The organism is Arthrobacter sp. AZCC_0090 (genome assembly GCF_014207375.1).
Taxonomy (GTDB): domain Bacteria; phylum Actinomycetota; class Actinomycetes; order Actinomycetales; family Micrococcaceae; genus Arthrobacter.
In genome coordinates, this window is record NZ_JACHEE010000015.1 from 57,672 (window position 1) to 114,687 (window position 57,016).

At 64.1% G+C, this 57,016-nt stretch carries 52 protein-coding genes and 1 pseudogene (2 of these 53 only partly in view); 23 read left to right on the forward strand and 30 right to left on the reverse strand.

Going from position 1 to position 57,016, the window contains the following annotated elements:
- From HNP00_RS20080 to HNP00_RS20090, 3 genes are all read right to left on the reverse strand, one after another.
- Nucleotides 1-840 carry the 5' end (the start) of a hypothetical protein gene (locus HNP00_RS20080; protein ID WP_184741481.1) on the reverse strand. The gene continues 1,131 nt to the left of window position 1, outside the view, so only the first 840 of its 1,971 coding nucleotides appear in the window; the start codon lies at nt 838-840; the stop codon falls past the left edge of the window.
- Nucleotides 841-1,283: 443 nt separating this feature from the next.
- A complete protein-coding gene (locus HNP00_RS20085) occupies nt 1,284-2,843 on the reverse strand; it encodes a right-handed parallel beta-helix repeat-containing protein (RefSeq protein ID WP_184741482.1) in 1,560 nt (519 codons plus the stop codon).
- A 299-nt stretch (nt 2,844-3,142) separates the two neighbouring features.
- Entirely contained in the window at nt 3,143-5,533 is a 2,391-nt protein-coding gene (locus tag HNP00_RS20090; RefSeq protein ID WP_184741483.1) for a polysaccharide lyase 8 family protein, read from the reverse strand.
- Nucleotides 5,534-5,835: 302 nt separating this feature from the next.
- Here HNP00_RS20090 and HNP00_RS20095 point away from each other — a divergent pair, with 302 nt between their 5' ends.
- The gene (locus HNP00_RS20095; RefSeq protein ID WP_184741484.1) at nt 5,836-5,988 is read left to right on the forward strand and encodes a hypothetical protein; all 153 of its coding nucleotides are present in this window, start codon (nt 5,836-5,838) and stop codon (nt 5,986-5,988) included.
- Entirely contained in the window at nt 5,988-6,779 is a 792-nt protein-coding gene (locus HNP00_RS20100) for a sugar phosphate isomerase/epimerase (protein WP_184741485.1), read from the forward strand. Before HNP00_RS20095 ends, HNP00_RS20100 begins: the two co-directional genes overlap by 1 nt.
- Before the next feature lie 6 nt (nt 6,780-6,785).
- On the opposite strand, the gene HNP00_RS20105 is transcribed toward HNP00_RS20100, so the two are convergent.
- Nucleotides 6,786-7,763: a Gfo/Idh/MocA family protein gene (locus HNP00_RS20105; RefSeq protein WP_184741486.1), complete on the reverse strand. Its 978-nt coding sequence runs from the start codon at nt 7,761-7,763 to the stop codon at nt 6,786-6,788.
- Nucleotides 7,764-7,794: 31 nt separating this feature from the next.
- Entirely contained in the window at nt 7,795-8,931 is a 1,137-nt protein-coding gene (locus HNP00_RS20110) for a substrate-binding domain-containing protein (protein ID WP_311770629.1), read from the reverse strand.
- A gap of 246 nt (nt 8,932-9,177) precedes the next feature.
- Between HNP00_RS20110 and HNP00_RS20115 the strand changes: the two genes are divergently transcribed.
- The 5 genes from HNP00_RS20115 (at nt 9,178) to HNP00_RS20135 (ending at nt 16,306) form a co-directional block, all read left to right on the forward strand.
- Nucleotides 9,178-10,485 carry an ABC transporter substrate-binding protein gene (locus HNP00_RS20115; protein ID WP_184741487.1) on the forward strand — a complete coding sequence of 436 codons (1,308 nt, stop codon included), beginning with the start codon at nt 9,178-9,180 and terminating at the stop codon, nt 10,483-10,485.
- On the forward strand, nt 10,485-11,462 hold the full coding sequence (locus HNP00_RS20120; protein ID WP_184741488.1) for a carbohydrate ABC transporter permease: 978 nt from the start codon (nt 10,485-10,487) through the stop codon (nt 11,460-11,462). Before HNP00_RS20115 ends, HNP00_RS20120 begins: the two co-directional genes overlap by 1 nt.
- 10 nt (nt 11,463-11,472) lie before the next feature.
- Nucleotides 11,473-12,357: a carbohydrate ABC transporter permease gene (locus tag HNP00_RS20125; RefSeq protein ID WP_184741489.1), complete on the forward strand. Its 885-nt coding sequence runs from the start codon at nt 11,473-11,475 to the stop codon at nt 12,355-12,357.
- A 292-nt stretch (nt 12,358-12,649) separates the two neighbouring features.
- Nucleotides 12,650-15,286: a right-handed parallel beta-helix repeat-containing protein gene (locus HNP00_RS20130; protein WP_184741490.1), complete on the forward strand. Its 2,637-nt coding sequence runs from the start codon at nt 12,650-12,652 to the stop codon at nt 15,284-15,286.
- 723 nt (nt 15,287-16,009) lie between these two features.
- Entirely contained in the window at nt 16,010-16,306 is a 297-nt protein-coding gene (locus HNP00_RS20135; RefSeq protein ID WP_184741491.1) for a hypothetical protein, read from the forward strand.
- Nucleotides 16,307-16,643: 337 nt separating this feature from the next.
- On the opposite strand, the gene HNP00_RS20140 is transcribed toward HNP00_RS20135, so the two are convergent.
- The gene (locus HNP00_RS20140) at nt 16,644-17,303 is read right to left on the reverse strand and encodes a hypothetical protein (RefSeq protein ID WP_184741492.1); all 660 of its coding nucleotides are present in this window, start codon (nt 17,301-17,303) and stop codon (nt 16,644-16,646) included.
- A gap of 114 nt (nt 17,304-17,417) precedes the next feature.
- On the opposite strand from HNP00_RS20140, the pseudogene HNP00_RS23525 reads away from it, so the two are divergent.
- Nucleotides 17,418-17,635: pseudogene (locus HNP00_RS23525) on the forward strand (IS110 family transposase); the annotation flags it as partial.
- A gap of 4 nt (nt 17,636-17,639) precedes the next feature.
- Here the strand turns inward: HNP00_RS23525 and HNP00_RS20145 are convergent.
- Both HNP00_RS20145 and HNP00_RS20150 read right to left on the reverse strand, forming a co-directional pair.
- Entirely contained in the window at nt 17,640-20,549 is a 2,910-nt protein-coding gene (locus tag HNP00_RS20145) for a glycosyl hydrolase family 95 catalytic domain-containing protein (protein ID WP_184741493.1), read from the reverse strand.
- A gap of 330 nt (nt 20,550-20,879) precedes the next feature.
- Nucleotides 20,880-21,056 carry a hypothetical protein gene (locus HNP00_RS20150; RefSeq protein ID WP_184741494.1) on the reverse strand — a complete coding sequence of 59 codons (177 nt, stop codon included), beginning with the start codon at nt 21,054-21,056 and terminating at the stop codon, nt 20,880-20,882.
- A 144-nt stretch (nt 21,057-21,200) separates the two neighbouring features.
- Between HNP00_RS20150 and HNP00_RS20155 the strand changes: the two genes are divergently transcribed.
- Nucleotides 21,201-22,112, forward strand: coding sequence for a fumarylacetoacetate hydrolase family protein (locus HNP00_RS20155; RefSeq protein ID WP_184741495.1), 912 nt, complete (start codon nt 21,201-21,203; stop codon nt 22,110-22,112).
- Complete coding sequence (locus tag HNP00_RS20160) at nt 22,109-22,873, forward strand: SDR family oxidoreductase (protein ID WP_311770630.1); 765 nt, start codon at nt 22,109-22,111, stop codon at nt 22,871-22,873. The genes HNP00_RS20155 and HNP00_RS20160 overlap by 4 nt, the downstream gene beginning before the upstream one ends.
- Nucleotides 22,874-22,891: 18 nt before the next feature.
- On the opposite strand, the gene HNP00_RS20165 is transcribed toward HNP00_RS20160, so the two are convergent.
- A complete protein-coding gene (locus HNP00_RS20165; RefSeq protein WP_184741496.1) occupies nt 22,892-23,512 on the reverse strand; it encodes a TetR/AcrR family transcriptional regulator in 621 nt (206 codons plus the stop codon).
- 75 nt (nt 23,513-23,587) lie between these two features.
- Between HNP00_RS20165 and HNP00_RS20170 the strand changes: the two genes are divergently transcribed.
- The 6 genes from HNP00_RS20170 to HNP00_RS20195 all read left to right on the forward strand — a co-directional run bounded on the left by HNP00_RS20170 (nt 23,588) and on the right by HNP00_RS20195 (nt 29,727).
- Complete coding sequence (locus HNP00_RS20170; protein ID WP_221451679.1) at nt 23,588-24,664, forward strand: NAD(P)/FAD-dependent oxidoreductase; 1,077 nt, start codon at nt 23,588-23,590, stop codon at nt 24,662-24,664.
- Between the two features lie 85 nt (nt 24,665-24,749).
- Nucleotides 24,750-26,069 (forward strand): ATP-binding protein, encoded by a 1,320-nt coding sequence (locus HNP00_RS20175; RefSeq protein WP_184741497.1) that lies wholly within the window; start codon nt 24,750-24,752, stop codon nt 26,067-26,069.
- Between the two features lie 123 nt (nt 26,070-26,192).
- Complete coding sequence (locus HNP00_RS20180) at nt 26,193-26,852, forward strand: hypothetical protein (RefSeq protein ID WP_184741498.1); 660 nt, start codon at nt 26,193-26,195, stop codon at nt 26,850-26,852.
- A gap of 3 nt (nt 26,853-26,855) precedes the next feature.
- Nucleotides 26,856-28,103: a low temperature requirement protein A gene (locus HNP00_RS20185; RefSeq protein ID WP_184741499.1), complete on the forward strand. Its 1,248-nt coding sequence runs from the start codon at nt 26,856-26,858 to the stop codon at nt 28,101-28,103.
- Nucleotides 28,104-28,294: 191 nt separating this feature from the next.
- Nucleotides 28,295-28,534, forward strand: a complete 240-nt coding sequence (locus HNP00_RS20190; RefSeq protein WP_184741500.1) for a helix-turn-helix transcriptional regulator — start codon at nt 28,295-28,297, stop codon at nt 28,532-28,534.
- Complete coding sequence (locus tag HNP00_RS20195) at nt 28,531-29,727, forward strand: type II toxin-antitoxin system HipA family toxin (protein ID WP_184741501.1); 1,197 nt, start codon at nt 28,531-28,533, stop codon at nt 29,725-29,727. The genes HNP00_RS20190 and HNP00_RS20195 overlap by 4 nt, the downstream gene beginning before the upstream one ends.
- A gap of 99 nt (nt 29,728-29,826) precedes the next feature.
- Here the strand turns inward: HNP00_RS20195 and HNP00_RS20200 are convergent, their stop codons facing one another.
- The 13 genes from HNP00_RS20200 to HNP00_RS20260 all read right to left on the reverse strand — a co-directional run bounded on the left by HNP00_RS20200 (nt 29,827) and on the right by HNP00_RS20260 (nt 42,160).
- A complete protein-coding gene (locus tag HNP00_RS20200; protein WP_184741502.1) occupies nt 29,827-30,219 on the reverse strand; it encodes a hypothetical protein in 393 nt (130 codons plus the stop codon).
- Between the two features lie 52 nt (nt 30,220-30,271).
- Nucleotides 30,272-30,805, reverse strand: coding sequence for a phosphohydrolase (locus HNP00_RS20205; protein WP_184741503.1), 534 nt, complete (start codon nt 30,803-30,805; stop codon nt 30,272-30,274).
- A gap of 8 nt (nt 30,806-30,813) precedes the next feature.
- The gene (locus HNP00_RS20210) at nt 30,814-31,941 is read right to left on the reverse strand and encodes a serine hydrolase domain-containing protein (protein WP_184741504.1); all 1,128 of its coding nucleotides are present in this window, start codon (nt 31,939-31,941) and stop codon (nt 30,814-30,816) included.
- A 63-nt stretch (nt 31,942-32,004) separates the two neighbouring features.
- Complete coding sequence (locus tag HNP00_RS20215) at nt 32,005-33,021, reverse strand: NADP-dependent oxidoreductase (RefSeq protein ID WP_184741505.1); 1,017 nt, start codon at nt 33,019-33,021, stop codon at nt 32,005-32,007.
- Nucleotides 33,022-33,930, reverse strand: coding sequence for a tRNA glutamyl-Q(34) synthetase GluQRS (gluQRS, locus tag HNP00_RS20220; RefSeq protein ID WP_184741506.1), 909 nt, complete (start codon nt 33,928-33,930; stop codon nt 33,022-33,024).
- A 609-nt stretch (nt 33,931-34,539) separates the two neighbouring features.
- Nucleotides 34,540-35,130, reverse strand: coding sequence for a TetR/AcrR family transcriptional regulator (locus tag HNP00_RS20225; protein ID WP_184741507.1), 591 nt, complete (start codon nt 35,128-35,130; stop codon nt 34,540-34,542).
- Between the two features lie 71 nt (nt 35,131-35,201).
- A complete protein-coding gene (locus HNP00_RS20230; RefSeq protein WP_260405082.1) occupies nt 35,202-36,371 on the reverse strand; it encodes a pyridoxal phosphate-dependent aminotransferase in 1,170 nt (389 codons plus the stop codon).
- An 83-nt stretch (nt 36,372-36,454) separates the two neighbouring features.
- The gene (locus HNP00_RS20235) at nt 36,455-37,249 is read right to left on the reverse strand and encodes an SDR family oxidoreductase (protein ID WP_184741509.1); all 795 of its coding nucleotides are present in this window, start codon (nt 37,247-37,249) and stop codon (nt 36,455-36,457) included.
- Nucleotides 37,250-37,357: 108 nt separating this feature from the next.
- The gene (locus HNP00_RS20240) at nt 37,358-38,392 is read right to left on the reverse strand and encodes a biotin-dependent carboxyltransferase family protein (RefSeq protein ID WP_184741510.1); all 1,035 of its coding nucleotides are present in this window, start codon (nt 38,390-38,392) and stop codon (nt 37,358-37,360) included.
- On the reverse strand, nt 38,379-39,161 hold the full coding sequence (locus HNP00_RS20245) for a carboxyltransferase domain-containing protein (protein ID WP_184741511.1): 783 nt from the start codon (nt 39,159-39,161) through the stop codon (nt 38,379-38,381). Before HNP00_RS20245 ends, HNP00_RS20240 begins: the two co-directional genes overlap by 14 nt.
- 62 nt (nt 39,162-39,223) lie before the next feature.
- Entirely contained in the window at nt 39,224-40,027 is an 804-nt protein-coding gene (locus HNP00_RS20250) for a LamB/YcsF family protein (RefSeq protein ID WP_184741512.1), read from the reverse strand.
- 102 nt (nt 40,028-40,129) lie between these two features.
- Complete coding sequence (locus HNP00_RS20255) at nt 40,130-41,479, reverse strand: MFS transporter (protein WP_184741513.1); 1,350 nt, start codon at nt 41,477-41,479, stop codon at nt 40,130-40,132.
- A gap of 48 nt (nt 41,480-41,527) precedes the next feature.
- A complete protein-coding gene (locus HNP00_RS20260) occupies nt 41,528-42,160 on the reverse strand; it encodes an RraA family protein (RefSeq protein WP_184741514.1) in 633 nt (210 codons plus the stop codon).
- A gap of 266 nt (nt 42,161-42,426) precedes the next feature.
- Here HNP00_RS20260 and HNP00_RS20265 point away from each other — a divergent pair, with 266 nt between their 5' ends.
- From HNP00_RS20265 to HNP00_RS20275, 3 genes are all read left to right on the forward strand, one after another.
- Complete coding sequence (locus tag HNP00_RS20265; protein ID WP_184741515.1) at nt 42,427-42,885, forward strand: Lrp/AsnC family transcriptional regulator; 459 nt, start codon at nt 42,427-42,429, stop codon at nt 42,883-42,885.
- Nucleotides 42,886-43,150: 265 nt separating this feature from the next.
- The gene (locus tag HNP00_RS20270; protein WP_260405083.1) at nt 43,151-43,615 is read left to right on the forward strand and encodes a hypothetical protein; all 465 of its coding nucleotides are present in this window, start codon (nt 43,151-43,153) and stop codon (nt 43,613-43,615) included.
- 134 nt (nt 43,616-43,749) lie between these two features.
- The gene (locus tag HNP00_RS20275) at nt 43,750-44,262 is read left to right on the forward strand and encodes a hypothetical protein (RefSeq protein ID WP_311770631.1); all 513 of its coding nucleotides are present in this window, start codon (nt 43,750-43,752) and stop codon (nt 44,260-44,262) included.
- A 47-nt stretch (nt 44,263-44,309) separates the two neighbouring features.
- On the opposite strand, the gene HNP00_RS20280 is transcribed toward HNP00_RS20275, so the two are convergent.
- Entirely contained in the window at nt 44,310-44,765 is a 456-nt protein-coding gene (locus HNP00_RS20280) for an Lrp/AsnC family transcriptional regulator (protein ID WP_184741517.1), read from the reverse strand.
- 102 nt (nt 44,766-44,867) lie between these two features.
- Between HNP00_RS20280 and HNP00_RS20285 the strand changes: the two genes are divergently transcribed.
- Nucleotides 44,868-45,503 carry a LysE family translocator gene (locus HNP00_RS20285; protein WP_184741518.1) on the forward strand — a complete coding sequence of 212 codons (636 nt, stop codon included), beginning with the start codon at nt 44,868-44,870 and terminating at the stop codon, nt 45,501-45,503.
- Between the two features lie 13 nt (nt 45,504-45,516).
- On the opposite strand, the gene HNP00_RS20290 is transcribed toward HNP00_RS20285, so the two are convergent.
- The gene (locus tag HNP00_RS20290) at nt 45,517-46,518 is read right to left on the reverse strand and encodes a hypothetical protein (RefSeq protein WP_311770632.1); all 1,002 of its coding nucleotides are present in this window, start codon (nt 46,516-46,518) and stop codon (nt 45,517-45,519) included.
- Nucleotides 46,519-46,716: 198 nt separating this feature from the next.
- Between HNP00_RS20290 and HNP00_RS20295 the strand changes: the two genes are divergently transcribed.
- Nucleotides 46,717-47,190 carry a DUF4383 domain-containing protein gene (locus HNP00_RS20295; RefSeq protein ID WP_184741519.1) on the forward strand — a complete coding sequence of 158 codons (474 nt, stop codon included), beginning with the start codon at nt 46,717-46,719 and terminating at the stop codon, nt 47,188-47,190.
- 119 nt (nt 47,191-47,309) lie between these two features.
- Here the strand turns inward: HNP00_RS20295 and HNP00_RS20300 are convergent, their stop codons facing one another.
- The 5 genes from HNP00_RS20300 to HNP00_RS20320 all read right to left on the reverse strand — a co-directional run bounded on the left by HNP00_RS20300 (nt 47,310) and on the right by HNP00_RS20320 (nt 53,242).
- The gene (locus HNP00_RS20300) at nt 47,310-47,984 is read right to left on the reverse strand and encodes a response regulator transcription factor (RefSeq protein ID WP_184741520.1); all 675 of its coding nucleotides are present in this window, start codon (nt 47,982-47,984) and stop codon (nt 47,310-47,312) included.
- A complete protein-coding gene (locus HNP00_RS20305) occupies nt 47,977-49,380 on the reverse strand; it encodes a histidine kinase (RefSeq protein ID WP_184741521.1) in 1,404 nt (467 codons plus the stop codon). Before HNP00_RS20305 ends, HNP00_RS20300 begins: the two co-directional genes overlap by 8 nt.
- Before the next feature lie 353 nt (nt 49,381-49,733).
- On the reverse strand, nt 49,734-50,927 hold the full coding sequence (locus HNP00_RS20310) for an NADP-dependent malic enzyme (RefSeq protein WP_184741522.1): 1,194 nt from the start codon (nt 50,925-50,927) through the stop codon (nt 49,734-49,736).
- Nucleotides 50,928-51,166: 239 nt separating this feature from the next.
- Nucleotides 51,167-51,769: a TetR/AcrR family transcriptional regulator gene (locus HNP00_RS20315; protein WP_184741523.1), complete on the reverse strand. Its 603-nt coding sequence runs from the start codon at nt 51,767-51,769 to the stop codon at nt 51,167-51,169.
- A gap of 117 nt (nt 51,770-51,886) precedes the next feature.
- Entirely contained in the window at nt 51,887-53,242 is a 1,356-nt protein-coding gene (locus HNP00_RS20320) for an MFS transporter (protein ID WP_184741524.1), read from the reverse strand.
- A 159-nt stretch (nt 53,243-53,401) separates the two neighbouring features.
- Here HNP00_RS20320 and rraA point away from each other — a divergent pair, with 159 nt between their 5' ends.
- Both rraA and HNP00_RS20330 read left to right on the forward strand, forming a co-directional pair.
- Nucleotides 53,402-53,887 carry a ribonuclease E activity regulator RraA gene (gene rraA, locus HNP00_RS20325; protein WP_184741525.1) on the forward strand — a complete coding sequence of 162 codons (486 nt, stop codon included), beginning with the start codon at nt 53,402-53,404 and terminating at the stop codon, nt 53,885-53,887.
- Between the two features lie 107 nt (nt 53,888-53,994).
- Nucleotides 53,995-55,647: an MDR family MFS transporter gene (locus HNP00_RS20330; RefSeq protein ID WP_184741526.1), complete on the forward strand. Its 1,653-nt coding sequence runs from the start codon at nt 53,995-53,997 to the stop codon at nt 55,645-55,647.
- A gap of 145 nt (nt 55,648-55,792) precedes the next feature.
- Here the strand turns inward: HNP00_RS20330 and HNP00_RS20335 are convergent, their stop codons facing one another.
- Nucleotides 55,793-57,016, reverse strand: partial view of an MFS transporter gene (locus tag HNP00_RS20335; RefSeq protein ID WP_184741527.1) — the 3' portion only. 3 nt of this gene lie beyond the right edge of the window; the window shows 1,224 of its 1,227 coding nt (coding positions 4-1,227); its start codon lies off the right edge, out of view; the stop codon is at nt 55,793-55,795.

Sequence of the window (57,016 nt, forward strand, 5' to 3'; positions counted from 1 at the left end):
GTACCTCAGCTGGGACGATCCTTTGAAGGCCTTGGTGTCGACGCGCTTGCCGGCGGCGTCGCTGAGTTCGACCTGCACCTGGTAGTCGGTGGCACGGATGCCGGACGGCGGGAATACCCCTATCCGAAGGTCGATTTCCTGTCGTTCGCCGGGAATGAGCAGACCACGATAGGCCGGGGCCGCGAGGGTCGCTCGCAGGAGGCGCGGCGTGTATTTGGTGATGGTGAGATCGTCATACCATGCCGTCCCCGTGGCGCCGCGGCTGAGGAAGAAGATGGCCTTCATGTACGCGGCTCCGGCCGGGGCCGCGTGTGGCGGCACGGACAGCTGGACCCACTCGGTGGATTGGGTTGTGCCGGTGTAGCCGCCGGTGAGGAAGGTGCCGTCTTCGGCGTACCATTCCACGCAGACTGACGCCCCGCCGTTTTGCATGTTGGCGGTCTTCACCCAGACGGAGACCGAGACTGGAACGTACGCGTCGGTGGTCCCTTGGATCTTTTTGCCGGCGAAAACATAGGTGGTGCTGTCTGCCCGGGTGTAGCGCAACGAGGCAGCACCGGTGCGGTGCTGCGTCGAGTCGTAGGCGGTGTAGTCCGATACCCATTCAACGTCTGAGAAGTCCTCGAATGAGGTCTGGTAGACGACCTCGGGCGTCGTGTCCGGCAGGTTCGCCCTGGGCATCGAGGCGGTCTCCTGGCTTGCTTGAGCGGAGCCGGGAAACAAAGCCGGACTGATGATCCCGAGCGCGGCGGCGCCGAACATCAGCGTCCGTCGGGAAACTCCGGATTCCAAGCCTTCGTCGTCCGGCGTCGAGACGTGTGGGTGACTTGAGTCCTTCACGATCATTTTCTCCTTTGCGGTCGATATGGTGCGTTCTGTATGGGACGAATCGGGCCTGGGTGGGCGGCCAGGGGATGCGATCCCGTCGCCTCCCGACGCTCGGGGCGGGGTTGATGGTCAGAGGATGGTTCTTGGGTTTGAGGGCGATCAGGGATTTCATGATGCGTCTCATTCCGTGGCGGCCGGCGGCTGCGTTTGGGGTGCTCGTGGGGGTCAGAGAGCGGGCTTAGTTGTCCAGAGCGATGGGCAGGAAGGTGGGCTCGACTAATCGCGGTCCCGGAATTTTGCAAGCCGACGGCCGAATATAAGGGCAAGACCGATCAGTGCGAGCCATATGATTGCGATGATTGCGATTGTTAACACTTTTCCGGCGTCCTTCCTTGGACGGCAACCAAGCAGAGCGGTCCCTGCCGTCTGACGGGGACCGCCCGTTGCCGGCCCGGCTAGTCCAGCTTGGCGCCCGGTGCCCTCGTGTCGGCGCCGAGGCTCGGCGATGCGGGGATCGCCTTGCCGAAGTAGTCAGTGGTCACATCATTGGGGATGGGCGTTCCGGCGCCGGCCGCAGGGGAATCGAGCCGGAGCCGGACGTCCTTGGGCGTTTTCGGATCGGCGTCGATGAACCTGGGGTCGCCGGTGACCGCGTTGGTGCTGTGCGCGGGCAGGTTGGTGAGCCCATGGAAGAGGTTGTGGTCGTAGGTGTTGCTGGAATCGTAGAACGGCAGGCCGCCTGCGACCGTGGAGGTGAAGATGTTGTTCCGGAAGGTTACCCCTCCCCTGTTGTGGTAGTCGCTGACCATTGCGGTGCCGGCTTGATTGGTCACGATGGTGTTGCCGTAGACCTGGGTGCTTGTGGTCGGTGCCCCGCATCCGACGGTGATGACCCCGGAGGGCGGGCTCCAGGTGTTCCGGTCGTTGATGCTGACGTTGTACCTGGCGATGTTGTCGGACGTCTTGGCTCCGGGCGCGTTGCAGATGAGGAGGAATCCGCCCTCGTTGTCGTGGCTGTAGTTGTACTGGTAGATGTTGCCGTTGTTCGCGCCGTCGATGTCGTAGGCCATCGAGTCGAGAACTCCGTGTCCGTGGCTGACGTCGTTGTACTCGTAGGTCACGTGGTCGGCGTTCCAGGACCACATGCCGGCGTTGTAGGCGGCTGAGCGTTCGTTGAATCCGTCGACGGTGTTGTGTGCCACGAGGGCGCCTGTCGAAACGCGCAGGACGATACCGTCGCCGCCGACGTCCTTCACGTGGTTGCCGACGACCCGGACGCCGGTGTTGGGGAACCATGTCGTGGTCTGGTCACCCTGTTCCGGTCGCTTATTCCAGGCGCTGGCGAAACTGATGCCGGTCCGGTCGACGTGCTGGACGCTGTTGTCTAGGACCTGCACATCCTCGAACCGGGTCGGGGTCGTGGTGCCCAACGATGAGAACATGATGCCCGCCGAGCCTTGGACGCTCTTGTCGTCGAGCCCGTTGACATCATGGACGTCGACGTCCTTGATGACGTAGTGGCGTCCGACGCCGAAGTCCGTCAGGCGGACCCATACGCCGCGCCGCTGGGCCGTGGAGGCGCCGGTGTTGCTCACATCGAGGTCATGCAGCTCGACGTCCTCGGCGTTGGAGATCAGGACGGCGTCGCTGGCTCCCGCTCCGTCGATCCGTGGCTTGGCCCCGCCGCCGTAGCTGCCTACGGTGACGTGGGAGCTGTCGATATTCAGAGTGCCGACGCAGGTGCTGCCCCGGAGCAGGCGGATCGAGGTCCCGGGGGTGAAGTCCTGCGCGCTCACCCTTGCCAGGCTGCGCCAGGGATGCCCGGGATCTGTGCCCGAAGCGGCATCGTCCCCTCGAGAGCAGTCCACGTAGTATGCGGTGCTTCCTTGTGCTTGAGGGGCTGGCGCGGCCGGCGCGGCCGACGCGGCGGTGGCGGAAAGGGTGGCGGCCAACGAGGCAGCCAGAATAGTCGGAAGGGTCCGGTGGAGCCGGAACTTCCTGGTACTTGTCTTCATTGAGCTTTCCTTGGTTTGGGTGTTGGGATGAGTGGCGGCCGTGTCGGTCCGGCAGGCACCCGGGTCTTCTTCGGGTTCTTCTGCCAGGATCGTTCTCGCGTGGCCGCCGGCGCCGGTATGAACAGCAGTTCTACCTATTGGAGGGAAGAGGATTCAATGTGTATCTCGTCACCCCGTCCCAGTCGTGCAGAGATTGGGGGTCTTTCCTGTATTGGTCGTGCAATTTACTTGGAGCCGTTACCTCCCGTTCTTCGTCAGTCCGGCTCTCCATACGGACGACATGGCACGGGTTCACGTCCTTAGGGGAGGAGGTCCACGGCCAAGGTGGTGCCCGCAAGCCCGGCCGTGGATACCCGCAGTTCCACGCCGTCCGGGATGGCACTCAATTTCACCTCGCCCGCCGAGCGCGCCCTCGTTGCCTTGGTACCTGAAATCTGGAGGACCAGTTCGCTGGCGGTTTGGGTGGGTTCGGACACGGCCAGCTTGACGATTCCCTCGCTCTGCCAGGCCAGGACGAGTGCTGGTCCGGAGGCCGCGATCGAGCCGACGGTGGCCGCCTGCCAGAATGCGGCGGCGGTGAGCTTGCCGGTTCGCAGGCCCTGGGCGGCGGCATCGTTGCGGAGCACTTCGGTGCGCACGCTGTTGAGGGACGCTTCCTCTGTCTCCGCTGGCGTAGCGCCGGGGAGCAGGGCGTAGAAGTAGGTTCCCGGGGTTCCGGCGGCCGGGCGGAGGCCGTGGTCGATGGCCATCGTGGCGTATTCGCGGCTGTAGCTCGTTGTGGGGCCTCCGGTGTTGATGGCGCGCCACGTCCCTGAGCGGCGTTGGCGGGAGACGCGCACGGGTTCCTGGCCGAGGAAGAGGTATCCGCCAACGCCCTCGACGTGGGCCCAGTGCATGCCCCGGGCACTCGCGCCGTCGGAGGTGCTCAAGGGTGCCCCGTCGACTGTGATGGCACGCCCCCCGGACTGGCCCAGGTTCCGGTGTTCGATCGTCGTCTTGACGCTGGCTCCGGATGCGGTGGTGATGTCTGCGCCGAGGGCGAGGATGAACTCCTGGGTGAAGAACCATGCCTTGCGGGCCTTCAGGCCTGTTCCGCCGGGTCCGATGAGGTGCTGGGCCACGAGCCCGTAGGAGTCCAAGGTGGTTCCGCCGGTGTATTCGTTTTTTGGTGTTGAAGAGCCCCACTCGCCGCCGGCCTTCGGCGGAAGGGGGGTCGTGTCGACGGTTGTGCCGGGCAGCGCCGTGAGGTCGGCTGTCGGCCAGTAGTGGTCGTCCCAGTGGGGGGCGTCTGCGGCGTAGAGGTAGGTCAGCCCCGAGCCGGTGTTGTAGCCGGTTTCGTTCTCGCCGTTTCCGCATTCGTACCAGGCGATCCGCCGGCTGCAGAGCCCGAGGGCGACGGCCCAGCCCGGTCCCCGGTAGGCTGAGCGGTCCATCGTGGGGAAGTACCGGTGTCCCAAGGGTTCGGGTGCGGTGGTGGAGGTGCTGGCCTCGAGCTCGACGAGCAGAGCGAGCCGGGGGATCGAGGACGTGGCGTAGATGTCGGTGACGGTGTTGCGTTTGATCCAGCCAAGGCACATGGAGCGCCAGGCTGCTGCAGTGGCCTGGTCGACGCCGCGGGCGAGCCAGAGGATGGCTTCGATGGCGCTCGCGCCGTCGCTGAAGCTGGGTTCGGAGCTGCGGGAGATGGCACGCCCGCGGACTGCGTCCATCATGAGCCCGTCGTGGATGAACGGCGCGAAGGAGCGGTCGACGCTGTCGAAGAGCTGGGTGTGGCTGGGATCCGAGACCGCCGATGTGCTGGCTGCGAGCAGCGAGAAGAGCTTGGCCAGGCCCCACAGGAGGCCGAGTCCGTAGGTTCCGGTGTAGGGAACGGTGTTGTGCTGGATGAAGGAGGCGTCGGCATGGAATCCGTCTCCGCTTGCGACGTACTGCCAGGTGGGGCTGAGTGCGGAGATCGCGGCCTGGAGCCGGGGCACGTCGCCCCCGACGATCGATCGGATCATGATCCCCTGGCAGATGTCGACCCGGTTCGCACCTGTGGAGAGAACCTTGCCCCTTGAGTCGGGGTACTGGAGCGTCGGGTCGGGGATGAAGTGGTCGATGGCCCGGCAGCAGGCGTCCAGGAGGGCCGGATCGAGATGGTCCTTGACGATGGCCAGCGTGTCGCCGAGGGCCTTCGGGGTTCCGATCTCCCATGACCACCAGTTGCCGAACTCCGGCTGGGCGGCGTTGTAGACGAGCCGGTTACCGTCGGCGAGCCCGTCGAGGATCTCCTGCAGGACCGCGGGGTCGGCCTGCACGGCGGTTCCGGGTGTTGCCCAGGCGATGGCGAGTGTCTCGATACGGGAGTATGTGGTCACGATCTGGGCGTCCTGGGTCAGGTCTGCGTCGCTGAAAATGCGGGTCCGTGTCCCCGGGCCGGGGACCAGCAGACGGCGGATGCTGGCTACGGCTGAGTCCATACGGGTGATGACGGCGGTGAACCGGGGGTCTCCCGCGGCGATGGCGGTCCGGCCGGTGAGCTGGTCCACCCACCGCTGGCGCAGGGGCTCCAGATCCGAGGCGGACACTGCGGTCGCGGTCGAGGCGAAGGCGGTGCCCAGAGCCGCTGCCACGGCAACGGCTCCCGTTCCGCGCAGCAGGCTTCGTCGGGTGAAGGGGGTGGCGGCTAGGGTTGGGGGGTTCTTCATAGTCGTTTTCCTTGGATCTTCCGGTGTCAAGGTTAGTGGAGGTGTTCACAGAAGTGGACCTCTCCGGGACCAGAGGAATAAAGACTCATTCCCTCCTGAATGAACAGACTTGACCGCCGGGAATGCCTGAGCCTTTCCCCCCCCCCGTGCAGCAATGTCTTGTCTTCCCGGCCGACATCCGGGGCGGGAAATGGGCCGGTGGCCGACCCGCCCATGCGCGCCGGGATCATCATTGATTCCTCTCCATCTCCTCCTTGAGGCTGTAGTCGGCTATTGCAGATCACCACGTGAAGGACTGGTACATGGGCAGGAAACTCAGCCCCGAAGGACTCGGACGGCACGGTCGTCAGGACTACGCCTCATTCCGCGGTGCACGGAAGTATCCCGCCGCCGGTCGAACAGCCCTGGTTCCCGAAGCCGCATGCCCCGTGTTCCTCATCGGCGGGTCGTGCTGATGCCCGGCCAGCGGACCGCGTTGCTTACTGCCGGCATCTGTTCCGTCACGCTGCGACAGTTGCCCATTGCGTCTGTTGTCGCCTCGGCCCGCCGAGCCGGTCTGGATGGCATCGAATGGGGGACGGATACCCATCTCAAGCGTGATGCCGATGCCAGGGCGGCTTCATTGCTTTGCCGCAGCCGCGGTCTTCGAGTCCTGTCACTGGGCTCCTACTACAGGCTTGGCGACGTCACTGGCTTCGACGCGGTCCTTTCGCGCGCACGGGCTGCTGGTGCTCCTCGAATCCGGGTCTGGGCTGGTGGAAAGGGTTCCTCGGAAGCTTCACGTGACGACTGGTCCGCCGTTGTCCGCGATGCACAGCGGATCTCAGACCTCGCAGAGGTGGCCGGGATCCAGATCGCCCTCGAGTACCATGGCCGGACCTTGACCGACAGCACCATATCCACACTCCGGCTACTCGATCGCATCGGCCGGCAGAACGTGCGCACGTATTGGCAGCCGCCTGTAGGCATGGACGATCGGAGCGCCCTGGCCTCGTTCCTGGCGCTGGGACCTTTCGTTGCCGGCGTGCATTGCTTCAGCTGGCGTCCGGCCACCGAGCGCCGGCCCCTGGCTGACCGTCTTGGCCTGTGGCAGTCGGTCGCCTCCGCCGCCTCGGAACTTGGCAGGCAGCTGGATTTCATGCTGGAGTTCGTCGCCGACGACAGTCACCGGAATGTGCTCTCCGACGCGGCAACCCTGAACAGGATCCTGTCTGCAGCGTCCTCGGCTGCTCAATGCGGCCAGTAGGATCTACTACGCCGGTTGCAGCGTGAGGGTCTGTCCGGTTGCCGCAGATTGGTAGGCAAGCAGGACCACCTCGACGATGTGCCTTGCGTGTTCGTTCGACACGAGGGAGGGCACCCCTGCGACCGCCGCGCAGAAGTCGGCCATCTGGGAGGTGAAGGCATTTTGGATGTCGTGGTCCGTGAATTCGTGGAGCACTCTCGTGTGTCCGTTCTTCCGGAGAAAAGCGCCGCGCCGCGCGTCGGACAGGAGGGTTCCTCCCTCGCACACCAGGAGCAGCCTGTCCACGGGCTCCGGGCAGTCCGAGACGACCCCGATGCCCACATCGACGCCATTTGCCAGGGTCAGCGAAATCCGCCCGTCTGTCTCGACCCCTGCGGCGAAGCGGTCAAGGACCTTGGCGCGGATGCTCTCGGCCCGCGCGCCCCCGAGCCAGAGACCCCGGTCCAGGCAATGCGCACCGATGTTCATTAAGGCCCCTCCGCCGGACACTGCCGGGTCGAAGAACCACGCCGGCCGGGCGCTCGGGCGGTAGTCCGTGCTCCTCGAGTCCTGGACTGCCAGCACCTGGCCGAGCTCGCCGTCGTTGACGACCTTCTCCAAGACCACTTTCTCCGGGAGGAAATGCTGGATCATCCCCACCACGAGAGCCACCCCGGCTCGGCGGCATGCTGCCTCCATCATCAGGCAGTCCTCCACGGTGGTCGCCATGGGCTTCTCCACGAGCACGTGGCGTCCGGCTGCTGCGGCGTCGAGGACCATCTGACGGTGCAGTGCATGCGGCGTGTTCACGATGACGGCGTCGACGTCAGGGTCATCGAGGAGGCGCCGATAGTCGGTCGTTGTCCGTGCCCCCCAGTCAGCGGCCACAGAGCGTGCAGCTTCTTCCCTGAGATCGCAGACGGCCGTCAGCCGTAGGCCGAGCCGCTCCGCGGCCACAGCGTGCAGCCGTGCCACTGCCCCCGCTCCGATGATGCCTATCTGCACAGTCCTCTTTTCCTTTCCTCGCGAAACGCGTTCAGCTTTGGATGATCGTCCCGGCCAGGTCCCGGGCTCCGCACGAGTCCCGTACGACGATCCGGGGCCGCAGCCGCACTTGGTGAAGCGGGCACTCGTCTCCTTCCTTCAGACGGCGCAGCATCACCTCTGCAGCGATCCGTCCAAGCCTGTGCTTGGGGGGCGCAACCGCCGTCAAGGGCACCTCCGCCAGATCGGCGAGCTCGTCGTCATAGGAGACGAGGGCAAGGTCCTCGGGTACACGCAGGCCTGCCCGGCGGGCCGCGGCCTGGATCTGGGTCGCTTCCCGGTCTCCGAACACGAGAGCTGCCGTCGCGGCATGGAACCGCAGGAACTCTAGCATTTCCTCGGCAGCGCCCGCTTCCCATTCGGTTTTCGGGACCCGCTCGAGGTGGGGGGTGAAGCCGAAGTCTTCCGCAGCCCGGAGGTATCCGGCCACGATCGCCGGCTCCGTCGCGGTCCGGCCGCGGGTCAGCAGAGACACCGAAGAGTGTCCGAGACCACGGAGGTGGGCGACGGCGTCGTAGGCTCCTCCGACGTGATCCGAGCACACATGCTCCGTGCGGTCGGCGGGGCCGAGGTCCGTGAGGCTCCGCTCCAGCAGCACTACGGGAACGCCCTTCCGCATGAGATCCTGGGCGCGCGCATGAGGGTCAGAGATGCCGGTCAGCGTAGGAACGAGGATGAGGCCATCCACTCCTGACTCCAGCATCCGCTGGATACCTGCGTCTTCCAGCCCCGGGTCATAGTTGTAGGCCGAGAGCTGCAAGCTCACACCGTTTGCCCTCAGCGTCTCCTCGATACCCTGGAGGACCCGGGGGTAGTAGAGCTGGGTGTCCGGCAGAAGGACGCCCACGGCATAGCGCGAACGGCGCAGAACAGGACGGGGCTCGGCGACGAAGCTCCCGGCACCCTGTCGCCGGATGACAAGTTCTGCCTCCACCAGTTCATCGAAGGCGCGCCGCACGGTCGTAAGCGACAGGCCAGTCTGCGTCGCAAGCTCCGCCTCCGTTGGCAGTTTCGCGCCCACGGGCCACGCACCAGCGAGGATCCCCCTGCGGAGTTCCTCGGCCAGGAGCTTGAACTTGAGTTCGCGCGAGACCATGTCCCGGGCATGCCCGCTCGGCGTCAACGACACTGTTCCCTCCTCCACATCGCGGCTTCTTCGAGTCTCACCAACGGGAAAAGGAGGAATAAAGGAGTATTTCCTTCCTAATCCATTCCGAAAACCCGGCGCCTCCGAACTACGTCGCCCGGGGGCCGTCAAGACAACTCAACCCACGGTGACCTTTCATACATTCCTGCTTGATTCCTATTATTTCCCGCTGGTTATGTCTAGGCCCAAGCCGCAATCGCGGCACCCTAGTGACAAGAGGAGGACGACATGGGCATTGTTTCCCGTCTCATCCGGCCGTTGGCCCTCGCCACCGTGTCGGCACTCGCCCTGGCCGGCTGCGGTGCCGGCGGCAGCGGAACATCCGTTGGGGACTCCACCGGACCCATCACGTACTGGTCGATGTGGAAGGAGGGAGAACCCCAGCAGAAAGTCATCGCAGGGGCCATCAGTGACTTCGAGGCCGAGTCAGGCATCCAGGTCAAGGTCCAGTGGCAGGGCCGGTCGAACACGGACAAGCTCGTCCCCGCCCTGAACACGAACAATGTCCCGGACATTGTCGACCAGACGTTCGCCAAGCTCGCTACTGTCCTCGGCGATCCCGGCCAGGCGAAATCGCTTGGCGACGCCTATGGTGCGGACGTCGAAGGCTCGAAGGTTTCGGCGCTTGTTCCTGCTAAGTACTCGTCGCTGGTGAACATCCAGAACAAGGACGGACAGCCCTGGCTGATCCCCTACAGCCTCATCACAGACGGGATCTGGTTCAACGCTGCCAAGCACCCGGATCTCGTGTCCGCACCGCCGAAGGACTGGGCAGGCTTCCTGGCCCTCCTGGACAAGATCAAGGCCTCCGGCGTCGCGCCGATCGCCGCCGACGGGGACATCGCCGGGTACAACTCGATGTGGTTCACGACCCTCATGAACCGGACCGGCGGAGCCGGCTCATTCCGCAAGCTGGTCTCCGACCGCACCGGTGCCAGCTGGGACGACGCCGCGGTCTTGCGGGTCGCCCAGGACGTCGAGCAGCTCGTCCGCGGCGGCTACCTCATCAAGGGATATGACGCGAGCAAGTTCCCCGCCCAGCAGCAAGCCTGGGGATCGGGCAAAGCTGATCTGATCATCAACGGATCCTGGATCCCCGCGGAGACCAAGAGCTACGCGGCCGAAGGCTTCCAGTACTCCTCGTTCCCCCTGCCCGGCGAAAGCGCGAAAGCCCCCTTGGCGCGGACCGACTTCACCGGATTCGCCGTCCCCGCCAAGGCCAAGAACGCGCAAGCCGCGGAGAAGCTGGCGACATTCCTCCTGCGAAAGAAGTACCAAGACGCCTTCGGGACGCAGGCGACCGTGCTCCCGGTGCGGTCCGACGCGGCAGTTCCCGACGCGCTCAAGAAAGCCAAGGAGTCCCTCGACAGCGCCCCCAGCGTGTACCTGCAGAACGACGGTGTTACCTACCCCGGTTACATCGAGAAGGTCTTCGGCCCGCTCGACGACCAGCTGTTCCTGGGCAAGATCTCATCGCAGGAGTTCGTCTCACAGATGAAAACGGCCCAGATCCAGTACTGGAAGGACAAGGGCTAATGACAGACATTCTCCCCCGCCCAGAAGCACCGGCGGAGGCTCGTCCCGCAAGCCCTGGACAGCGGCCCCGCGCCGCTGCCCAGGGCAGCACCATCGAACGCCAGCGGCGTAGACTGCTCGTTCCGTTCGTGGGGCCGGCGTTCCTCTTCTACACGGTGCTGTTCGTCGTTCCCGCCGTCGCAGCCGTCTGGATCAGCTTGAATGCCTGGACCGGTTCAGGGCCAATGACCTTCGTCGGCCTCCAGAACTACACAGCAGTTTTCCAGGACCCTCTGTACCTCAAGTCGTTCGGCAACACACTGCTGATCCTCTTCGTCGTCGGCATCGTCATCTTCGTCCTCGCCTTCGCCATGACGCTTCTGCTGCGCGACATGGCCGGCCGGAAAATCATCCGTTCGGTGATCTTCTTCCCCCACCTGGTCAACGCGCTGGTCTTCGGCATCCTCGCGGGTTTCGTCTTCAACCCCGGGGGGCTTGTGAACACTCTTCTCCGTCCATTGGGTGTGACTTCCCCGCCGGCCTGGCTCGCACAGGACAACCTTTTCCCACTGATCATGGCGACCCTGGTGGCCACAAGCACCGGCTACTTCACCACCATCCTCATGGCAGCCGTCGACAGGATACCGCCCTACCTCTTCGAGGACTGCGCGTTGGCAGGCGCCACCGCCTTCCAACGACTACGCCACGTCATCCTGCCCCTGACCTGGGACGTGTTCGGTACATGCGCGGTCCTGTGGACAATCTCATCGATCAAGATCTTCGAGATCATCTGGGTCTTCGGTGGCAGCTCGGGTTCGGGGATCCCGCCAACACAGAGCTGGACCACAGCCGTCTACACCTACGTCACCGCCTTCTCCGGAATGTCGACACCGGCCTATGGGGCGGCGACCGCGTCCGCCATCATCTCGCTTGCCCTCGTGTCGGTACTCGTCATTCTGCTGCGGCGGCTCATGCACCGCGAAGCCATCGAGTTCTAGGAGCACCACAATGACAGCACCAGCGAAGCCGCGATTCGCTCCCGGCCGTGCCAGCCAGACCCTCGTTGAGAGATCGCCGCTGCGCACCGTCGGGGTCGCCGCCCTGTGGGGCATCGTGGCATTAAGCATTGCCACACTCCTCTGGATGGTGCTCCAGGCCTTCCGCGACACCCGCTCGATCCTCGGGGATCCATGGGGGCTGCCGACTTCCGCGGACCCGACGAATTTCATCCACGCCTGGACTTCCAGTTCATTCGGCCTGGCGACCCTCAACAGCGTCCTGGCCACCCTCGTTGCCTCCGCAGTGACCGTCGGCCTCGCAGCCCCTGCAGCTTACTACCTCGGCCGCATCGAAAACCGCCTCACAGGCTTCCTCAGCCTCTACTTCATCCTCGGCCTCGGCATCCCCGTCCAGGTCATCCTCATTCCTCTGTTCGTCATGCTCGATCGTGCGCAACTGACGGACAGCCTGCTCGGACTCAATCTCGCTTACATCGGCCTTGCCATGCCGTTCAACGTCTTCCTGCTCGCTGCCTTCTTCAGAAGCCTGCCCCTCGAGCTGGAGGAAGCAGCCGCCCTGGACGGAGCGAACGCGTTCTCCACGTTCGTCAGGATCACCCTCCCCCTCGCCAGAGGCGGTCTGGTCACGGCATTCATCTTGCAGGTCATCGGAAACTGGAACGAGACACTGCTAGCCCTGACCTTGCTCCAGAGCACCGAGAAGTACACGCTCCCCGTAGCGCTGATCTCCTTCCTCCAGCAGCAAACCTACTCCGGCGCCGACTGGGGCGGCCTCTTCGCCGGCCTGTGCCTAGTGGTATTCCCGATGCTTGTCGTCTACCTCTGGCTCGGACGACGACTCACCGAAGGACTGACAATGGGGATGAGCAAGTAGCAACCGCTTCCTCTCGGGCACTGGTATTCGCAGCCCTGTCCAAGCGCATACTCCTCGGCAGTGGCACAGCCGGCGACACCGAGTCTGGGGCGAGCTTCGACGACCTTTCATCAGATGATTAGAGGGTTAATCGGCCAAACTCTTGCGCCCTGGCACCGCTATCGCATATAAACTCACTTGTAACATCCGATGTATTTGGTTTACGGCACCAGCCGACACAGCATCCAGTGGCCAAGTGACATACGCCGCCAGCGACCACACCGACGATTCACCCTCGATAGGAGTCAGAATCATGCGAACCCGTCCCGTCATCCGGTCCGGACTGATCGCCGGATCCTTGCTGCTCAGTTTCGCAGTGAACATCGGGACCGCTCAGGCGGCCAAACCGAACACCCTTTACGTATCACCGACCGGCTCAGGGAGCACGTGCGCGATCACCGCACCCTGCAGCTTGACCGAAGCCCAGCAAGTCGTACGCCAGTTGACGCCCTCGATGACGGACGACCTCACCGTCCTGCTACGGGGCGGCACCTACCGGGTGTCCGAACCGATCTCGTTCGGCCCACAGGATTCCGGCACCGGTGGCCACAAGGTCGTGTGGGCCGCGTTCCCGGGACAGAAGCCAGTGATCAGCGGCGCGGAGAAGGTCGCCGGATTCAGCTTGTATGACAGTGCCAAGCACATCTACCGGGCAAGCGTGCCCGCTGGAACGGTCAGCCGTCAGCTGTTCGTCAACGGGGTCCGTGCGGATCGCGCTCGCAGCGCGCTCAACCCGCCCGGGTTCACCCTGGCCGGATCCTCGTTCACGACGGCCGACCCGTCCTTCGCCTCGTTCACCAACCAGAACCAGATCGAGGTGGCCTTCAACTCGGCGTGGAAGCACATGCGCTGCCCGCTGGCGAGCATCACAGCGAGCGGCAGCGGTTCTAGCCTCAACGTCAGCCCAGCGTGTTTCAACAACAACAACACCAACGTGCCCCACCCGGGTTTCCCGTTCAACGGCTCCGGTCTGCCCAGGCTGACCGGGATCACCTGGCTCGAGAACGCCTACGAGTTGTTGAACCAGCAGGGTCAGTTCTACCTCGACAGCACGAAGGGCGAGCTGTATTACATCCCGCGTGCGGGCGAGGACCTCTCCACCGCGGACGTCGAACTGCCGGTCGCTCAGACCTTGCTCGACGTCGCCGGCACGCCGGGTCACCTCGCCCCGGTGAACGACAACGACAGCCATGCCACCTACACGGGTGCCTGGAGCGTCTCGGCCGGGCGCGGGACCAATGACTTCAACTCCGACGTTCATTACACCACCACGAATGGTGACTCAGTCAGCTACAGCTTCACCGGCGCGGGCCTGCAGGTGCTGAGTGAGGTCAACTCGGACGAGGGCAATATCGATGTCTACGTCGATGGCACGAAGACCCAGTCGGTCTCGGCCAGCGCCCCCTCCCGGCGGGGGCAGCAGCCGATCGTCACCATCACCGGCCTGCCCCGGGGCCAGCACACAGTCAAGCTCGTGAAGACATCCGGCCAGTTCATGCTCGTCGATGCCTTCACCGTGATTCCCGATGCCGTGACCCCGGTGCACGACATCACCTTCCGCGGCATCGGCTTCACTTACGCCACCTGGAACCAGCCCACCACCGATGGTTACATCGACAACCAGGCCGGAGTGCTGTGGGATCCCGTCACGCACGCACCGATCCGGATCCCGGCAGCGGTGCAGGTTCATCGCGGTGACGGGATCACCTTCGAGCGCAACACGTTCGGCCACCTCGGCGGCACCGGGCTCGATCTCGCGGACGGTACCCAGAACTCCGTCGTCAATGGCAACATCATCACCGACACCTCCGGTGGCGGCATCTCGCTGGGTGAGGCCGACGACTACTACCAAAACCAGACCGCTCTGATGACCAGCGGCAACACGGTGTCCAACAACACCATCACGTACGTCGGTCAGGACTACAAGGACGCCGTCGGCATCTGGGTCGGCTACACGCGCAACGTCGCCGTGTCACACAACGACATCGGCTTCACCCCCTACTCCGGGATCTCCTTGGGTTGGGGTTGGGGCTACGCGTCCAGCTACGGAACCACGTATGCGGGAGCCAACCAGATCGTCGGCAACTCCGTGCACAACGTCATGCGGGTACTGCACGACGGCGGTCCGATCTACACCCTCGGTGGCCAAGGCGGCGGCGACGGCAGCATGACCTCCTTGCTCGCTGGCAACGTGGTCGCCGAAGGCAACAACACCAACAACATGCTCTACCAGGACGAGGGCAGCTCGTACTGGAACACGCACGACAACCTGGTGCGGTTCGGCGGGGCGAACTGGATCGGCATGTGGATCCGAAGCATCCACGACATCAACATCCACGACAACTACTCGGACAACCCGAGATACAACAACAACGGCACCGACATCACCTTCAACCAGGCCACCATCGTCACCAATGGGGCCTGGCCGCCGGCCGCGCAAGCGATCATCGCGGCGGCCGGTCCCGACGAGAAGTACCGGCCGAAGACCGGCCTGTTCGATGACGACGAGCCGACCATCGCCTACCTCGGATCCTGGTCCGCGTCCGCGAATCGGGGCCTCGGTGACCTCAACGACGGTATTCACTACACCTCGGCCGACGGCGCCAGCGCGGCGTTCGCCTTCACCGGAACCGGCATCAAGGTTATCGGCGAGAAGAACTCAGATCAAGGCCTGGTCGAGGTCTACATCGATGGCATCTCCCAAGGTCAGGTCGACACCTCCGCGGTTAGTCGGCAGGTGCAGCAGGCCATCTACAGCACCCAAAACCTGGCCCAGGGCACCCACACCGTCACGATCGTCAAGCGCAGCGGCGCCGTCATGACGCTCGACGGTTTCGCTTTTACCACGAGCGACAGCGGCAACGACACTGACGCCTCGAGTGACAGCTGATGCTGGGACAATTCTGACCGACAGGAGTGTGTCCATGGGAAAGCGGGATCTGGGCCCTGGCTGTTCCGTCAGTAAACGCAGGTTCCTGGGTGGGCTGGTAGCCGGTGGCGCCGGATTCCTCCTCCCAAAGCTCGCCGGTCCGGGTTGGTAGGGGCTTCCTCTCTGCGCGCTCGGGCTCGGATACCATCCGCGCAACCGTGGCGATCGACCCGTGGGCACTTGGTGCCGCACGGGTCGCGCTTGCGGACGGAGCGGCCGAGGCATATCAGCCATGGATCGCGAGCTTCCGCTCTGGGTAATGAAATCCCCGCTCTCGGGCTCACCTCTTTCGCAATGGAATACGTGAGAGCACCCGACTGCACACAGCATCTCGGAGGCGTGGCGTCTCCAGGCATACGCCAAAGCAACCCCAGACGCCTTCGCCGGAGGAATCCCGTCCGAGGCCGAATTGCCGCGTCTCCTGATATTCAGTGTCCGCCTTCGCCGGTTCGTGGACCTCGATCGGAAGCCTGTCGACCAGGCCGTACGGGCTGGTGATGTCCTAATTCTCGTGTGGCCGGCGAAGGGAGCCTCGGCAGAGGATGCGTTAGGAGCCGTCCGACCAGAACCACTACCCATCGTCCTTGCCGCTGGATATTTCTAGCCCTGGAGAACAGACGACGCTTGCCAAGATCCCGAAGCAAGGGAGAAAGGATGAACGCCGGCGGGCCGTGACTTTTCGAATTGACCGGAACCTTTAACAAGACGGTGGTCGCCCAGACTATCGCTCAGAGCTCATCGATCGACCCACAGCTGAAGGTACACCTCACCCAGCTCCACCAGAGGGTTGCCGACTTGGCTCAGGCGGTGCCACCGGAAGAGGCCGAGGCCGCATCCAAAGCCCTCGAAGACTTGAGCACAGAGGCTGCCAAGCCGGAGAGCACCCGAGTGAAACTGCGAATGTTCGCCTCCAACCTCGCGAGCATCGCCGCCACGACATCCACGGCCGGGATTCCAGTCTCGACCTTATCGAGAAGATAAAGCAGCTACTCGGATTCTGATCGAGGTACAGCGGGTCCGCCGTTTTGTCCTAGCCTTGAACTCGCTCAGCTCGCCGTCCTTGCCCGCTTCACACCTACTGGGGCAGGAGGTGGACGGTGACTATCTTCCTCGGGTTCTTGGTAGCGAGCCTGATTTTGATCAGACCGGCGGCCTCTTCGTGCCCGGCCGCAGAGGCCAGAACATCTGGCCCGATGATCTGCTCCCTACAACGAGCAGGTGCCCGTGCACGGATGGGGACCCTCCATGCACCCGACCGACCCCATCGACGCCAATCGGCACCACAGGTAAGCTCTGCTTGGTCTCGGTCAGCTGATACTCAGTCATCCGCATGTCGTCCTCTTTCGTCGCTGCTGCCAAACGCTTCCACTGAAATCCGGCGCGCCCAGCTTGTGTTGTGTAGCTCATGCGCAAGCAGAGTACGTTCCTCGCCCCGAACCCGCGCCTGCTGCGCTCGGACGTCCCGGACATGGTCTGCGCTCTGCTCATACCGGTGCCGGTAGACGTTGATACTGCGCCAGGCCGCCGCCGCCAGGAAGATCAGCAGCCCCAGCAGGACCACCGGATCGTGCTCCATTTCCGGCGTAGATACGTAGAGGCCGAGCAAAACGCTGGGCAGGAACACGGAGAAGTTGACCGCGAGCTTCCACGGCAGAAGGTACGACCCGAAGGCCACGACGATAATCGTAGGGAAGATCATCGCTAATACAAGGGACGGGTCCCCTCCCAGTGCCATGATCACCGCAAGGGCGAGGCACCATCCGATTGCTGCAGGAAGTACTCCGGCCAGCAGAGCGAAAAGTGGAAGGTGGGGGACCACCAGCTCGAGCCACCCCCGAAGGGAGGAAAGATCGAGGTGCTCCCCGCGGATCTCGATCCAAAGAGTTAACAGGGTCGCTACGAGGATGAGCGAGCGGAGGATCCACCCTCCAGGCAAGGGTTTGATCTCATCGAGCCCCTTCGTCCAGCTACTCCCCATGGTCGCCTAGTATTCCAGAGCCGCCTGGCCCTTTTGTCTGGAGTAACCCGGGCCGTGGCCTTGGATCCACTGCGGGCCCGGGCTGGGCCGCCAAGGCAAGACACTGGGCCCGGCCCGGCCGCATTGGCGGATCTGATCCACGGGCGAATCCGTGAGAAGATCCCCGAGCTCACCGATGCGCTGACCGGAGGGTTCCTTCCGACGACCGCTACATGGCCGCCCTGTATCTGCATCGGATCGACGCGCACACCGCCGACATCAACGACCCCAGCGCCAGGATCGAGGAAGCGATGGAACCCTTTCGCGACGCCCGGCACCTCCTGGTCGCCGTGGGTGTCAGGCGGGCCGTTCCAGGCTCAGCGCGAAAAGGTGCAGCACCGGCCATCCCAGGGTCGGCAGTCTCAGCGAGACCAGCTCACGGGTGGGATCCACCTCGACGAGCTGATGGAAGATCCGTACTTGTAGGTTCTGCGGCCCGGTTCGACCGAGTCGGTAGTTGGTCAGGATCGCGACGGCCTCACCGTAGGCTGGCTGCTTTCCCCAGTCCGTCAACGAGATTCGGATTGTCGCCGTGGTCCCGTCGGCGTAGGTCGCGACTGCGTCGGCGGCCGCGTTTCCTCCCGTGGAGGCGCCCAGGATGCGCAGACGGTGTACCCGCCCTGGCGGTACGTTGATGACGGTCCCGTTCGACGTGATGTTGTTCTTGGCGCCATCGGTGCTGCTGGGGAAGGCGAAGGTCGTGCCGGCATTGCGGAAGTTCCCGGCCGACGGGAGCTCCGCGGCGGGATAGGTGTAGCCCGCCGTGTCGAAGCTGCCATCGGTCGGGTTGGCATCGGTCGCGATGCCGTCGTTATTGAACAGGGCTGTCAGGTCGACGGGGACGATGACGCCCTCCGGCCGGGGCAGCACCGACTGCAGCCCCCACGGTTTGGCGGCTGTGGCGGCCGCCACGGGGGCTACGGTGAGGTCCTTCGTGGCGTTCGCGGGCATAACGATCACGTCTTCTCCTGCAGCGAGCTCGATGCTGATGGTGCCGTCGCCCACGGTGGTCCAGCGCACCGGGTCCTTGGACGAAGGCGTCCCGCCGGGTGCGACCATGACTCGCCACACGCTCACCGGACCCTCGATGCTATGTGCCAGTGTCAGGGGCTCTCCCGCCAGGCTCTTGACCCTCACATAGGTGGTGCGACCGCCAGCCCGCCGGGCCGACAACAGGAAGGCACCCTCTGCCCGTAGGTCGTGGATTTGCGCTTCGGCCCACGACGGCGGGACGGCGGGGAAGACCCGGACGGTCTCTCCCCAGCTCTGCAGGAGCATGTCGTGCATCACCTGTGCGCCCGACAGCGGGGTCTCGAGCACTGGCCCGGACTCGCGGTACATGGTGTTTGGCTGGATGTAGCGGTCCAGCAGGGTGTTCAGATATCCCAGCGCGTCCTCGCCCTTGCCCATCGACGCGCTCATGGAAGCGGCTCCAGTGAACGTGTAGCCCTGGAGCGCCCCGGTGAAGCCGACCCAGTGGGCCAGCGACCGCTCCAGAAGGTCACGGTTGGCTGGTACCGTGGGGTCGAGCAGGTAGAGCGGGTAGAACCACAGGAGATGCGAGTAGTGGCGGTGCGATGAGGTCAGCTGCCGCTGCGCCCCTATCCATAACCCGTCTATCCCTTGGGGCGGGTCCACGAGCCGGTCATGGACGTCCTGCCAGCGGGCCCTCAGCGGGTCATCGACGCCGAGCCGATGTGTGGCGGCGAGTAGCGTCTTGCATCCCCAGCGGATGAGGGCCAGGTCGTAGTTGCAGTCCACTGTGCCGTCGTACTCCGGTGACAGGGTGCGGGGCAGGTGAAGCCGCCCGTCGGCTCCTTCGTAGAGGAAGTGAAGGTAGTAGTTCACTGAACGGGTCAGCAGCGGGTAGAGCACGTGGCGCAGCAGGTCTTCGTCCATGCTGTGGCGGTACGTCAGCCAGACGTTGTGCAGGGCCCAGGTGAGGTCGCCGACCTCGGGGGTTCCGACCCCGGGGACACCGACCGGACTGGTCGCCAGGTCGTCCTGGCTTGCGCGGTTGATTGCGTAGGAATCGTGGCGGTATTCCGCGAGCACGTTCTGCCCGAGCTTGTCCCGATCCTCGTCCAGGGTGCGGGTTAGGGAATCCAGTTCGCCGTGGCCAGTAGGATTAAGGAGCCAGTACGACAGTTGGACGTTCAGGTTCCACCAGATCGCCGGCCAGGGCGTCTGCTCGACCCACTGGCCCATGGTGCTGACCACAGGCCGGTCCCTGCGGGTGACGCAGGCAACCTTGTACAGCTGGATCCAGTAGAAGCTCTGCAGCCGCGCATCCGGCACCGAGACGAAGCTACTGGGGTAGTAGCCGTTCCACCACTTCCGGTGCTCGATGCGCAGGCGGTCGATCGAACGCCGAACCGCTGTCTCGGCAGTCGCCGTGGCGGTCTGGGCCGCAGTCGCATCCGGGAAGGAAGCGGCAATGCTGGCGACCAGGTGGCGGATGCCCTCAACTGTCACCACACGCCAGGCCGTGGCGTGACCGCCGGCTGCGGCCAGAGGCTGGTCGCACAAGCCGCCCTCCGCATCCTGCTTGAGACCCGGATCGGGGTTGACCAGTAGGCCCGATCGAGCCTCGTACGCCAATACGGTGCTCTTGGCCGCCCGCGGAGTGAAACTCCACCCCACCGAGGACTCCCCGGCATCCGGGGTGATCGAGACCACCAGCAGGTTCTCCGTCGCATGCACAAACGCGGACAGCTGCAGCGTTCCGGTCGTCGTGTAGACCGTGCCGGTCAGCTCGGCATCCCACAGCGACAGGCGCAGGTCGACCTCGATTACATCGCCAACCGTTTCGAGAATGAAGTAGCCAACAGGCAGGCGGGCGGTGCCGAACCGCACGTCGCCGTTCGGCTGGTGGTCCCGAACCCGGTTGTCGCCGACTTCGAACTTGAGCCGCCGTCGGCTGGCCAGCCTGTAGACCGCCACCCCGAGCCCGCCGTTGCCCAGGAAAGGGGCCTGGTAGAAGTCGATCGGCGCCTCGGTCCACACCAGATCCTGCTCGCCCAGGTAGGCCTCCCATGCATCGCGGCTCATGCTGTTATGCAGCACAGTCGCGGCTGGCGTCTCGGCTTCCGCCCCGCCAACCCCATTCGCCAGGGCCAGCACCGCACCTCCCGTCGTGATGCCGCCAAGAAAGAGACGCCTACTTACCGGGCTCCTGCCTGCCTGAACAAGGGGCCTCTGCTCCATGACTACTCCATTCTGATAGATCGGATGTTTCTGGAAACTTTAGATCAAGCGCACAGGCTGCACAAGGCCAATTTTGCTTGACCACAAGGGACAGATTGCGCGATGCAACTCCGCGAAAAACCGTCCCTGGCATGCCAAATCCGTCGAAATGCCATCCTTGGGGCGCGTTTCGACCGTCTGCCGTTTCTCCACCGTCATACTGGTAACTCCAACTTCTCGGCAGCGTGCAGCGTAGTAGTCATCCGATGTTAGCGCCGCCACCGCGACCAAGCCGGCACGGCACAGAACACCTGGACCCCTGCGATCAAGCCTCAGTCGATGACCAAGTGCTCACCAGCGGACCACACTGGCCGTGGGTGTGCCGGAATGGGGGGCCGAGTCATGCTCGCCGGATTCCCCAATGTCCTGGACGTGAAGGGCGGTCTCCGACGCTGCGGCTGACCACCACGGTTTCGCCTTCACTATCGGGCGCGGCAACGAAGTGTCCACCGCGGTGATAACGCTCATTGTGCTCCTTGCTTGGCAGCAGGTCGTTTACTGGGAAGAGCGTAAACATCCGATGTCTGCATTGTCAATGGGTCACATTTCCGTATTATGGAGAGCAACAGCAGACTAGAGCTCGGATGTTAGAGCCAGAGCACGGAGGAAGACATGAACATGAAATTCGCCCGGCTGGGCACTGCCGGAAATGAAAAGCCGGTTGTCATCGCCCAAGACGCCAACGGCACCGAAAAATACTTCAGCCTTGACCCGCTGACGAAGGACATCAACGGAGAGTTCCTCGCCACGGACGGCATCATACGCACCGGAGAAGCCCTCACGGCCGGGAATCTGCCCGAGATTTCGGCCGAGGGACTCCGGATCGGTTCGCCTATCGCCCGCCCTGGCAACGTCGTCTGTATCGGCCTCAACTACACCGCGCACGCAGCCGAGTCCGGGGCCACGCCACCGGAATCGCCCGTGGTATTCCTCAAGCCGAGCAACACGGTCAGTGGCCCGTTCGACGCCGCGCCCATCCCGCCGTCGTCGGAAAAGTACGACTGGGAAGTGGAGCTCGGAATCGTCATCGGGCGCGAAGCGTCATACCTTTCCGGCACGGACGAGGCCGCGGAGTGCATCGCGGGCTACGTGGTCGCCAACGATCTCTCCGAGCGCGACTACCAGCTGCCCGGCGCCGCGGGCCAGTGGACCAAGGGCAAGTCCCTTCCGCAGTCCACTCCCCTGGGCCCGTGGCTTGTTCCGGCGGACCAGCTCGACGCCAGTCACCTCGGCTTGCGGACGTGGGTCAACGGTGAGATCCGCCAATCGTCGGACACATCGGACATGATCTTCGACGTCCGCACGGTGGTCCACCACCTCAGCCAGTACATGGTCCTGGAGCCCGGCGACGTCATTCTCACGGGCACGCCGGAAGGCGTGGCGCTCTCCGGCCGCTTCCCGTACATCCAGCCCGGCGACGTGGTGGAGCTTGAGGTAGAAGGGCTCGGCCGCCAGCGGCAAGAGTTCTACCGGGCCCGTTCGGGTTCGCTTGCGGGGACGGCAGTCGACAAGGCCGCGCTGTGAGCAAGGAACCGGTGAGCACCGAGTTCGAGGGGCTCGTGGCCTTGGTCACCGGTGGTGCCTCGGGCATCGGCGCAGCCATCGCGGACCGCCTCGCAGCCGGCGGCGCCCAGCTTGCCGTGCTGGACCTCAACCCGTCCGGAACGCCGCATTTCGGCGTCGAATGCAACGTGGCCGACGACGCCTCGGTGCGTGCCGCCGTCGACGCGGTCGTCCGGAAGTTCGGCCGCCTTGACGTTGTGGTCAACAACGCGGGGATCGGCGCCCAAGGCGATATTTCTGCGAACGACGACGACGAATGGCTGCGCGTGCTCGACATCAACGTGGTGGGCATCGCCCGCGTCAGCCGTGCGGCCTTGCCGTATTTGCGCGAGTCTCCTGCGGCGGCGATCGTCAACACGTGCTCCATCGCCGCGACCGCCGGGCTGCCGCAACGGGCCCTGTATTCGGCGTCGAAGGGCGCTGTCTTGTCGCTGACGCTCGCCATGGCGGCAGACCATGTCCGCGAAGGAATCCGCGTCAATTGCGTCAACCCGGGCACGGTGGACACCCCGTGGGTGAACCGTCTCCTGGATTCCGCCGCAGACCCCGCAGCTGAGCGCGCTGCGCTTAATGCCCGCCAGCCACACGGTCGGATGGTGGACCCAGCTGAGGTGGCCGGCGCCGTCGCCTACCTCGCGAGCCCGCTGTCCGGCTCGACGTCGGGCACGTCCTTGGCGATCGACGGCGGCATGCAGGGCTTGCGATTGCGACCGGTGGGGTAGGGCTGTCAAGAAGGGTCCCTAGGCGAGCGCCGATTTCAGTGCCACGTGAACCCAATCCCTGTACTGCTCCGGTTCCCAGCCGAAATCCAGCACGAGTGATTTGTACGTGTCCGGGTGCCCGAGCGACCAGATCACGGCGGCAGCCTGCTCGTCGCTCATGCCCGAGGTCAGTGCTCCGCGTTGCCGCAGCGCAGCCGCGGCTTCGGCATAGTTCCGCAGCCGACGCTCTGCCCGGTCCCTGAGCACCTTGGCGGCCTCGGCGTCTACGGCGGATGCCTGCCTCATGACGCTGAACAATTCGCTGCTCCGCGGATGCACCTCGGCGAACCAGTCGGCCAACAACGCAAAGACCGCCCCGGCGTCGGCGGCTGCGGTGGTCCTTGCGCGCATGATCTCCGTGGCTGACCGCGGAGTGTCCGGGCCTGCGGCGGTTGCATCCACCACGGCCGACAGCAGCGCCGCCTTGTTGCCCACTGAGTTGTAGATGGTCTGGATTGCTACGCCAGCTTGCTCCGCAATCGCCCCGATAGTGGTGGCCACGTACCCTTTGCTCAGAAACAACTGCCTCGCGGCCTCCACCACGGCAGCCTTGGTTGCGACGGCTTGGGCCACTCGCCTGTCATTGCGCCGAATCTCCACTGAAAAAGAATAGCATTCTAATGACTGGAATGTTATTCTAATGACGCCAGGATTCGCACCTCAGGAGGCTTCGCGATGGACAGCATTGAGCCAGTGGACACGATGGTTATCGGCGCCGGGCAGGCAGGTCTCGCCACAGGATTCCATCTGAAGAAACGCGGCCAGGACTTCCTGATCTTGGATTCACAGGCCCGCATTGGCGATGTGTGGCGGAACCGTTGGGATTCCTTGCGGCTCTTCACGCCGGCGCAGCACGACTCATTGCCTGGCCAACCATTTCCCGCAACTCGGGGCAGTTTTCCAGCCAAAGACGCCATGGCCGACTATCTTGAGGATTACGCCAAGAACTGGGAGCTCCCGGTAAGTCATGGTGTCCAGGTCACCGGCGTCGAGCGCGCGGACGGCAAGTTCAAAATCCAATCAAGCACCGGATCGTTCCTGGCCAAGAACGTGGTTGTCGCAACCGGCGCCAATGCACGGCCGCGGATTCCGGCAGGAGCGGGGGCACTGGATCCCGCGATCCACCAACTTCACGGCGCGGAGTATTCCAATCCGGAGGCCATTCCACCCGGAGATGTCCTTGTGGTCGGTTCCGGGACTTCCGGGGTCGAAATCGCCGTGGAACTCGCGTCGTCCCACCGCACGTATATCGCAGGCACTCCACCATTCCACGTCCCGGGCCCGGTACTGCGCTACGCCGGCGGGCTGTGGTGGTTCATGATCCACCACGCACTGACCCGATCCACACCGATGGGCCGCAAGGTCGCAACCGACTTCACCCAGCATGGCGCACCGCTGATCCGGACCTCCGTCAAGGAACTCGAGGTCGCAGGAGTGACACGTCTCCCCCGGCTCGCTGGCGCCCGGGACGGCCAACCTCTGCTACAGGATGGCAGGACGCTACCTGTGGCCACCGTGATGTGGGCAAGCGGATACCAACCTGACTTTGGCTGGATCCGCGGCCTTCCCGAGGACGAACACGGCTGGCCCGCCACCTCTCGCGGCGCCGTGGAACAGCTGCCAGGGCTGTTCTTTGTGGGCTTGCCCTTCCAATATGGACTGACCTCGGGCCTCGTAGGCGGTGTCGGCCGGGACGCGGAACACGTAGCAGGACTCATCGCCAGCCGGGCCACCAGAGAATTGGCGACGTAACGCAACGCCCGCGCAACCCCGCTCCGCCGCCGATTCGCCTATGCTCAACACCAGGCAATCGATGGCGATCGACCAAGGAGCAGGCATGAGCAATTGGCGCATCAGGGACTTCCACTCGTCGGATATGGACGGCATCCTGCACCTTTGGGAGTCGCTCAAAGCGGACAACGTGGATCCCGTCTACGCGCTCTCCGAGGTGCTGGCGTCGTGCCAGAAGGACCACGCCGTCGTGGCGGTGCAGGGCGACCAGGTGGTGGGCGCCGCCGTCGGACGCGCGGCCCATGACCAGGGCTGGATCGTCTTCCTGGCCACGCTGCCCGAGTTCCGCGGCCGCGGGATCGGCACTTCGCTACTGGCCGCCGTCGAGAATCGAATGGCTCCGCATGGCCTCAACAAGCTCTCGGCACTCATGCCGGAAAGCGAAACCCGCGTGGAAGCGTTCCTCGGCCGCGGCTTCGTGGTGAAGAAGAACCTGCGCTATTTCGAGCGGACCATTCCGGTGCAGCGCCAGGAGCTTGAGCCACTGAGCCTGCTGGGCGGCCGGATCCTCGCCCGCGACTTGTGGGAAAACGTCGCCGGCATGCGGCGTGAAAAGGAGCTGCTGGAACGCCGCCTGGTCCTGCCGCTGGCCGAGGCCGACCTTGCGGACGAATACGGCGTGGTGCCGCCGCGCGCCGTCGTACTGTTCGGTCCTCCCGGTACCGGCAAGACGACGTTCGCCAAGGCAATTGCCTCGCGCCTTGAGTGGCCCTTCGTGGAAGTCTTCCCCTCACGCCTGGCCGCCGATCCGAAGGGCCTGGCAGGCGCGCTGCGCGAGACGTTCCTGGAAATCGCCGAACTGGAGCACGCCGTGGTATTCATCGACGAGGTCGAAGAGATCGCGTCCCAGCGGTCTGGCGAGCCGCCGTCGCCGTTACAGGGCGTCACCAACGAGCTCCTCAAGATCATCCCGGCTTTCCGTGAACAGCCTGGCCGCCTGCTGGTGTGCGCCACCAACTTCATCCGCGCCTTGGACACCGCTTTCTTGCGCCACGGCCGCTTCGACTACGTGATCCCCATCGGCCTGCCCGACGTCCACGCCCGCGAAGCCATGTGGCAGCGATTCATCCCGGCCACTGTGGTGGACTCGGTGGACGTGGGATTGCTGGTATCACGGACCGAGGGCTTCTCCCCCGCGGACATCGAATATGCGGCGCGCAGTGCCTCCCAGCGCGCTTTGGAAAAAGCGGTTTACACAGCGGACGCTGTCAGCGCGTCCGCCGGGGGACGCGCACCGGCGTCGAACGGGCGCAAGGGACCGGTCACGCAGGACTACCTCGACGCGATCGCCGATACCCGTACCACGGTCAGCGACGAGGTCCACCAGGACTTCCTCGAGGACATCGACGTGTTGGGTCGCGTGTAGCAAGTCCCTTTTCGGCCGCCCGCCCGCCAATTCGCCGGAAGCGTGCGGACTCGCCGGAAGATTCCGGCGAACGGGAGGACTTCCGGCGAAATGGGCGGGGACGCCTGAGGACGAGGAGGGTCCATGGTGTTGTTTCTGACAATCCTGAGCGGGGTCGCTTGGACAACGGTCTACATTTGCGCGATCCTGGTCGGATTTCGCCACAAGAGCTACGCCATTCCGGCAGCAGCCCTCGGCTTGAACATCGCGTGGGAGTCCATCTATGCGGTCCATGCGCTCAGCACGAGAATCTCCGTGCAGGGGGTCATCAACATTGCCTGGGCGTTGGCCGACGTCGTGATTGTGTACACCTTCCTTGCGTTCGGCAGGCGGGAACTTCCCGGGTTTGTCACACGGCCGCTGTTCATCGGATGGGCGGTTCTGCTGGGCCTGGCATCCTTCGCCGTGCAGTGGCTGTTCATTGCCGAGTTCGATTGGGATCCCGCATCGCGGTACGCCGCATTCCTACAGAATCTCCTGATGTCCGGCCTGTTCATCGCCATGTTCGCAGCCCGCCGGAGCCTGCAAGGCCAATCCATGGTGATCGCCGTGGCCAAGTGGATCGGGACCCTCGCGCCCACCATCACTTTCGGTGTGTTGGAGAGTTCACCGTTCATCCTGGGCATCGGCGCCCTCTGCAGCGTCTTCGACCTGACGTACATCGGGCTGCTGTTGTGGGCCAAGAGGGACCCAGGGATGCTCGCCCGGGACCGGGACTCCGGGGGCCTCCCGGCGGTACCCTGAACCATGTCCATGAATCCATTGCGCCATGCACTGTCGCGCATGGGCGGGCGCGATCCCCACGAGCTCCATCGCACGGCCACACCTCTGGAGCTCTTCTTTGATCTGACGTTCGTCATCGCCTTTGGGGTTGCTGGTAGCCAATTCGCGTACGAGCTGGCAGAGGCCCGTTTCGGTTCCGGGTTGATGGGCTTCACCTTCGCGATGTTCGCCGTCATGTGGGCCTGGATCAATTTCTCGTGGTTTGCCAGCGCCTACGACACTGACGACTGGGTTTTCCGGGTTGTCACCATGGTGCAGATGGTGGGTGTACTCATCCTTGCCATGGGTATCGAACCGATGTTCCACTCGCTCGCAGAAGGCCACCATGTGGACAACTCCACCATGGTGCTGGGCTACATCATCATGCGGTTGGCGTTGGTGTTCCAGTGGCTGCGCGCGGCGAAGCAGGATCCGGAACGCCGACGAGCTTGCCTCACCTACGCGAAATTCCTGGTGGTGGCACAGATTGGCTGGGTGGTGGTGCTGATTGTCCAGGCAGACATCCTCACGAACTTCCTCATGGCTGCCCCGCTCTTCCTGCTGGAAATGGCCACCCCGTACATCGCCGAGCGCAAAGCCAAGACTCCGTGGCACGCGCACCACATCGCGGAACGCTACGGACTCCTGGCCATCATCGCCTTGGGTGAGTGCCTCATTGGCGCAATCGAAACCCTTCGCGCGATCGTGGCAATGCATGGTTGGTCCGTTGATGCCGCCCTTGTGGGCCTCGGCGGAACAGGACTGGCCTTTGCAATGTGGTGGATCTACTTCATCCTCCCGTCCGGCCACGCCCTGCATTACCAGCGACACCGGGCATTCGCCTTCGGGTACGGCCATATGTTCATCTTCGGGTCCATCGCCGCCACCGGCGCCGGCCTTCATGTGGCTGCCTTCTTCATCGACCACGAAGCCCACATCAGCGCCGCTGCGGTAGTGGCCACGATCGCCGTCCCTGTGGCCCTGTTCAAGGTGGCCCTGAGTTCGCTGTACGGCTACTTACTGGGTTTCGACCCCGCCCTCATCGGCGTCACAGGCCTTGTGGTCGTCTTGCTCTCCGGCAGTGTGGGTTTGGCTGCCCTGGGTGTCTCCGTTCCTGTGTGCATGATGGTGATTGTGGCGGCGTTGGCAATCTCGATCGTGATCGACGAAAAGCGCGGGGCCGCACGCCGAGAAGCAGCGCTGGAGAGACTCAAGGCGAGGCCGGTAGGGTAGCCGATTCGCGGGTTTGGACACGGTTGACCGGCACGAACGTACCGAATCCCACCCAACAACCCTTGATTCGCGCCCCAGCAGGGCCGAAAATGGAGAAACCGGCACGAACGTACCGGAACGCGGCCCCACGGACGCAGGAATGTGCACGGAACGTGCACGGAACGTGCACGGAACACTCAGGAAGGGTGGACATGTCCCCCAAGGAATTCACCGAGTCCCTCGGCGCCAAAGTCCGTGCGCGCCGCGCCTCCCTGAGCCTGAGCCAGTCCGACCTCGCAGACCTCGCCGGCGTCTCGGAGCGATTCGTCCGTTTCGTGGAGCAAGGAAAGACGACGGTCCAGCTGGAACCGCTCCTGGCCGTGCTTGGCACTCTAGGCCTTGAACTCACGGTGAAGGCCGCGAGCAGCCGGACTGCAAACAGCCAGTCATGACATTCCACCGCATCGCCGACGTCTACAAGCAAGGAGTCCTGGCTGCCCGGATCGAGCGGCAAGAAGGCGGCACCAAGTTCAGCTACTTGCCGCGTTACCTCGAATCAGGCGGTCCCGCCGTGGCCACCACCCTGCCGCTGACGCAAGAAGCGGTGTTCACGCCGAGCGGCGCCGTTCCGCCCTACTTCACCGGTCTCCTGCCGGAGGGCCGCCGGCTGAACTCCCTCCGCAGGGCGGTCAAGGCCAGCGCCGACGACGAGCTCGCGCTCCTGATGGGCGCCGGAGGGGACGCCGTGGGCGATGTCCAGACCGTCCCCCACGGTGAGCCGCGCACGGAGGGAGGCTCCGCCGTCGTACTCGATTCGAAGCTGCCGCTCGACTTCGATGCCCTGCTCGGCGATTCTGGCCTCATCGATCCTGTGGCATTGGCGGGTGTGCAGGACAAGTTGTCTGCCGGGATGATCTCTCTCCCCGTGGCGCAAGCCGGCAAGCGCTTCATCCTCAAACTCAATGCACCCGAGTTCCCGTTCGTCGTGGAAAACGAGTTCCTCATGTTCCGTTATGCACGCAGGCTGCGGATCCCTTTGAGTGCCGTCCAGTTAGTGCACGACGTCGGTGGGCGGGCCGGGCTGCTCGTGGAGCGTTTCGATCGGCTCACCGGAGCCGACGGCACCGCGGTTCGTCTCGCCGTCGAGGACGGGGCCCAAGTGCTGGGACTGTATCCGGCGGACAAGTACAGCGTGCCTTTCGGCGAGGTGTGCACGGCTTTGGCGTCACACTGTTCTGCGCCCCTGCCGGCCGTGCGGAATCTGGCCATCCAGCTGGCCTTCGCCTGGCTCAGCGGCAACGGCGACCTCCATGCCAAAAATGTGTCCATGGTCCAATCGCCGCAGGTCGAGTACACCATCGCCCCCGTCTACGACATCCCGTCCACAGTTGTCTATGGGGACAAGACGCTCGCGCTGGGCATCGGCGGGAAGAAGAGCGGCATCTCCCGGAAGCACTTCCTTGCCTGGGCCGGGAAACTCGGGCTGACCGAGCGCGCGGCGGAGGGTGTCCTGGAGATCGCCCTCAAGGCGTCGGGCCCGCTCATCGCAGACCTCGACGCCGGAGCCTCACCTTTCGGGGCGGTGCAGACCAGGGACTGGGTCAAGGAACTCAAGCATCGCCGAAGGTTGATGGGCGGGGACTAGCCTAGGCGCCTCGCCGTGCGGCTCTTTCAAGCTGGCTGGTCCTTCAGCTCGTCGGCCACGAAGAAATGCACTGATTCCGGCTCGTATTCCCCGGCAATCTCATCCCAATGGTTGCCGGGGGACATGGCGGAGGGCGCCAAGGGTGGTTTCGAACGGATCACCGCTGGAAAGCGCATCCTGACCGGCCCTCAGCAGCCAAAGGTCTTCGTTCCATCGCGCCGCAAGTGCCGCATTTTCCCAAAGGAGTACACACTCCAAGGTGAGCCTTTCTGCCGCGAGTGTCTTGACGTCACTGCCACGGAAGAACCGCAACTCCGCCTCGAACCCACCCAACTGCGATAAATGCTTCAGAATCGGGTATCGCTTCAGCCTGGCCTCTGACTTATTCGTCAACGCGCTGAACGAGCGGACAAAGAGGTGAGCCGCGACGACGGCGGGCTCGGCCGCTTCAACTTCCGCGAATCCATCAAACACCGGTTCAATACGTTCCATTCCACGAGTCTATGAGGACTTGAGGAACACGTGAGGGTTACGCAGCCATGTGCTAGTCCGCCAACCGGTCCATCTCGGACAGCAGATCCGGGTTGATGCGTTGCAGGACCAGGTGGATTTCTCCCCGTGGCACAGCTTTGTAGAGCACTTCCCGGGCGTCTGCGTAGCGCGTGGTGGGCGCCTTGTCAGGCCATTTCTCGGCGAGCGCCCGCACCCGCTCGGGCACGGAGTTGTGGGCGTTACAGGCGATCTTGACCAACGTGGCGTCATGGTCCTGCGCGATATGCAGAATGACAGCCTCATCGCTGTCCGGGTCATCCTGGAAGCGCCGCGTTACCCGTTCGATAATAGCCACGGCGCGCTCCGAAACACCCATGTCAAGCAACGCCTGCTTGGTGATGGGGGTGTCCTTGGCGATGTCGTGCAGGTAGCCTGCGATCCGGATGTCGTCGTCGAAATCGGCGAGCGCATCCCCTACCGCCAGCACGTGCTCACGGTGGGGCCGCTTCAGCTTGTCCTTCTGGCGGTTGTGCGCCACCTCGGCAAGGACCATGGCTGTTTCAACGGTGAATCTCGGTTCGGTCATGCTTTATCCTACTGAGCCAGCTCGTTGATTGCCTTCCGCACAGCGGCACTCAGCTCAAGGTTGCGGCAGCCGGCTCCGCCCGGCTCGGCCTGCTGCGGCACGTACCCGAAAGCGAGCTCATACACAGGGTCCGCGAACCCCAAAGATGCACTGGCGCCGTCGTGCCCGAACGCCCGGTAGCTGCCGTACGGCGAGCGTGCGTGCGACTTCATGAACACCGTCCCGAAACAGCTGGTCTCGCCGAACACCCGGTCGATGCCGAAGACCTGTTCGGCCGTGACAGTCTGGATGGTCTCCTCGCTGAGGAGGGGCGCGACGGCGGGACGGCCGCCGTCGGGGGCAAGTCCGGTGAGCGCCGCAGCGTAGACGCGGGCCATGCCTTCGGCGCTGGCAACGCCAGCGGCAGAGCTCAGGCCAGCCGCCCGGACCTCGCGGATATTGGGCAGGTCCAGGATGCCACCCACCACCGAGTTGGCCGAAAGGCCGAAATGGCTGGCGGGGTCGGTCCACGGCTGGGACGGGTCCGCCGTCCAACGGAGGGTGGCGTAGCGGGGCTCCTCGGAGTCAGGAAGCCCCAGATAGAAATCGGAGCCCGTGACGGAGCGGATCCGCTGTTCGTAGATTTCCTGGAGCGTGGAGCCGGTGATCCGGCGGCACAGCTCCTCCATGAAAACGCCGATGGTCAGGGCGTGGTAGCCAAAAGCGGTCCCGGGCTTCCAGAGTGGCCGCATCTGCGCGAGTTTGGCGGCGGCCAGTTCGGAGTTGTTGTATTCCGCCAAAGTAAGGCCGCCCTCAACACCCAACAGTCCTGCCTGGTGGGAGAGCAGCTGTGCCACGGTAATCGTGGCTTTTCCTTCGGCACCGAATTCCGGCCAGTATTTGACCACTTCTGCGTCGAGGTCCAGACGGCCTTCCTGGACCAGCAGTGCGATGACCAGACCGGACACGCCCTTGGAACAGGAGAAGACGCCGGTGACCGAATCCGGGCGGCGGTGCGGTCCACCGCTGATGTCCAGCACTTTGACGCCGCGGTGGTAGGCCGCGAGTTGAGCTGAATATTCCGGGTCCTCGTTGAGGTATCGGCCAAAGAGTTCGGCGACTTGTTCGAATCCGGGGGCAATCGTCTGTGCATCCACCCGGACAGCCTAGTCCCCTCCGCCCCCTAAACCTCGCTACGCTCGGCCAGGGAACCGGAGAGCCTAGCTGCCGTGAATGTCCATGGTCACCACGATCTTGCCCTTCGCGTGTCCCTGCTCCAGTGCGGCGAAGGCATCGGCGATCTTTTCGAGAGGATAGGTACTGTCCACCACGGGTTCTACCTTTCCTTCGGACACGAGGCGTGCGAGGAATTTCAGGTCCTCGCCGCTAGGGTGCATGAACAGGTAGCGGTACTTGACCTTCGCTTCCCGGGCGCGGCCCCGGATTCCGAAGCTTGCGGCCCAGAACAGCGCGGCCACCCAGGCCGAGGCGGCGAGATCTTTCAAGGCTGTCTGCGGTTCGGGCATGCCGGCGATGCTGACCACTTTGCCGCCCGGCTTGAGGATCTTGAACGCCTGCTCCAGTGTCTCCCCGCCCACCAGGTCCAGGGCGGCGTCGAAGCCACGGAGGACTTCGGTGAGGTTTTCCTTCGTATAGTCGACGACGGCGTCCGCCCCGAGCCGCCGCACCAACTCTTCTCCACGGGGAGAAGCAGTCGTGGTCACCTCGGCGCCAAAGTATTTGGCCACCTGGATGGCGAGGGTTCCCACCCCTCCTGCGCCTCCGGAGATGAACAGCTTGGTTCCGGGCTTGACCTTGAGTTCGTCGCGTAGTGCCTGCAAGGCAGTGAGCCCGGCCAGGGGAAGGCTCGCGGCCTCGGTGTAGCTGAGGGACCTCGGCATGAGAGCCACAAGATCCTCGTGGACCGCGGCGTGCTCGGCAAAGGCACCTAGTAGGGCTTTGTCCACGCGGGCAAACACCCGGTCTCCTGTGGAAAAGCGCGTGACGCCAGGTCCCACCGCTTCCACGATCCCGGCCAGCTCACTGCCGGCCACCAAAGGCAGCCTTGGCCTGGTGATCACGCGCACGGCACCTTCGCGTTGTTTGTAGTCCACGGGGTTGAGGCCTGCGGCAAACACCCTGATGAGGACCTCGCCCGGACCGGCAATCGGCTTGGGGACGTTCTGCAGCTCCATTGCGTCGGCACCGCCGTAGCGGGTCAGCACATACGCGAGCACTTAGGCTCCTTTCCGGAGAGTTGATTGATGGTGGCCGTTCCACACCCACGGCTTGCGGGGCAACCTGGCCGGATCAAAACTGTCCAGGGCGTCACCAAGGGGCACCCCTGGCAGCCCGAGCGATTCGAGGATCATGTCGCGTACCTCCCCGGCAGACAGTCCGACGGCGGCAAGGTCGCCGAGCGTCACGGCGCCGTCGCGCTTGGCCAGCCGGGCGCCGTCGCGATTCAGTACCAAGGGGACATGGGCGTATTCCGGCACGGGCAACCCCAGCAACGAGGCCAGATAGGCCTGGCGGGGTGCGGAGGACAAGAGGTCGTCGCCGCGGACCACTTGGTCCACGCCTTGCTGCCCGTCGTCCACCACCACGGCCAAATTGTAGGCCGTAACGCCGTCGTTCCGGCGGAGCACGAAGTCATCCACCGCGCCCGTGTAGGGCCCGTGCAAGCGGTCGTCCACAGTCCATTCGTGCGTCTCGGAACGGAGCCGTATGGCAGCCGGGCGAGAGGCCCGGCGGATCTCACGTTCCGCCGTCGAAAAGTTCCTGCACGTCCCCGGGTAGGCGCCTTGCGGAGCATGCGGGGCGGACGGAGCTTCCTGGATCTCGCGCCGCGTGCAGAAGCATTCGTACGTGAGTCCTGCCGCGGTGAGCCGTTCGATGGCGGCGTTGTAGAACCCGGCACGGTCCGTCTGGCGAACGACGACGCCATCCCACGTCACGCCGACAGCTTCCAAGTCCCGGAGCTGGACTTCCTCGGCACCGGCGCGCGCACGGTCGAGGTCCTCCACGCGCATCAGGAAGTCGCGGCCCGTGGAACGCGCGAAGAGCCACGCGAGCATTGCCGTGCGCAAGTTGCCCACATGAAGCTCGCCGGAGGGACTCGGGGCGAAGCGGCCGGCGGAAGTCATGGCACAAGACTATGCGGCGCCGGGCGTGCCTGCGTACGGTTAATCTCCGAAGAGAGGGGCACGTTGAACTCAGCTCGAGTCAAGGCGACGGTTTCCTTCTGGAAAGCCGAAGAAGGTTGGGGGGAACTTATTCTTCCTGACGGGAAGAAATGTTTTGGACATTTCTCGGCCATCCAGCAATCAGGCGGATACAGGTCCCTCAAGGCGGGTGATCTGGTGGATGTCGAGTGGATTACCGCCTGTCAAGATGAATACGCCTATGTCGCGGTGTTGATTCAGCCTCTCTGAAACACCATGCCGGCAGCACAAGAGCCCCTCAGCTACCGCAACGCGTTCGGTGGCTCAGGGGCTCTTATGGTGGTGCCAGCACTTGGCCGACGGGGTGTGGAAAGACAATGCGTGAACAAGAGTCAATCAGCGGCTGCGTCCTTGCGGGACGGTGTTCCGGCGGCCGGGTGGTGTACCGGGGGATCCGTAGCCTGCGGGGTCCGGCGGTAACCTTTCCCCTCGTTGCCACAATTTCAACAGGAACCCTGCAGTTGGCGCAACGGACTCAATTGACACTGGTCAATCTGACCATTTCCTTGACAAAAGATGGACAGGAGGTGATCACTTTGCCGGAGTTGGCTCGGTAGCGGCCCACGCAGCCATGGCGCCCCGAAGCGCGGCACAGAGCTTCGTGGACACCTGGTCTTTGTCCAAGCCCACAGTGTTGAGCAGATCGAAAATTTCTCGGGGGTCAAAGAGGATGTTCCATAGGAACATGGCTTCGTCCCCGAGGGGCGGGAGGCCGAGTTCCTCGCAGGCCTCGCGAAGTGGCCGTTCCAAGGCCTCGGCTTGGATGGTCAGGTAGTACGCGCCGGAGCGAAGACGGGCCAAGTATCCCTCGCCGGAGCGTGTGTGGACCATGGAACCACCATGCTTGATGACGAGACCCACCCAGTGCCGGCTGACGCTCTCCAGCAGTTCCACGCCGGACGTAGTCTGGGCAACGCTGAAATCGCGCAGCTTCTCACCAACACCAAAGCGGAACGCGGCCAGCACGTCCTCCACCGAGGCGAAATGACGGTAGGCCGTTGCCGGAGAGATCTCGGCTTCGCGAGCGATGTCCGTCATGCTCACCGGGCCCTTGGCCTTGGCGAAGAGCTTCCCGGCGGCCCGCACCAGTTGGCGGCGGTTGCGTTGGGTGTCACTGCGCATGGGCGCCCCCTTCCGTGTCAGATCCCAGCGTAGCGCCTGAGCGGCAGGCGCTACGCTGGCCACGTCGGAACTCACCGGAGCTCGGCCAGTCCGGCCGCCAGCCGCTCCACGCCGGTGGTGATCGCCTCCGAGCTGGCGGCGTAGGACAAGCGCAGGTGAAACTCGCCGTTCCGGCCGAATTCACTTCCGGGACGGACCGCTACCCCGTGGTTGCGCAAGTGCGCCACCATCGCAGCGGCCGGCAGCTCGACGTCGTACTTGGGGAAAAGGTAAAACGCGCCCTCTGGCGAGCTGACCGTCAGGCCTGGAATCCCTTGGAGGCCGCTGGCCATGAGTTCCCTACGCAGGGCGTAGGAAGCGTGCATCCGCTCGATATCCGGCCCGCACGTCTTGAGGGCAGTCAATGCGGCGTACTGCACGGCCTGGTTCATGGAACCGTTGAAGGTGTTGTGGACCCGGGCTGCAGAGGCCATGACGTCGGACGGGCCCCAGAGGTAGCCGACGCGCCAGCCGGTCATGGCATAGCTCTTGGAGAAGGTCTGGCAGTAGATGGTCCGGCCGGCCAGGGCTTCGATTTCCAGTGCCGAGGTGAAGGGTTCGGGCGTGTAGACCAGATCGCTGTAGGCCTCATCGGAAAGGATCAAGGTGTCTGTTCCGGCCACCATGTCGGCGAGGGCTTCGAGTTCGCGGCGGGAGTGCACGATGCCGGTCGGGTTGGAGGGGTTGCAGAAGACGAACATCCTGGCGCCTTCAAGCGCGGCGGCCAGTGCCTCAAGGTCCCAGTGCAGGTCATCGGCCAGCGGCACCGGCACGGTGATGCCCCCGGCCATGCTCACGAGATCCGCGTACAGGGAATAGGTGGGATCCGGGATGACCACTTTGTCGCCTGGGTTGACGATGCCAAGGATCGCCGCGGACAGGCCGGCCGTGCCGCCCTGCGTGATGAGCACGTCGCCAGGGCTGGCCACTCCGCCGAGGAGCTGGCCGATACGGGCAGCCAGCTCCTCGCGAAGCACCAGCTCGCCGAGCAACGGCGAGTAGTGGGTGAAGCCGTCCTCGAGGGCGCGGGCGGCTGCTGCTCGAACCTGGGCCGGGGTGTCGAAGTCCGGCTCGCCCATGGCCAAGGAGACAAGGTCCCCCTTGGATTGGGGCTGCTGCACCCGCAGCGATGTGCGCTGGATGCGCTGCACCGCCTCGGACGGCTGGAAATCGGCGACGGCGGTGGCTGGCTCGAGTGTCATGAGGGTCCTGATCTGGGTGGTGGCTGAGGTTGTTTTGGGGGTCTTTGTCGCAGCCGCGGGTGCGTAGAGTCTGCGGGGCTTCATCACTGCGGCGCCTCATCGGCGGGAGCTCCGGCCCAGCGGCTGATCTCGATGTCACCGGAGGTATCCCGCTGGATCGTGGGGGCGATGACCAATTCCTGGACGACGGTGCGCTGGGGCAGCGTGGCCACGAGGTGAATGGCTCGGGCCACGTCTTCGGGCTGCACCATGGCATCGCGCTCCTCTGCGCGGGGCGGGCGCGCGCGGTTGTCCAGGATGGGAGTGGCGGTTTCGCCGGGCAGGATGGTCACCGCGCGCAGTCCGTCGTTGCGGAAGGTGTTGTGCAGGTACGTCATGAAATTCCGGACCGCGGCCTTGGCCGCGCCATACGCGGCGCCGCCAAGCAAGTTGGGGTTCACGGCTGCGAGCGAAGAGACCGTGATGATGGTTCCGGTCTTGCGGGCCAGCATGTCCGGAAGGACTGCCTGGCTGAGAAGGTAGACGGCGTTGAGGTTGACGTCCAGGACGTCATTCCACTCCTGCTGACTGATCCAGCGAACGTTGAGGACCTTGCTGGAGCTGCCTGCGTTGTTGACAAGGATGTCCACCGGGCCCAGATTCACGTGGACCCAGTCCAGCAGCGCGTCTACATCGTCTTTGGAGGTGATGTCCGCGGCCCGGGCAACGGCGCGGCCGCCGTCGGCAACGATTTCCGCGGCGAGTTCCTGCAGCACGCCTTCACGCCGCCCCACCAGCACCACCGCGGCACCCTCGGTCGCCAGCAGGGCCGCCGTCGAGCGTCCCATGCCGGTACCGGCGCCGGTGATGATCGCGAGCTTGCCGTCCAGAAGTCCCATGGTGTCAGTTCCTCGTGTTCTTAGAATCATTTGAGATACCCATCACATATGAGAAGAGTTTCTCATTTCAGACGATGATGGTCAAGTGTTTTTCTTCGCGTCGATGCTTCACGCCGCTGCGGGACTCGGCGAGGCCGCGGAGATTGCGGAGACGGGGAGCCCGACGGCGGCAAACAGGGCGTGCACGCGCTCTTCCAGATGCGCCAGGAGGCGCTGCTGTTCGCGGTATTGCTCCACGGCTTCGGCGTTGCTGATCCAGCGGAAGGTCATCTTCCGACCGGGACTGGCCTGGCCCAGCATGGAGAGGGAAGCTTTGGCTGCGACCGCCACAATCGGGTAGCCAGCGGTCAGCGTCCTTGAGCGACCCAGGATGATGAGCTCATCGCCATGCGGGATTTCGAATGCGCCGATTGGGACCCCATGGGACACGATTTCTCCGAGCCCCTCGGGATGCACCACCGGCCCGTCCAAACGCAGGCCAACGTGGTTGGATTTGGTGCCCACGGTGTAGTGGCTGGAGCTGAGCAGCTTCCGAATGCCCGGCGTCCGATCCGTTTCGGGGCCGTCGACGACGTCGATGGTCCACACGTCCGGGCTGAAGTCCGGCGCTGGAACTGGAAGCCGGAACAGGGGCTGGGTCAGGAACGGGTGCGTGAATCCGCGGTACCGGCTGTGGAGGGTGAGTGTCTGGCCGGGAGCGAGCTGTTGCGGGAAACCCATCCGGGATTCCGGCGCGGCGCTTCCCATGAAGCGGGCAGTTTCCAGGTCCCCGCTGAAAGCCATGTAGTTCCGCATACCGCCGCTGGCTTTGGCAAGCACAACCCGGGCGCCAGCCGGAATACAGAGCGGCTCCCACATGGCGACCAGATCGCCGTCGACCGTGATTTCTGCGGGAACCCCGGTCACGGCACACATGACGTCCTGCGTGGCCGTGAACGCAAAACGTCCACCCATGATTTCCAGGCACGTGGACTTGCGGCTATTTCCGACCAGGATGTTGGCCGCGGCCGCGGAGTGCTGGTCCGCCGCGCCTCCGCAGGGGACACCCATGAACTCGGAATTCTCGCGGCCCAGGTCCTGGAAAGTGGACAGCCAGCCGGCCTCGCTCACCTTGATGCCGATCGCACGCTCAGGGAAGGTCACCGTGGCCCCCTTCCTGCCTGCTGGCCGCGCTAGCCCGCAGGAATTGGCCTTCGAGCCGCGCCCACTCGCCCTCCGGAACCACCTCGAAGCGCACCAGATCCCCCGGCTTGTAGGACGTGGCGGGATCTTCGCGGATGTCGCAGATGGTCAGCGGAGTCCGGCCAATCACCTTCCAACCGCTCGGCCCAGGGAAGGGTTGGATGATGGCATTGGTACCGGCCACCATCACGGATCCGGGTTCCACATTGGTCCGCGGCTCGACGCAACGGCTCACCTGGCCCGGGAATTGCACGCCGCCCATCATGGGGGCCATGGCCGCGGCCAACAGGTTGATGGTCAGCACTGAGGATGAGAACTGCTGCAGGACCGCCTCCGAACCCAGGCCCAATTCCTCGGCCACACCCGGAAGGTCGGGAGAGAATTCCTCGCTGACCACCATCGGGATGACAAAAAGTGATTGCGAGGCGCTAGCGCCTCCCGGTTCCAGGCCTTTACCGGCAACTGCCAAACGAATGGTTTGCGCTAACTGTTCGTGGGTCACGGCCAGGCAATCGAACTCGACCAACAAGGACTCAACACCGGCCACGATATCCAGTACCCCGTATGGCCGCACTTCCAGCAGCACATCGCGGAGGCGGCTGCTCGCCGTCCGGCGGAAGTCGGCGTCGTCGTTCTTGACCCTGAGCATGAGGGCTGAATCGCCAAACGGCTCGGCTGCCAATTCGGGCGGGTGGTGCAACCGCTCCGCGTATGCTGTATGCGTGGTCATGAGTCCTGCTCGGTGGTACGGGTGATGGATCCGGGTGTTGCTCAGTTCAGACAGTGGCCGGTTCAGACGGTGGCGAGCCGGGCCTTTTCGGCGAGGACTTCCTGGAGTCCGGTGGCTTTGATGCCCGCCTTGTCCAAGGCCGCGCGGAGGGCGGTGCCGTTCTGGAGGACCTGCGGGTGGTCGCCGTGGAGGAGGACGACGTCGGCATCGTGCCCGAGCGGGACCACCTTGCCGGTGACAGCGCGGACAGTGCCCTCGATAACCACCTGGACCACGCGTCGGCCGATTTCCTCCGGGTCATGCAGGAGCGCGCCTTCGGTGTTGCGGGAGACTGGCATGCCGTCTTCGCCGTAGCCCCGGTCCGCCAGGAAGACGTAGCCCACTTCGAGTCCGCGCTTGCGGGATTCATCGGCCAGGAGGCCGTTCTGGCAGATCACGATGTAGGAGGGGTCGTAGGCCTTGATGGCATCGGTGATGGCTCGGGCGTGCTTGGCGTCGGTCTGGGCGATGCTGCCCATGCGGCCGTGCGGGGCCACGTGGCTGATCTTGCCGCCGTGGATGCGGGCGAACGCGTCCAGGGCGCCGATCTGGTAGAGGACATCGGTGCGGATTTCTTCCTCGCTGGCCTCGATCAGGCGGCGTCCGAAGCCCACTAGGTCCGGGTAGCCGGGGTGGGCACCGAGTTCGATGCCGCGCTCCACGCAAGCCTTGACGGTGGCATCCATGACCCGCGGATCGCCGGCATGGAAACCGCAGGCGATGTTGGAGGCGGTGACGAGACCCAGGAGGGCGTCGTCGTCGCCGATCGTGTAGTTGCCGTAGCTTTCGCCGAGGTCTGCGACGACGGCGACTGAATTGATGCTCAAGGTGACTCCCGGTGGTTCTCTTGTTTTGCTTAGGGTTCGACGGCGGCGGCTGCCGTTTCGGTGGCGGGCGGCCGCCGCCGTCGAGGTTCTGGTGGTCCGCTACTAGTGCGTCTGCAGGGGCTGGCCCTTGGTTTCCTTCAGGAAGTAGACCGAGACGAGCGTGATGATGGCCGTGCCGATCGAGGCGTAGGCGGGAACCATGCTGTTGCCGGTGGCTTTGATGAGTTCAGTCATCACCAATGGTGCGCTGCCGCCGAAGATGATGGTGCTGATGCTGAAGCCGATGCTATACGCGCTGTAGCGGACCGTGGTGGGGAACATTTCGGTCAACACAGTGTGGACGACGGCGGCGTGGCCGGAGAAGGCGATGGCCATGACTACCGTGGCAACGCAGGCAAGCGGCATGTTGCCGGTGGTGATCATGGCAAACATCGGGTACGAAACCAGTGCCATGAGCACGGCGGAGAGAGCCAGCACCGGCTTGCGGCCGATCCGGTCGGAAAGGCGGGCCATCAGCGGGATCGCGATGATGATCGCCACCAGGCTGACCGCAGTGACGAGGAGCGCCTGGAGCATCGTGAAGTTGTTGCTTGCACCCAGCTGGGTCTTCAGGTACGTGGGCATGTAGGCGAACAGGAGGTAGTAGCCGGGGCCGTTCAGCGCGGGGAGGAAGATGGTCAGCGCGATGGCTTTGAGGTGGCGCTTGGACGTGAAGACGGTGCGCAGCGGGTTGCCTTCCACCTCGTTGCGCTCACGTAGTGCGGCGAAGTGCGGGGTGTCTTCCATCTTGGAGCGGATGTAGAAGCCGACGTAGCCCAAGGGCAAGGCGAAGAGGAACGGGATGCGCCACGCCCAGGATTGCATGGTCGAGTCGCCGAGGGTGGTGATGAGGCCGGCGGAGAGGGCGCTACCGAAAAGCAGGGCGCAGAAGGAACCGACCGCGATGAAGCTCATGGAGTAGTTGCGGTGCTTGTTATGGGCGTATTCGCCCACGAACGCCATGGCCCCTGCCACTTCGCCGCCGGCGGAGAAGCCCTGAAGGATCCGGAACAGGATCAGCAAGGCCGGAGCGGCCCAGAATATGACCGAGTAGGACGGGATGAGGCCGATGCAGGCGGTGGCCCCGGAAATGAGGAGCAGGAGGACGGCGAGCAGGTTCTTGCGGCCCAGCCGGTCACCCAGGAAACCACAGATGACGCTGCCGAAGGGGCGGGCCAGGAAGCTCACCAGGAAGCCGACGTTGGTCAGGAGTAGGGAGCCGACGTCCTTGGAACCCATGATGTTCATGGCCAGGTACGTGGTCAGCAGGCCGTAGATGCCGTAGTCGTACCATTCCACGAAGGAACCCATGGTGCCGGCAAAGGTTGCTTTGCGCACCATCCTGCCGTCAGCGGTTACGACTTTGATTTGAGCGGTGTTCAGTTCCACTGAGTCCGTCGATTGCTTTGTCATGGTGGGTGCTTTCAGTCTATGAGGGGGCTGGGGTGGGAGAAAGCGTGTTCAGCTGTACTCGCGGGTTATTTCCGCGGTCATCTCGGCCTCGTGCGCGGCCACGGCGATGACTCGTTCCAGGATTTCGGCGGCACGGGCCTGGGGGATGATCACGACTCCGTCGTCATCGGCGGCGACGATGTCGCCTGCCGAGCAGACGATGCCGCCGATTGCTACGGGTTCGCCGATGACTCCCGGGCCGTTCTTGAACGGACCGGCAGGGGTGACTCCGCGGGCAAAGACGGGGAACTTGATTTCGGTGATGGTGGCGCGGTCGCGGATGTAGCCGTCAATGACGGCTCCGGTGGCGCCGGCGGCTTCGAAGCGCTGGGACAGCTGCTCACCCACCAAGGCACGGTGTTCATGGCCGAAGCCGTTGATCACCACCACGTCACCGGGCTGGATGTAGTTCAACGCTTCGATGACGGCGGCGTTGTCTCCCGCGGCACCGAGGACGGGGAGGGCCGAGCCGACGCAGCGGGCGCCCTCCCAGACCGGGCTGATTCCGCCGTCGACGATTCCGAGCCGCTCCATGGCGTCACCGATGTTTGCTACGGGGAACGCTTCGAACGCGCGGACCAGTTCGCGGGGCGGCCGGGTCCATGATGCGGTGCGGACGGTCAGTTCGAGTGTTGTTGCCATTTTCTTCGCCTTTGGTTTCTTCCCAGGAGCCGGCGCTTTGGGCGTCGATCGTCTTGAGACGTCAATCACATATGAGAAGAGTTTCGCGTTTTTAATTCACGCCGTCAAGGGCTTCCCGTTACGGGCATGTAAATGATTCGCAACCATGGCTCGCTGGCGACGTGGTTCCATTGATGGGCCACTCGGCAGGGATTGTGCGGGAGAATGGGTTCGGTTGGACATTCTGACCAGTAGAATCTTCGGCGACCAGGCAGAAAGCGGAAGCGATGCAGGAATTGGATTCAACGGACAAGCGGATCCTTGCCGCGCTCGACGACGATCCTCGTGTCCCGATCATGGTTCTCGCCCAACGCCTGGGCTTGGCGCGCGGGACGGTCCAGTCGCGCCTGGAGCGCATGTCGGCGTCGGGCGCTTTGCGTCCGAACAGCAGCCGGGTACTGCCCTCAGCACTGGGCCGCGGCGTTGCGGCGGCAGTGAGTGCGGAGTTGGATCAAAGCCGGCTGAACGAGGCGATCGCGGCCCTGCGCGACATTCCGGAGGTGCTTGAATGCCATGCGCCAGCCGGGGACACCGACCTCATCATCCGCGTCGTCGCCACGAGCCCAGACGATCTGTACAGGGTGTCCGAAGAGATCAGGCTGTGCCCGGGAATCGTGCGTACATCCACCAGCATGTTCCTGCGCGAGGTGATTCCGTACCGGACCACGGGCTTGCTGCAGGGGTGAGGGCGGGCGAAACTTATCCACAAGGGGACTTCTGCCCATGTCCCGTAACGTGCGCGGATCCTAGGATGGGGACAGGTTCTCGATGAGCCGAAGACTCCAGGGGGAAGAGTGGCGGGCAACTTCTACGGCGCCGACGTCGCACAATTGCGGCAGTTGGCCAAGGACCTGGCTAGAAGCGCCGGCAAACTGGACCAGCTCGGGCAACTGCTCAGCAGCTCAGTCGCCAATAGCCCATGGCATGGGCCCGACGGTGAACGGTTCCGGCATGACTGGAGCAACTCGCATCGACGGGATCATCGCCGACGATTACAACAACATGCGAGACCATCCCGGCGGCGAGGCCGTGACTTATATGGTGACACTTGCGGGGGAGCCGTCCATTCCGGGAGCCAAGAGCTACCCCGAAGTCTTCCCTTTCAAGTTCAGCGTGGAGAGCCCCGGCCCCGAAAAGATTCCGTTCACCAGTTGGGACAACCCCACGCAGTTCCGAACTGACTTCACCACAGGCTTCCCCGCCGGGAACATCGCCGACGCCGACCAGCGCTGGGCCCTGATCAAGCAGGACACCCTGCCGGCCTACCAGAAGTTGCTGGCCACCGATCCGCAGGGCGCCAAGGACATGATCGCTTCCGACTTCAACGGCCGTGTTGAACAGTATCGCCCCACCAACAACATCCCGAGCATCATGGACAGGTTCCGGTCCGGTTTCCACGCGGAGGTGCACCAGTGATCCGAGTCCGCCGCAGAGGGCGGCTTGCCGTTCTCCTTACCCTGGTCCTCAGCCTAGGCCTGGCGGGATGCCAGTTGAGCCACCCGAATTCGACCGCCCAAACTTCCCAAGCACAATCTTCCCAAGGGAGCACAGTGACCACCTCCGAATTCTCCGCTCTCGACGCCGCCGGAGTTGACCAGATCAGGAGCAGCAAGCAGGCCAGGCTGGACATGAGTACCGGTTCACTCCTGAAGTCCGCCGTCCAGCTCGCAGGGGACAGTTACGGCCCGGAGATCAACACCCAAGATGCGGGCAAGATTGCCCTCACCATCGTTGGCCCCAAGGGCGAGATCAAGGGCGACACCGACCGTATCCGTTTCAACACCACCGATGCCCGCACCGACTTCAGCGAAATCACCTTTTTCCTCACCGCAGAATCGTTGGACAGCTATGTCAGCCTCCTGCGCGACGGCGTGCAACGCTATGGAATCGACAGCCAGGATACGGAGCGTTGGATCAAGTCCGTCAAAGACGACCCGGCGTCCAAGAGCGACTATTCCCTCACCTCTGGAACCAGCACCGGCCTGGATGTAAATTACGATCTCCGCTACGACGGCAGCAAGGGAACCCAGGTCATCATCGTCCACGTGAGTCCGCGGGTCTGAGCTTGGTGGAGCGGGACCTGCGCGCCACCTGGCTGCGCATCTGGAGCCTACACCGGCGGTCCCGCATTCGGCTTCAGGTTCTTCATCACCAAAGTTGAGGTGAGGCGCTCGACGGCGGGAAGCGCCGTGAGCTGGTCGTCGTAGAAGCGCTGGTAGGCCGGGAGATCCGCGGCGATCACGCGCAGGAGGTAGTCCGGTGAGCCGAAGAGCCGCTGCGCCTCGACGATGTTGGGGATGGCTGTCACGCGGTCTTCGAAGTCTGCCATCGTGGTGCGGTCAACCTGGCGCAAGGTCACGAAGACGATCGCCTCGAATCCGAGGCCAATCGCCGCCGGATCGATGTCCGCGCGATAGCCGCGGATGACGCCTGAAGCCTCGAGATCCCGCAGCCGTCTGTGGCATGGAGCTACGGTCAATCCCACCTTGGCGGCGAGCGCGGTGGCAGTCATTCGGCCATCCTCTTTGAGGTGACGCAAAATAGTTCTGTCAATTCCATCAATCACGCAATTATCTTAGCGAAGAGACGGCAAGTCCAGCTAAATATGGGAACACTTATGGGCGGTTTTTTCATAAGGTTCATGGTGTACCCACTAGCAGGAGCCACAATGAACCCCCAGCTTTTCCTCGCCTTCGTCATTGTCGCCGTCACCTTGGCGTGCACCCCGGGCGTCGACTGGGCGTATTCGATCGCGGCCGGCCTGCGGCAGCGCAGCTTTGTCCCGGCCGTGGCTGGCCTGTGCAGCGGATACGTGCTGCACACCGCCCTCCTGGCGGCCGGACTCGCAGCCCTTTTGGCAGGCGTTCCGGGGCTTCTCGGCTGGCTGACCATCGCGGGCGCAGCCTATTTGCTCTGGCTCGGCGTGAGCACCATGCGCTCGTGGCGCGGCGCAAGCTTCAGCGCGGATGACGCCGTCGGGCAGTCCCGAAACCAGGTGCGCACCTTCCTGCAAGGCATGGGCACTAGCGGCATCAATCCCAAGGGTCTGTTGTTCTTCCTGGCGCTTGTTCCGCAGTTTGTAAGCCCGGAAGCGTCATTGCCCGTGCCGGTGCAATCAGGCGTACTGGGCCTCACCTTCGTGCTGTTCGCGGGCATCATCTACACGGCCGTGGCGCTGACCTCGCGAAAGCTGCTCCATTCCCGCCCTGCCGCTGCACGCGTGGTGACCCTGAGCAGCGGGATCATCATGGTGGGCCTCGGCGCCGTCTTGCTGGGCGAACAGTTGCTTCCGCTGCTTCGGTGACGCGGCTTCGGTCCTAACCGCCCGGTTCGCCGAAGTCCTTGTTCCACATCCGGCGCACCTCGACGTCCTTGCGGATCCCGTCGACGGCCTCAAGGCTGGCCTCCTCCTGCTTGCCAGGCTTTCGCCGCACGGCCACCCGTGGAAGAGGAGGGCGCGGGCCAGGCGCCCTCCGCCTGACCTCAAGCATCGACAGGGCCCGATCCGTGAGGGCGTCATTGCGCAAGGCGAGGCTGGTCTTTTTCCTCCGGAGCACCTCTGCCAGTGCGGCCTGGGCCGCTGCCCGCTCCCCCAGCGCGCGGAGCGCCTGCGCCCGTATCAGGAGCAACGCGGCCGAGAGGTCGTCCGCGTTGCGGAGCCCGTCAGTCCAGGCGACGACGTCGGAATGCCGCTCGAGTGCGGCCGCCGCAGTGCAGCGGGCCAAGGCGGAGGGCAACGACGGGGGCAGGCTGGCCAGGATGTCGAGGGCTTCCGTCGTCTGGCCCGTCTCCCGAAAACAGTGTGAGAGGGCGAGGAACACCGATTCCTCGCTGAACAGCACCGGAACGTCAATCCGCTCAGCCACCTCGACCCGGGTGACCACCCTGCCAAGGTAGCTGCGGGAGAACTGGCCGGCGGCGTCGTCGATCCGTATGGACAAGCCCCGCTGCAGCAGTTCCGACGCCCGCAGATATCCACCGTGCTTGTAGGCAAGCAGCCCTGCAATCACGTAGCACAAGCCCGCCCAACCGGGGTAGGCGCGGGCCAGGGTGATGAGGCGGTCCGGTTCGGTGCTGGTGAAAATGGCGTCGTACACCGACTTGGCGGTCTTCCCGGCCAGCCGCTTGAGCTTGGGAACGTCCCCGGCGACGTCGATCCGGCCGGCGGCTTTCCCCTTCAGGACACCGGCAATCGCGCCGCTCAAACCCTCAGCCAATCCACTCACCGAGGTGCGGACATGTCCGTCGCGGAACGGTGTGATGTCCCTCGTGTCGCCGAAAATAGCTCCTCGGGTGCCGGGAAATGATGGCTCACTCACGGTTGCGCCGTGATCGCAGGACAAAGCGTCGCAGAATTGGGCATCACAGAACCATGCTAACCGCGCTTTGTCCCACCCCTTCCCCTCTATTTCCCGGGTTTTCGGGAGTAAGATATCCTCGTCGGCAGGGTTCCGACTCCTTGCCGCGATGCGGCCCTCCATTTGAAGGGCCGATCGGAATCGTGATCGGGAGGAGCTATGACCACTGCTTCACACCCCGCGCAGCACCACCACGTGATGGGGCTGACGCTGCACAACACAGCACTGGGTTTGGGCTGGGTTTTCCTGGCTGTTGGCGTCTTGGGATTCATCCCGGGCATCACCAGCAATTACGGCGCCATGACCTTTGCAGGACATGATTCGGGCGCCATGCTTCTTGGAGTTTTCCAAGTATCCGTCCTGCACAATATTGTCCATCTGCTATTCGGCGCGGCAGGCCTGTACTTCGCGAGGACTGGGAGGATGGCCCGCGGTTACCTCATTGGCGGCGGCGCAATCTACCTCGTCCTGTGGATTTATGGCCTCATCACCAGCTCGAACATGAGCGCTGACTTCGTGCCTATGAACTCCGCGGACAACTGGCTGCACCTGGTTCTCGGCGTTGCCATGGTAGGTCTTGGCCTCTGGCTGGGGCGGGACGCAAGAGAGGAGACGAAGGGCCGCGCCATGTAGCGCACCCTGACTCTGCAGCACCTGCAGTTGCACGACGGCGGCCGTCCCCCTCGGGGCGGCCGTCGCCTTTGCATCCGGGGTGCCTAGCCGTTCCGAGGTGCCTAGCCGTTCCGGGGTGCCTAGCCGAGGAGCCGGTGCTCGTAGGCGAACGCCACCAGTTGGAGCCTGGTGCGCACCCCGAGCTTGCTGAGCACGCTGCGCAGATGGGTCTTCACCGTGGCCTCGGAAACAAACAAGCTTTCCGCCATCTCTGCGTTCCCCAGGCCTTTGGCCGCGAGCAGGAACACGTCCCGCTCGCGTGGCGAGAGGTCATCCATCACGGCGAGGTCCGGCCCGGCCACCGGGACCGTCCTGGCTGCGTGTTGGAAGAGTTCATGCACCGAACCGGGCGCGATCACCGAGTATCCCGAGTACACCGTCCGAATCGCCGCCAGAAGGAACTCCGGCTCCGCACTCTTGAGCAGGTATCCGCTGGCGCCCGCTTGCACGGCTTCCACCACGGCTTGGTCCCTGTTGAAGGTAGTCAGGGCAATGATCTTGGGCTTGTCCACTCCCGCGGCATCGGCTTCCTCCGTAATGCGCCGGGTGGCCGCGACTCCATCCAGGACCGGCATCCGAAGGTCCATCAGCATCACGTCCGGCCGCTGCTTGGCCGCGAGCGCCACGGCCTGTTCGCCGTCGTCGGCCTCCCACGCCATGTCCATGTCTGATTGGCTTTGCACCAGCATGCGGATACCGGCTCGGAACAGCGGCTGATCGTCCACCAGGGCAACCGTGATCGGTGCTTCAGCCACGTCCGACGCTTTCCCGCTGGATGCCCGACGACGGCGACGCGCCCTCCAGAGCCAACGCCGGCTCCTGCTCCGGGCCTTTTGGGGACGAAGCGGTTTCCCGGTCCGCACCGCCTTCCAGGCCGCTTTCCGCTCCGACTTCCGGGAGGAGGGAGGCCGAGCGCGAGCCGTACGGGATGAAGACAGTCACACGGAACTGCTCGCCGTCGGGCCCGGAACTGAGCCAACCGCCGGCCAGATGCGCACGCTCCCGCATTCCGGGGATGCCGCGCCCCACGCGCGCGACCTCGCCGCCGTCGTCCGTCCCCCCAATCGAAACGGACGCCGGCAGCTCGGAAGCGACGTGCATCGTCAGCCCCGGGCCGCTCCAGTCGAAGTGAAGCCGCACAGCCGTGCCGCGTCCGCCGTGTTTGAGGGCGTTCGTCAGGCATTCCTGCACTATGCGGAAGACGGCGAGCTGCTGGCCCGCGCCAATCTCGACCGGGGTTCCGGTCTCGCTCTGCTGGACTTTGAGGCTGCCTTGGCGCATCCGCTCAACAAGAGGCCCGACGTCGCTGAGCCGGGGCTGCGGAGTCACCAGTCCGTCGTCGCGCACTCCTTCAATGACCCGCTGGGCGTCCACGAGTGCGTGGCGGGCGGACACCGCGATGTTCTCCAAGGCGTCGAGCACTGCCTTGGGTTGATCCTGGCTGAGATAGCGCGTGCCGTCGGCTTGGGCGGCAATCACTGCAAGCGAGTGCGCCAAGACATCGTGAAGGTCACGGGCGATCCGGGTGCGTTCCTGCTCCACGACGAGCTCGACCTCGGTCTCCTTGAGGTTTGCCTGGGCAAGTTTGCGTGCCAGGGAAAGACTCCCCCGGTCCTCGTAAAGGGCCAAGGCGATACCGACGGCGGCACAGCCGGCGGCGATCAGGATCAGGGTGGAGAAGAGTTGCCAGCCGTAGTAGCTCAGGGCGCCCCGGTCACCCGCATATATTGGCCTGAACCAGCCGACGCCATAGCCGTAACGCCATGACAGCATCAGAAAGGTTATGACGGCCGTGAAAACGACGTTGGCTGCCCCTGCGATAGACCGCTGCCTGCGGGATCCGGTCCACAGAATGAAGGCCAGCGCGATGAATGAACCAATGTAGATTGCCCAATGAGTAGGCCCGGGCGGACGGATGACATAAGTCAGTTGGCCAAGCAAAAGGATAGCCGTGAGCCCGAGCGACACATAGGGTTTCCACACCGCCGTGGCTATGGCCAAGGTCATCAGGACGAGCATCCACGTGCCGGGCCAATAGTTCAGCCCCCACTGCCCCATCCTTCCAGCCTCCGCTACGCACCACAGGGCGAAAAAGATGACGGCCGCCGCGGGGGCGCCCCATTGCCGTGCAACTTTCAGTGTCTGTTCCATGTCAGCCACCCTATCCACGGCTAAGGACGCGGGACCGCCGATTCTGCCCTCCAGCGTCCGATCTCCACCCGGAAGCCAGCGGATTCATCCCTGGAGCCAAGGCTCTCGCTCACAAGACGTGAGCGAGCGTGGGCGAAAATGCCGCTAAAGGTGAGCGAGGGTTTGTTGAGACAAACGCTCGCTCACATATCAGGCCAAAAGCCCCAACGCTCCATCACGTATCCATCCTTTAAGCGCGATCGGACGGTGCCCCGATGCGCGCGCCGCGGGTGTTATCGAAGCAAAGAACGATGGCGACGCTCCCCAGGCACGGGACCGTCGCCGTCGTCGGCACGTGGGGCTAAACGCCCGGCTTACTCAGCGGCCGCAGCAACCGCCGCGGTGACCGCCGGAGCAACGCGGGAATCCAGGGGGCTGGGCACGATGTACTCGGCGGAGAGGTCTTCCTCGGCCAGAGCGGCGATGGCGCGGGCCGCGGCGATCTTCATGGCCGGGGTGATCCTGCGCGCACCGGCGTCCAAGGCTCCGCGGAAAATCCCGGGGAAGGCCAGGACGTTGTTGATCTGGTTCGGGAAATCGCTGCGACCCGTGGCCACGACGGCGGCGTACTTTACGGCAACCTCGGGCAGGACTTCCGGGTCCGGGTTGGACAGCGCGAACACGATCGAGTCCTGGTTCATGAGCTTCAGGTGTTCCTCAGCCAGCTTGGACGAGGAAACGCCGATGAACACGTCGGCGCCCTGCAGGGCTTCGGCGGGTCCACCGGTAAGGGCGCGGGGGTTGGTGCGCTGGGCGAAGCGGGCCTTGACACTGCCCGAATCGGCCACCAGATCGGCGCGCTCGGCGTTGATGATGCCCTTGGAGTCCAGAAGGACGACGTCCTTGACGCCCGCGGTCAGCAGGATCTCGGAGACGGCGATGCCCGCGGCACCCGCACCAGAGACCACAACCTTCAGTCCCTCAAGTTCACGGCCGGTCACCTTGGCGGCGTTAGTCAAGGCTGCGAGAACCACGACGGCGGTGCCGTGCTGGTCATCGTGCATGACGGGGCAATCGAGGGCTTCGATGAGACGCTCTTCGAGTTCGAAGCAGCGGGGCGCGGAGATGTCTTCGAGGTTCACCGCACCGAAGCTCGGACGCAGGCGGACAAGAGTCTCGATGATTTCGTCCACGTTGGTGGTGTTGAGGACCAAGGGGATGGAATCGAGATCACCGAAGGCCTTGAAAAGCGCGGACTTTCCTTCCATGACCGGGAGGGAGGCGCTGGGGCCGATATTGCCAAGACCCAGGACGGCCGTACCATCGCTGACAACCACCACGAGGCGCTCGGCCCAGGTGTGGGTGCGGGCAAGCTCCGGGTTGGCATGGATCGCGCGGCTCACCTCGGCAACCCCGGGGGTGTAGGCAATGGAAAGATCACGCTTGTTCAAGAGCGGCACGGTGCTGGAAACGGAAAGCTTACCGCCTTCGTGGGCAGTGAAGATTTCCTCTTCGCTCAGCGCCAGGGCAGTCAGGTTCTGTTCAGGGGTGATGGTCTCGACGGACACGTCGTTGTCTCCTCAGGCTAGCCGTGAACCCACGGCACAATTCGGGCAGGTGTAGAGGCTTCGGTGCCGGACCAAGGGTGGCTGGTCCGTGCGGTGAAACTCCTGCGGATATGGGCTGCTAGCCGCTTAGCGCCTGACTTCGTAGACAGGCGCTTGATAGGAAGACTAGAGACATCCAGCGATAAATACATACTTTTGGTCATTGTGGTCTAGACCGGTTACGCCAATTTGCGGAAAAGCTACGCGTCCGCAAAGAGCTTGCAGGCGTTCTTGAGGTCCTTCTCCGCGTCGAAAAGCGAGATCCGGCGGCAATTGACCGACTGGACCAGACCACTGACCACGTGCAGCAGGATCCGGGCCTTGCCGGCGTCGCCGATTGCTGCCGTGACCATCTCCGCGGAGAGCGCTTCAATATCTCGCAAAAGCACGGGGATGTCGCCATCGCGGGTGTCCCACGTGCGGGAAAGGCAGTGTTCGACGGCGGGCTGCATGACCCGCATGTGGAAAATCTCCATGCCGAGTCCGGTGAGCTCCTGCTGGCTGCACCTCGAAGATGCCGGCTTGGCATCATTGAGTTCCCGGAGCTGCTGCCGGTAGACCGCGAGCATCAGATGGACCGTGGAGGGAAAGTAGCGGTAGAGGGTCCCGAGCGGAACGTGGGCCCTGGTGGATACGTCCGAAAGACTCACGGTATCGAACTGCCGCTGGGCGAATCCTGCGGCAGTCTTCAATATCCGGGCGTAGCGCAATAGCTGTCTCGGCGTGGTGGGAGCAGCTGCCATCTGGGGCAGCCCCGCAGCCAGATCCAGCGAATACGGTTCCAAGGAGTTCGGTTCGGACATTTCCGGCGTTCTGTTGGTGTGGGCTTCGTTCTGGGAAGCGCGGCCCCCCAAAGGCCGGGCGCGTCCTGACAATGATACGGCAGCAAGATGTCAGTTCCCTGAGAGAGGATTCCAGGGCTACGCGACGCCCTTGATTTTCACCACGAATACCGCACCCAATAAGCCGATGACAGCTGCGGCCACATACAACGACACGTAGCCGCCCCAGAACGCCACGAAGGGGTAGGCAATGAGAGGCGCGATCACCTGTGGCAGAGAGTTGGCCACATTGATGACGCCAAGGTCCCGGCCCCGGTCCAGCGCAGTGGGCAGCACCTGGGTAATGAGGGCAAAGTCGACCGCCAGGTAAGCGCCAAACCCGATACCAAGCACCACCGCACCCGCAATGGCCCCCGTCCACGTGGGATCGAAGCCAAGGACCAAGGCCGCTATCGAAATGACGACCGACGAGACGATCACCAGCGGTTTGCGTTTGCCCATGCGGTCACTGATGGCACCACCCACCACACTCGTGACGATCACCATCACGGCATAGAGGCCTGTGAGGATGAGGACCCCGAACTCAGGCTTGAGGTTCTGGGTCTCCTCCAGGTGCACGGCATCCTTGAGGAAGAACAGCAAGTACAGCGTGACCATATGGTTGCCGATATTGACCAGCAGGCGCGTCAACCAGGCCCACGCGAAGTCCGGGTACTTGACCGGCGAGATCCAGAATCCCCGTAGGAAAGTCCACAGCTTAAACGGTGGGCGGGTCTCCGCCGGGAGAGGTACGTCGTCGTTCTTGAAAAGATAGAGCACCACGCCGGCTAGCAGCACGACAGCGCACACGATGTAGCCGAGGGCAAAGTTCCCCGAAACGGCGGACGCGATCACCGCGCCGGCGAGAATGCCGACGGTCTGGCCCATGGCCGCAAGCCCGCCCACCGTGCCACGCTGGGGCACCGGCACCCGGTCCGGGATGGCCGCCGTCAAGGCCGCATACGCACCGTTGCAACCGGCCTGAACCAAGCACCACAGGAGGGCCATGACTGCCACATTGGGAGCGCCTGCCAGCGCTATCAAGGCTGCGGCGCCCAAGATGGCGCCAAGGAGCACCCATGGCACTCGGCGCCCGAAGCGGGACGTAGTGCGGTCGCTGAAGGCGCCGAAGAGGGGGTTCGCCACGAGGGACACCGCGGCACCGCACCCGGTGACGAGGGCAAGGATGGCTTCCTTCTGGCCTTCGTCGAAATGGATGGCCTGCTGCCCTAACAACACCTGGATGGGACCGAAGAACGCGGCGTTGATGCCCACATTGACCAGCACCACTGCGGTGACCCACAGCGAACGGACGCGTTGCACGGGCTCGGCGAGCGCCGTCGTCGGGCCGCCCTGTTTCCCTGGAGGAACCTGCGCCCCTAGAGGATCGTGAGGCCCAAGAGGATCCATCGCCGGTCCCTCAGGCAGTGAACCGGGCAGATCGGACAGGCTCATAACGGTGCTCCCCTAGCAGCTTAACGTGTGGATTCAGCCTAGCGCTGCGGGAGTCTGATCGGCTGTGATCAAGGCAGCTATGTGGATAAAGGCACGGTCCCGACGCGCCAGGGTAAGTCCCCACGCGTTAGGGTAACTCCAACGGACCGAGGAGGAACAATGATGAACATCCCAGAGAACGCCATCAACACGGCCGATCTTTACGACGAGCGTGAGGAAGATGTTGAGTCGATCTCACTGCAGTTCCAGGACCTCGGCGGCGTCTCCCACTTCAGCGGGCCCGTGCGCACCATCAAGTGCTTCGAGGACAATGCCCTGGTCAAGACCGTCCTGGCAACCCCGGGCGAAGGCGCCGTGCTGGTGGTGGACGGCTACGGCTCGCTGAACACCGCCCTCATGGGGGACATGATCGCCGAGAGCGCCGTCGCCAACGGCTGGGCCGGCGTCGTCATCAACGGGGCCATTCGCGATCGCGTGGCGATCGCGAAGCTGCCTTTGGGCGTCAAAGCCCTCGGAAGCAACCCCAAGAAGAGCTCAAAAGTGGGCCGTGGAGAAGTGGACATCCCTTTGGTGATCGATGGCGTCCACATCGAACCCGGCAACCTGATCTACTGCGATCCTGACGGGATTCTCGTGGAGCGGTGACAATTTTGTCTTCATTCGGGTAAGACAGGGAATACAGGAGCCATTAGGATAGTTACTGAAAGCAACTATCCTGCTTAGTCCCCTTTTCTTCCACCCTTGGAGAAGCAATGTCCAAAGCCACGCCCGTCCGGGCAGCCGGTGAGGTCCTGACGCACCGTCAGACGCTCACCGTCATGGTGGGCCTCATGCTCGGCATGTTCCTGTCCTCCCTGGATCAGACCATCGTGTCCACGTCCATTTACACGATCGCCAACGATCTCGATGGCCTGTCCTTGCAGGCGTGGGCCACCACGGCGTACCTCATCACGTCCACGGTGAGCACTCCGCTGTACGGCAAGCTGAGCGACATCTTCGGCCGCCGCCCGCTCTACTTGGCTGCGATCCTGATCTTCCTGGCCGGCTCTTTGTACGCCGGTTCCGTACATTCCATGACCGAGCTCGCCATCGCCCGCGGCATCCAGGGCATGGGCGCCGGCGGTCTGCTGGCCCTCGCTCTGACGATCATCGGCGACATCGTTGCCCTGAAGGATCGTGCGAAGTACCAGGGCTACTTCATGTCCGTCTTTGGCGTTTCCTCGGTGCTGGGTCCCGTGGTTGGCGGCGCTTTCGCCGGCTCGTCCAACATCCTCGGCTTCGACGGCTGGCGCTGGGTCTTCTTCATCAACCTGCCCATAGGCTTGGCCGCCTTGGCCGTGGTCTTCTTCTTCCTGCACCTGCCCGCGAAGCACGTCAAGCAGAAGATCGACTACTGGGGTGCGGCAGCCATCACCCTGGCAATCGTGCCATTGCTGCTTGTCGCCGAACAAGGCCGCAGCTGGGGCTGGACCTCCGTGAACTCGTGGATCTGCTACGGTTTGGGCGTCGTAGGCATCGTCGCGTTCCTGCTGGTTGAGAGGCGTGCCGGCGACTACGCGCTGATCCCCCTGCGCCTCTTCAAGAACATCACTTTCGGACTTTCATCCCTGCTCAACTTCATCATCGGTATCGGCATGTTCGGGGCCATCGCGATGCTCCCGATGTACTTGCAGCTAGTCAAGGGCCTCACCCCCACGGAGGCCGGTCTCATGATGATCACCTTCACGGTGGGTATCCTCTTCGGTTCCATTACAGCGGGACGGACCATCTCGGCGTCGGGCGTTTTCCGGATCTTCCCCATCCTGGGCACGGCTATCCTCACCGCCGCGGCCATCGTCATGGGACTCTCGCTCGGGGTGGACACCGGGCTGTGGGTTCCCGGCCTGATCGCCGTGTTTTTCGGCATGGGCCTGGGCTTCTGCATGCAGCCGCTCACGCTCGCCATGCAAGTTTCCGTACCGCCGAAGGACATGGGCGTGGGCACCTCCACCGCAGCGTTCTTCCGTTCCATGGGCGGCGCCGTGGGTACCGCAGTGTTCATCTCGATGCTCTTCAGCCTGGCAGCCGACAAGATCGCCTCGGGCATGAAGGACGCCATCAGGAACCCCGACTATCTCAAGGTGCTCAAGGATCCTGCCGTTGCCGGGGACCCCGCGAACGCCAAGCTGTACGACTTCTTCAAGAACGGCGCCAGCAACGATTCGCTGAATGACACCAGCTGGCTGCACCACGCCAACCCGGTGCTCACCCGGCCCATCACCGAGGGATTCGCGCAGTCGATCGATACCGTGATGCTCACGGCAGCGGCACTGACCGGCCTCGCGTTCCTCATCAGCTTCGCCTTGCCGAACAAGAAGCTGACGGACCCAAAGGCCGCAGCGAAGGAATCCGTCTCCGCGCACTAGGTTCGGATCGCGTCACGGCAGGCAGTCTTTTGGACTGCCTGCCGTTGCCGTTTCCAGTGTTCGCGCGGCGGAGTGCCCGACGGCGACGCGAAAGTTTGCGTGGCGTGACGGCGCCGCTGGACCGCTACTTGGGAGGTATTGCTGGTTATACGAGGTGCGGTTCGTGCGACTTCAGGAAGCGGCGGCCGCCCACGGCAACCAGGATCGCGAACGCCAGGGCGACCGCCGCGGCGAAGAACGGAACCTGCGGGCCGAAGTGCTCGCCCAACTGCGCAGCGACGAATGGAGCCAGCGCGCCGCCCATCCAGCGCACAAAGTTGTAGCCGGCCGAAGCCACGGGACGCGGCGAATCGGAAACTTCCATGGCCAGTTCGGTGTAGAGCGTGTTGTTGATGCCCAGCAGGGCGCCCGCCACAATGACGAGCACGACGACGGCAGTCACCGAGTGCCCCGCGGCCAGTCCCAGCCCGACGAGGTCCAGCAAGAGGGCCCCGAGTGTGCCGACCAGAACGTTGGTGGTGCCGAAGCGACGCTGCAGCACGGGTGCCACAAAGACCGAGAATACGGCCACGGCCACGCCCCAACCGAAGAACACAGCGCCGATACCGTAGGCATCCATCCCCAGGATGAACGGGGTGAAGGCCAGGATGGTGAAGAAGCCGTAGTTGTAGAACAGCGCGCTGGCAGCGGTGGTGCGAAGGCCCTTGTGGCCCAGGGCAAGGAGCGGGTCACGCAGCCGTGCCTTCGTGGACGGAGCCGGGGTTTTGGGCAGGAGGGCCAGCAAGGCGATGAAGGAAACAGCCATGAGGACCGCGGTGCCGAAGAACGGTGCACGCCACTGCCAGCCGCCCAGGAGTGCTCCGAGCAGTGGGCCGAGAGAAATGCCCAGGCCGAGGGCGGCCTCGTACAGAATGATCGCGGTTCCGGTTCCGCCGCTCGCGACGCCGACAATCACGGCAAGGGCGGTGGCCACGAAGAGTGCGTTACCGAGTCCCCAACCGGCGCGGAATCCGACCAGCTCACCCACGCTACCGGACAAGCCGGACAGCGACGCGAAGACGACAATCAGGGCCAGTCCGATCATGAGCGTCTTCTTGCCGCCGATCCGCGAAGAGACGAATCCGGTCACGAGCATCGCGACGGCGGTCACCAGGAAGTAGCTCGTGAAGAGCAGCGACACTTGGCTGGGGCTGGCCTGGAGGTTCTTGGCGATGGCCGGCAGGATCGGGTCCACCAAGCCGATGCCCATGAAGGCGAAGACGGCGGCAATCGCCGTGGCCCACACAGCCCGGGGCTGCTTGAGGAACGAAGCCTTCTCGGCCTCGAGGGTTTCTTCCGCTGGCTGCAGTTGCTCTGCGAGCTGGCCTTT

What these genes read in the sequence shown, in the direction of transcription:
- HNP00_RS20205 (WP_184741503.1), bottom strand. Translation starts at nt 30,805, where the DNA reads ATGACCGAACCGAGATTCACCGTTGAAACAGCCATGGTCCTTGCCGAG.
- HNP00_RS20330 (WP_184741526.1), top strand. Translation starts at nt 53,995, where the DNA reads ATGTCCAAAGCCACGCCCGTCCGGGCAGCCGGTGAGGTCCTGACGCAC.
- HNP00_RS20185 (WP_184741499.1), top strand. Translation starts at nt 26,856, where the DNA reads ATGTCCATGAATCCATTGCGCCATGCACTGTCGCGCATGGGCGGGCGC.
- HNP00_RS20130 (WP_184741490.1), top strand. Translation starts at nt 12,650, where the DNA reads ATGCGAACCCGTCCCGTCATCCGGTCCGGACTGATCGCCGGATCCTTG.
- HNP00_RS20230 (WP_260405082.1), bottom strand. Translation starts at nt 36,371, where the DNA reads ATGACACTCGAGCCAGCCACCGCCGTCGCCGATTTCCAGCCGTCCGAG.
- HNP00_RS20095 (WP_184741484.1), top strand. Translation starts at nt 5,836, where the DNA reads ATGGGCAGGAAACTCAGCCCCGAAGGACTCGGACGGCACGGTCGTCAG.
- HNP00_RS20150 (WP_184741494.1), bottom strand. Translation starts at nt 21,056, where the DNA reads ATGAGCGTTATCACCGCGGTGGACACTTCGTTGCCGCGCCCGATAGTG.
- gluQRS (WP_184741506.1), bottom strand. Translation starts at nt 33,930, where the DNA reads ATGACTTCCGCCGGCCGCTTCGCCCCGAGTCCCTCCGGCGAGCTTCAT.
- HNP00_RS20100 (WP_184741485.1), top strand. Translation starts at nt 5,988, where the DNA reads ATGCCCGGCCAGCGGACCGCGTTGCTTACTGCCGGCATCTGTTCCGTC.
- HNP00_RS20085 (WP_184741482.1), bottom strand. Translation starts at nt 2,843, where the DNA reads ATGAAGACAAGTACCAGGAAGTTCCGGCTCCACCGGACCCTTCCGACT.
- HNP00_RS20090 (WP_184741483.1), bottom strand. Translation starts at nt 5,533, where the DNA reads ATGAAGAACCCCCCAACCCTAGCCGCCACCCCCTTCACCCGACGAAGC.
- HNP00_RS20175 (WP_184741497.1), top strand. Translation starts at nt 24,750, where the DNA reads ATGAGCAATTGGCGCATCAGGGACTTCCACTCGTCGGATATGGACGGC.
- HNP00_RS20200 (WP_184741502.1), bottom strand. Translation starts at nt 30,219, where the DNA reads ATGGAACGTATTGAACCGGTGTTTGATGGATTCGCGGAAGTTGAAGCG.
- HNP00_RS20195 (WP_184741501.1), top strand. Translation starts at nt 28,531, where the DNA reads ATGACATTCCACCGCATCGCCGACGTCTACAAGCAAGGAGTCCTGGCT.
- HNP00_RS20170 (WP_221451679.1), top strand. Translation starts at nt 23,588, where the DNA reads ATGGACAGCATTGAGCCAGTGGACACGATGGTTATCGGCGCCGGGCAG.
- HNP00_RS20190 (WP_184741500.1), top strand. Translation starts at nt 28,295, where the DNA reads ATGTCCCCCAAGGAATTCACCGAGTCCCTCGGCGCCAAAGTCCGTGCG.
- HNP00_RS20315 (WP_184741523.1), bottom strand. Translation starts at nt 51,769, where the DNA reads ATGTCCGAACCGAACTCCTTGGAACCGTATTCGCTGGATCTGGCTGCG.
- HNP00_RS20120 (WP_184741488.1), top strand. Translation starts at nt 10,485, where the DNA reads ATGACAGACATTCTCCCCCGCCCAGAAGCACCGGCGGAGGCTCGTCCC.
- HNP00_RS20260 (WP_184741514.1), bottom strand. Translation starts at nt 42,160, where the DNA reads ATGGCAACAACACTCGAACTGACCGTCCGCACCGCATCATGGACCCGG.
- HNP00_RS20155 (WP_184741495.1), top strand. Translation starts at nt 21,201, where the DNA reads ATGAACATGAAATTCGCCCGGCTGGGCACTGCCGGAAATGAAAAGCCG.
- HNP00_RS20235 (WP_184741509.1), bottom strand. Translation starts at nt 37,249, where the DNA reads ATGGGACTTCTGGACGGCAAGCTCGCGATCATCACCGGCGCCGGTACC.
- HNP00_RS20295 (WP_184741519.1), top strand. Translation starts at nt 46,717, where the DNA reads ATGACCACTGCTTCACACCCCGCGCAGCACCACCACGTGATGGGGCTG.
- HNP00_RS20145 (WP_184741493.1), bottom strand. Translation starts at nt 20,549, where the DNA reads ATGGAGCAGAGGCCCCTTGTTCAGGCAGGCAGGAGCCCGGTAAGTAGG.
- HNP00_RS20265 (WP_184741515.1), top strand. Translation starts at nt 42,427, where the DNA reads ATGCAGGAATTGGATTCAACGGACAAGCGGATCCTTGCCGCGCTCGAC.
- HNP00_RS20320 (WP_184741524.1), bottom strand. Translation starts at nt 53,242, where the DNA reads ATGAGCCTGTCCGATCTGCCCGGTTCACTGCCTGAGGGACCGGCGATG.
- HNP00_RS20255 (WP_184741513.1), bottom strand. Translation starts at nt 41,479, where the DNA reads ATGACAAAGCAATCGACGGACTCAGTGGAACTGAACACCGCTCAAATC.
- HNP00_RS20245 (WP_184741511.1), bottom strand. Translation starts at nt 39,161, where the DNA reads ATGACCACGCATACAGCATACGCGGAGCGGTTGCACCACCCGCCCGAA.
- HNP00_RS20180 (WP_184741498.1), top strand. Translation starts at nt 26,193, where the DNA reads ATGGTGTTGTTTCTGACAATCCTGAGCGGGGTCGCTTGGACAACGGTC.
- HNP00_RS20140 (WP_184741492.1), bottom strand. Translation starts at nt 17,303, where the DNA reads ATGGGGAGTAGCTGGACGAAGGGGCTCGATGAGATCAAACCCTTGCCT.
- HNP00_RS20125 (WP_184741489.1), top strand. Translation starts at nt 11,473, where the DNA reads ATGACAGCACCAGCGAAGCCGCGATTCGCTCCCGGCCGTGCCAGCCAG.
- HNP00_RS20285 (WP_184741518.1), top strand. Translation starts at nt 44,868, where the DNA reads ATGAACCCCCAGCTTTTCCTCGCCTTCGTCATTGTCGCCGTCACCTTG.
- HNP00_RS20115 (WP_184741487.1), top strand. Translation starts at nt 9,178, where the DNA reads ATGGGCATTGTTTCCCGTCTCATCCGGCCGTTGGCCCTCGCCACCGTG.
- rraA (WP_184741525.1), top strand. Translation starts at nt 53,402, where the DNA reads ATGATGAACATCCCAGAGAACGCCATCAACACGGCCGATCTTTACGAC.
- HNP00_RS20270 (WP_260405083.1), top strand. Translation starts at nt 43,151, where the DNA reads ATGACTGGAGCAACTCGCATCGACGGGATCATCGCCGACGATTACAAC.
- HNP00_RS20305 (WP_184741521.1), bottom strand. Translation starts at nt 49,380, where the DNA reads ATGGAACAGACACTGAAAGTTGCACGGCAATGGGGCGCCCCCGCGGCG.
- HNP00_RS20225 (WP_184741507.1), bottom strand. Translation starts at nt 35,130, where the DNA reads ATGCGCAGTGACACCCAACGCAACCGCCGCCAACTGGTGCGGGCCGCC.